41 protein-coding genes and 2 pseudogenes (1 of these 43 cut by a window edge) are annotated in these 44,869 nt (G+C 66.7%); 31 read left to right on the plus strand and 12 right to left on the minus strand.

Annotation, left to right across the window (positions count from 1 at the left end):
* Window positions 1-687: pseudogene (locus Q0326_RS07035) on the plus strand (hypothetical protein); it begins 255 nt to the left of the window's first position.
* A 78-nt stretch (window positions 688-765) separates the two neighbouring features.
* On the opposite strand, the gene Q0326_RS07040 reads toward Q0326_RS07035, so the two are convergent.
* A complete protein-coding gene (locus Q0326_RS07040; protein WP_298688567.1) occupies window positions 766-1,671 on the minus strand; it encodes a LysR family transcriptional regulator in 906 nt (301 codons plus the stop codon).
* Window positions 1,672-1,782: 111 nt separating this feature from the next.
* Between Q0326_RS07040 and Q0326_RS07045 the strand changes: the two genes are divergently transcribed.
* From Q0326_RS07045 to Q0326_RS07065, 5 genes and pseudogenes are all read left to right on the plus strand, one after another.
* Window positions 1,783-2,535 (plus strand): glucose 1-dehydrogenase, encoded by a 753-nt coding sequence (locus tag Q0326_RS07045; RefSeq protein ID WP_298688570.1) that lies wholly within the window; start codon window positions 1,783-1,785, stop codon window positions 2,533-2,535.
* Window positions 2,536-2,607: 72 nt separating this feature from the next.
* Window positions 2,608-3,021 (plus strand): nuclear transport factor 2 family protein, encoded by a 414-nt coding sequence (locus tag Q0326_RS07050; protein WP_298688572.1) that lies wholly within the window; start codon window positions 2,608-2,610, stop codon window positions 3,019-3,021.
* Between the two features lie 361 nt (window positions 3,022-3,382).
* Window positions 3,383-3,766, plus strand: a pseudogene (locus Q0326_RS07055) (hypothetical protein); the annotation flags it as partial.
* A 32-nt stretch (window positions 3,767-3,798) separates the two neighbouring features.
* The gene (locus Q0326_RS07060; RefSeq protein WP_298688574.1) at window positions 3,799-4,371 is read left to right on the plus strand and encodes an NAD(P)-dependent oxidoreductase; all 573 of its coding nucleotides are present in this window, start codon (window positions 3,799-3,801) and stop codon (window positions 4,369-4,371) included.
* A gap of 345 nt (window positions 4,372-4,716) precedes the next feature.
* Complete coding sequence (locus Q0326_RS07065) at window positions 4,717-6,117, plus strand: carbohydrate porin (RefSeq protein ID WP_298688576.1); 1,401 nt, start codon at window positions 4,717-4,719, stop codon at window positions 6,115-6,117.
* Here the strand turns inward: Q0326_RS07065 and Q0326_RS07070 are convergent.
* Window positions 6,107-7,513 (minus strand): MFS transporter, encoded by a 1,407-nt coding sequence (locus Q0326_RS07070; protein ID WP_298688578.1) that lies wholly within the window; start codon window positions 7,511-7,513, stop codon window positions 6,107-6,109. The genes Q0326_RS07065 and Q0326_RS07070 overlap by 11 nt on opposite strands.
* Window positions 7,514-7,643: 130 nt before the next feature.
* Between Q0326_RS07070 and Q0326_RS07075 the strand changes: the two genes are divergently transcribed.
* Window positions 7,644-8,753: an NAD(P)/FAD-dependent oxidoreductase gene (locus Q0326_RS07075; protein WP_298688581.1), complete on the plus strand. Its 1,110-nt coding sequence runs from the start codon at window positions 7,644-7,646 to the stop codon at window positions 8,751-8,753.
* Window positions 8,754-8,767: 14 nt separating this feature from the next.
* Here Q0326_RS07075 and Q0326_RS07080 read toward each other — a convergent pair whose 3' ends face one another.
* From Q0326_RS07080 to Q0326_RS07090, 3 genes are all read right to left on the minus strand, one after another.
* Window positions 8,768-10,045 (minus strand): MFS transporter, encoded by a 1,278-nt coding sequence (locus Q0326_RS07080; RefSeq protein WP_298688583.1) that lies wholly within the window; start codon window positions 10,043-10,045, stop codon window positions 8,768-8,770.
* Window positions 10,046-10,169: 124 nt separating this feature from the next.
* Window positions 10,170-11,054 (minus strand): amidohydrolase family protein, encoded by an 885-nt coding sequence (locus Q0326_RS07085; protein WP_298688584.1) that lies wholly within the window; start codon window positions 11,052-11,054, stop codon window positions 10,170-10,172.
* A 125-nt stretch (window positions 11,055-11,179) separates the two neighbouring features.
* Window positions 11,180-12,091: a LysR substrate-binding domain-containing protein gene (locus tag Q0326_RS07090; protein ID WP_298688586.1), complete on the minus strand. Its 912-nt coding sequence runs from the start codon at window positions 12,089-12,091 to the stop codon at window positions 11,180-11,182.
* Window positions 12,092-12,422: 331 nt separating this feature from the next.
* Here Q0326_RS07090 and Q0326_RS07095 point away from each other — a divergent pair, with 331 nt between their 5' ends.
* The 19 genes from Q0326_RS07095 to Q0326_RS07185 all read left to right on the plus strand — a co-directional run bounded on the left by Q0326_RS07095 (window position 12,423) and on the right by Q0326_RS07185 (window position 32,505).
* Entirely contained in the window at window positions 12,423-13,457 is a 1,035-nt protein-coding gene (locus Q0326_RS07095) for a CoA transferase (protein WP_298688588.1), read from the plus strand.
* On the plus strand, window positions 13,454-14,602 hold the full coding sequence (locus tag Q0326_RS07100) for a CoA transferase (RefSeq protein ID WP_298688590.1): 1,149 nt from the start codon (window positions 13,454-13,456) through the stop codon (window positions 14,600-14,602). The genes Q0326_RS07095 and Q0326_RS07100 overlap by 4 nt, the downstream gene beginning before the upstream one ends.
* A gap of 10 nt (window positions 14,603-14,612) precedes the next feature.
* Entirely contained in the window at window positions 14,613-16,052 is a 1,440-nt protein-coding gene (locus Q0326_RS07105; protein WP_298688592.1) for an NAD-dependent succinate-semialdehyde dehydrogenase, read from the plus strand.
* Window positions 16,053-16,056: 4 nt separating this feature from the next.
* On the plus strand, window positions 16,057-16,974 hold the full coding sequence (locus Q0326_RS07110; protein WP_298688594.1) for a hypothetical protein: 918 nt from the start codon (window positions 16,057-16,059) through the stop codon (window positions 16,972-16,974).
* Window positions 16,975-16,999: 25 nt separating this feature from the next.
* A complete protein-coding gene (locus tag Q0326_RS07115; protein WP_298688596.1) occupies window positions 17,000-18,541 on the plus strand; it encodes an acetolactate synthase large subunit in 1,542 nt (513 codons plus the stop codon).
* 19 nt (window positions 18,542-18,560) lie between these two features.
* Window positions 18,561-19,190 (plus strand): glutathione S-transferase, encoded by a 630-nt coding sequence (locus tag Q0326_RS07120; protein WP_298688600.1) that lies wholly within the window; start codon window positions 18,561-18,563, stop codon window positions 19,188-19,190.
* Complete coding sequence (locus tag Q0326_RS07125) at window positions 19,187-19,981, plus strand: alpha/beta hydrolase (protein WP_298688602.1); 795 nt, start codon at window positions 19,187-19,189, stop codon at window positions 19,979-19,981. The genes Q0326_RS07120 and Q0326_RS07125 overlap by 4 nt, the downstream gene beginning before the upstream one ends.
* 125 nt (window positions 19,982-20,106) lie before the next feature.
* Window positions 20,107-20,880, plus strand: coding sequence for an enoyl-CoA hydratase/isomerase family protein (locus Q0326_RS07130; RefSeq protein WP_298688604.1), 774 nt, complete (start codon window positions 20,107-20,109; stop codon window positions 20,878-20,880).
* A gap of 24 nt (window positions 20,881-20,904) precedes the next feature.
* Window positions 20,905-21,576, plus strand: a complete 672-nt coding sequence (locus tag Q0326_RS07135) for a 3-oxoacid CoA-transferase subunit A (protein WP_298688606.1) — start codon at window positions 20,905-20,907, stop codon at window positions 21,574-21,576.
* Window positions 21,573-22,232, plus strand: coding sequence for a 3-oxoacid CoA-transferase subunit B (locus tag Q0326_RS07140; protein ID WP_298688608.1), 660 nt, complete (start codon window positions 21,573-21,575; stop codon window positions 22,230-22,232). The genes Q0326_RS07135 and Q0326_RS07140 overlap by 4 nt, the downstream gene beginning before the upstream one ends.
* Window positions 22,229-23,044: an isocitrate lyase/PEP mutase family protein gene (locus Q0326_RS07145; protein ID WP_298688610.1), complete on the plus strand. Its 816-nt coding sequence runs from the start codon at window positions 22,229-22,231 to the stop codon at window positions 23,042-23,044. The genes Q0326_RS07140 and Q0326_RS07145 overlap by 4 nt, the downstream gene beginning before the upstream one ends.
* 19 nt (window positions 23,045-23,063) lie before the next feature.
* On the plus strand, window positions 23,064-24,227 hold the full coding sequence (locus Q0326_RS07150) for a thiolase family protein (protein WP_298688612.1): 1,164 nt from the start codon (window positions 23,064-23,066) through the stop codon (window positions 24,225-24,227).
* 12 nt (window positions 24,228-24,239) lie between these two features.
* Window positions 24,240-24,644 carry an OB-fold domain-containing protein gene (locus tag Q0326_RS07155; protein ID WP_298688614.1) on the plus strand — a complete coding sequence of 135 codons (405 nt, stop codon included), beginning with the start codon at window positions 24,240-24,242 and terminating at the stop codon, window positions 24,642-24,644.
* Between the two features lie 4 nt (window positions 24,645-24,648).
* Window positions 24,649-25,821, plus strand: a complete 1,173-nt coding sequence (locus Q0326_RS07160; RefSeq protein WP_298688616.1) for a thiolase domain-containing protein — start codon at window positions 24,649-24,651, stop codon at window positions 25,819-25,821.
* The gene (locus tag Q0326_RS07165) at window positions 25,818-26,219 is read left to right on the plus strand and encodes an OB-fold domain-containing protein (protein WP_298688618.1); all 402 of its coding nucleotides are present in this window, start codon (window positions 25,818-25,820) and stop codon (window positions 26,217-26,219) included. The genes Q0326_RS07160 and Q0326_RS07165 overlap by 4 nt, the downstream gene beginning before the upstream one ends.
* Complete coding sequence (locus Q0326_RS07170) at window positions 26,216-27,931, plus strand: dihydroxy-acid dehydratase (RefSeq protein WP_298688620.1); 1,716 nt, start codon at window positions 26,216-26,218, stop codon at window positions 27,929-27,931. The genes Q0326_RS07165 and Q0326_RS07170 overlap by 4 nt, the downstream gene beginning before the upstream one ends.
* A complete protein-coding gene (locus Q0326_RS07175) occupies window positions 27,928-29,352 on the plus strand; it encodes an FAD-binding oxidoreductase (protein WP_298688623.1) in 1,425 nt (474 codons plus the stop codon). Before Q0326_RS07170 ends, Q0326_RS07175 begins: the two co-directional genes overlap by 4 nt.
* Window positions 29,353-29,602: 250 nt before the next feature.
* On the plus strand, window positions 29,603-31,840 hold the full coding sequence (locus tag Q0326_RS07180) for a TonB-dependent receptor (RefSeq protein WP_298688625.1): 2,238 nt from the start codon (window positions 29,603-29,605) through the stop codon (window positions 31,838-31,840).
* 74 nt (window positions 31,841-31,914) lie between these two features.
* Window positions 31,915-32,505, plus strand: coding sequence for a DUF4286 family protein (locus Q0326_RS07185; protein ID WP_298688627.1), 591 nt, complete (start codon window positions 31,915-31,917; stop codon window positions 32,503-32,505).
* A 121-nt stretch (window positions 32,506-32,626) separates the two neighbouring features.
* Here Q0326_RS07185 and Q0326_RS07190 read toward each other — a convergent pair whose 3' ends face one another.
* The 4 genes from Q0326_RS07190 to Q0326_RS07205 all read right to left on the minus strand — a co-directional run bounded on the left by Q0326_RS07190 (window position 32,627) and on the right by Q0326_RS07205 (window position 37,877).
* Window positions 32,627-33,037, minus strand: a complete 411-nt coding sequence (locus Q0326_RS07190) for an NUDIX domain-containing protein (RefSeq protein WP_298688629.1) — start codon at window positions 33,035-33,037, stop codon at window positions 32,627-32,629.
* A gap of 307 nt (window positions 33,038-33,344) precedes the next feature.
* Window positions 33,345-36,353, minus strand: coding sequence for a TonB-dependent receptor (locus Q0326_RS07195; RefSeq protein WP_298688631.1), 3,009 nt, complete (start codon window positions 36,351-36,353; stop codon window positions 33,345-33,347).
* 139 nt (window positions 36,354-36,492) lie between these two features.
* Window positions 36,493-37,344, minus strand: a complete 852-nt coding sequence (locus Q0326_RS07200; protein WP_298688633.1) for a FecR domain-containing protein — start codon at window positions 37,342-37,344, stop codon at window positions 36,493-36,495.
* The gene (locus tag Q0326_RS07205; protein ID WP_298688635.1) at window positions 37,341-37,877 is read right to left on the minus strand and encodes a sigma-70 family RNA polymerase sigma factor; all 537 of its coding nucleotides are present in this window, start codon (window positions 37,875-37,877) and stop codon (window positions 37,341-37,343) included. The genes Q0326_RS07200 and Q0326_RS07205 overlap by 4 nt, the downstream gene beginning before the upstream one ends.
* A 163-nt stretch (window positions 37,878-38,040) precedes the next feature.
* Here Q0326_RS07205 and Q0326_RS07210 point away from each other — a divergent pair, with 163 nt between their 5' ends.
* Window positions 38,041-38,931 (plus strand): metallophosphoesterase, encoded by an 891-nt coding sequence (locus Q0326_RS07210; protein ID WP_298688637.1) that lies wholly within the window; start codon window positions 38,041-38,043, stop codon window positions 38,929-38,931.
* A 249-nt stretch (window positions 38,932-39,180) separates the two neighbouring features.
* Here Q0326_RS07210 and Q0326_RS07215 read toward each other — a convergent pair whose 3' ends face one another.
* Complete coding sequence (locus Q0326_RS07215; RefSeq protein WP_298688639.1) at window positions 39,181-39,558, minus strand: hypothetical protein; 378 nt, start codon at window positions 39,556-39,558, stop codon at window positions 39,181-39,183.
* 221 nt (window positions 39,559-39,779) lie between these two features.
* Window positions 39,780-40,676 (minus strand): LysR family transcriptional regulator, encoded by an 897-nt coding sequence (locus tag Q0326_RS07220; protein ID WP_298688641.1) that lies wholly within the window; start codon window positions 40,674-40,676, stop codon window positions 39,780-39,782.
* 226 nt (window positions 40,677-40,902) lie between these two features.
* Between Q0326_RS07220 and Q0326_RS07225 the strand changes: the two genes are divergently transcribed.
* Genes Q0326_RS07225 through Q0326_RS07240 form a run of 4 tightly spaced genes read left to right on the plus strand, consistent with a single transcriptional unit; the run spans window position 40,903 to window position 43,523 of the window.
* Window positions 40,903-41,637, plus strand: a complete 735-nt coding sequence (locus tag Q0326_RS07225; RefSeq protein WP_298688643.1) for an SDR family oxidoreductase — start codon at window positions 40,903-40,905, stop codon at window positions 41,635-41,637.
* Window positions 41,638-41,687: 50 nt separating this feature from the next.
* Window positions 41,688-42,440, plus strand: a complete 753-nt coding sequence (locus Q0326_RS07230) for a glucose 1-dehydrogenase (RefSeq protein ID WP_298688645.1) — start codon at window positions 41,688-41,690, stop codon at window positions 42,438-42,440.
* Window positions 42,441-42,469: 29 nt separating this feature from the next.
* Complete coding sequence (locus Q0326_RS07235) at window positions 42,470-42,901, plus strand: nuclear transport factor 2 family protein (RefSeq protein ID WP_298688647.1); 432 nt, start codon at window positions 42,470-42,472, stop codon at window positions 42,899-42,901.
* Window positions 42,891-43,523: a methyltransferase gene (locus tag Q0326_RS07240; RefSeq protein ID WP_298688648.1), complete on the plus strand. Its 633-nt coding sequence runs from the start codon at window positions 42,891-42,893 to the stop codon at window positions 43,521-43,523. Before Q0326_RS07235 ends, Q0326_RS07240 begins: the two co-directional genes overlap by 11 nt.
* Before the next feature lie 877 nt (window positions 43,524-44,400).
* Here Q0326_RS07240 and Q0326_RS07245 read toward each other — a convergent pair.
* Window positions 44,401-44,869, minus strand: a 469-nt coding sequence (locus tag Q0326_RS07245; RefSeq protein ID WP_298688650.1) for a methyl-accepting chemotaxis protein, incomplete at its 5' end; no start/stop codon positions are given.

Here is a 44,869-nt window from a genome sequence, read left to right on the forward strand (position 1 = left end):
GGTCTCGATGGCGGCGTGGAGATCGGCTTCGCCGACGCAGCCGATCAGGCCATTTTCGGCGAGGCGTCGTCCATTCTGTTCTCCGACGAGCAGAACATGTTTGCCGCCACCGTCGCCTATGCGCTGCCGCAGGGCTCACGCACGTTGGTAGATCGGATTGCCGACCCGAACCCTAACGGCAACGACGCGCTCGACCGGATGCACGTCCATTTCGGACCGGGCGGCAAGGACGCGGAAGCGTTCGCCGGCTTCATGACGACGCTCGCCGAGACGCTGGCCTCAGATCCTGCGCTCCTGCGCGTCCGGCTGCATCTGCCGCAGGCGTATGACAATGCCGAGCCGGCACCACCCGCCCCAGATGTGGACCACGCCGTGCCGCCGGAGCGCGAGCGCCTGGCGATCCTGGACCTTACCTTCGCAACGCCGCTTTCCAGGCGGCGCTTCTTCGCGAGCGACGTCTTCTCTCGCACGATCGAGGCGCAGAAGCAGCACATCGGCTATGTCACCACCTTTGCCGTCAGCGGCATGTACACCTACGTCCGGGACAAGGAGCTGACGCTGGCGGGCCTGCGGGGCAGCCGGCCCGCGCAGCTGATCGAGCGGCTCGGCGCCGCCAACCAAACCGCCGATGACGTTCGCAAGCTCATGCTGACAGGCAAGCTCAATCAAAAGCCGGACGGTGGGTGAAGCCTCGCCGGGCTTCGCTTTCGGCTGTGCCATTTCGTCGGCAACGACCCACGATCTGCCCTGAAAGAAGGGCATGGTTCACGGAGATCGGCGCGAGACGTTTCGCGGGAACCCGACAGCTAAGTGATCAATCAGCGCGCGGACGGCCGGCGGCAGGCCACGCCGGGTCGTGAAGACCAAGTGCACAATGCCCTGCAACCCGCGCCATGCCGGCAGCACACGCACAAGACGCCCCGTCTCGAGCGCCTCTCGGCAGACATGATCGGGCAGGATCGCTATGCCGAGACCGTCTATGGCCGCGCCCCGTACCGCCGCCATGTCCTCGCATCCGAAGCGCGGCGCGATCCGCACGACGTGCTTCCCGCCGTCGTCGGCCTCCAGATACCATTCGAGGCTGTCCGCGGCATCGTTCGTCGCCAGGGTCGGCAGCGATGCCAATTGCTCGACACGCGCCACCGTGCCGGCGATTTGGGGGCACGCAACGAGGATGCGGGTCGACACCCCGAGCGAGCGCATCGTCAGCGCGGCGTCGCTGGTAAGGCTGCCCCGAACCCGCAGCGCGAGGTCGATCCGCTCATCGATCAGATCCACCGCGCGATCCGTCGCGACGAGTTGCAGCCGAACCTTGGGATAGCGCTCCAGGAAGGATGAGATCAGTCCGGAGATCGGCTGTACCATGCCTGTCGGGCAACTGAAGCGGATGCGCCCATGCGGTTCGGCCTGCGCCTGCACGACGAGCGCCTCGGCCTGCTCCGCCTCGGCCAGCATGGCCCGGCACCGCTCGTAGAAGGCTTGGCCAGTGTCGGTGACGCGAAAACGCCGGCTCGATCGCTCGATCAGGCGCAGGCCCAGGCGATGCTCCAGCCCGGCGATGCGCCGGCTGAGCTTCGACTTCGGCTCGCGCAACGCGCGCCCCGCCGCGGCGAACCCGCCATGCGCGACCACCTCGGCGAAATAGGCATAGTCGTTGAGATCGATCCGCACAGCGTTCCTCCTATAGAACGCTGAGTGCCATATCTGCCGACTACACGCATCATCGTCCGTATCGCATCTACGTCGGGCAAAGGCAGCACGCCGGCATGACGGAGACAGACAATGAGCAACAGGTTCGACAACAAGGTGGTGGTGGTGACCGGCGGCACGAGCGGCATCGGTTTGGCGACCGCCAAGGCCTTCGCGGCGGAAGGCGCCTCGGTGTTCATCACCGGACGTCGTCAGGAGGCGCTCGACGCCGCGCTGAAGCAGATCGGCGGCACGGTCACCGGCGTGCGGGGCGACATGGCCAAGCTTGCCGACATCGACCGTCTCTACGATGCTGTCCAGCAGAAGCACGCGCAGATCGACGTCGTCTTCGCCAACGCCGGCGGCGGGCAGATGGTCCCGCTCGGGGCGATCACCGAAGAGCATTACCAGAGCATCTTCGATACCAATGTGAAGGGCGTATTGTTCACCGTGCAGAAGGCCCTGCCACTGCTGAAAGATGGCGCCTCGATCATTCTGACCGGGTCGACCACGAGCATCTCGGGCACGCCGTCCTTCAGCGTCTATTCGGCGACCAAGGCGGCGGTGCGCAACTTCGCGCGCAACTGGATCCTCGACCTCAAGGACCGCCGCATCCGCGTCAACACGGTCAGCCCCGGTGTCACCGAGACCGCCGGCCTCGACGAACTCTTCGGCGGCGGTGATCAGGCGCAGGGCACCAAGGACTATCTCGCCGGTCTGATCCCGCTGGGTCGCATCGGGCAGCCCGAAGAAATCGCGAAATCCGTGCTGTTCCTGGCGTCGGACGAGGCGAGCTTCGTCAATGGCGTCGAACTGTTCGTCGATGGTGGCCAGGCCCAGATCTGACAAGCGACATCATGTGGTAGCCGGCGGCTCGGTCCCCCGGCTACCATCGGTGAGACGATAGGGAGACACGATGTGCCCACCGAATCCGCCGAAACCGCTGAGCGGATCCGCGAGCTGCTCGACCGCAACCTTCAAGAGGTGTTCGGCGAAGGCGACGACGACCGCCGTCGCGTCGCGATTGACGCGCTCTGGGCCGAGGATGGCGTCCTCTACGTGCCATCGGGCCCGGTCGTCGGTCGTGCGGGAATCAACAGGGTCGCAGGGGTTTTGAGGTCGACCCATCCCAGCTTCGTCTACACGCCTAACGGGAGTCCGCAGGTCGTCCATAATGCCGGGCGGCTTGCGTGGAACTCGGGGCCGAGCGGCGGAGCCGTGGCATACACAGGGTGGGACGTCATCATCGTGAAGGACCGAAAAATCGCGGCGCTCTACGTGTTCCTAGACGAAACTTCGGAGGAGTTCCGCCGAACCAGTGGCCAAATCTAGAAGCAGCGAGCGGTAGCGCCGTCACCACATTCTGTCGGCGAAGAAGCGTTTGCGGTCATCCGAGGTCGCTTGAACGCCTCCCAAGACCGGCCATTTGTTCATCTACCGGCGCGGCAGCTTTAAACATCACGCCGCGAACGTTGCACGGCATGTGGTGGTGATTCCTTCCAGTCCGCTCTTGGCGATCGAACTGGGTATAGCGGCCGTTCCGGATCCGACTGCCACGCCTACCGCACCCCACCAGATTACGACATTCGCGTGCCGACGCTCGAGCGACCGCTTCGGCCACAAGCTGCCGCTCAGAGGCCAAAAGCGTGCTGTTCGAAATTTCCGGAGTGCTACACCCATTCCTCGCATCGACGTGCCCGTTGCAATAGACGGTTGCCATGAGCCGACCCGATGTCCTGCTGACAGCCCCGATCACTCCTTCCGTCGTCGAGCAACTCGATGCGCACTATGTCTTGCATCGCCTTTGGGAGCAGGCCGACCAGAGCGACTTCCTCAAGACCGTTGGCTCGCGGATTCGCGGACTGGCGACGAATACGCTGTTCGCAAAGTCGGCGATGCGCTGCTCGATCGCCTGCCGCATCTCGAGATCATCGCCAGTTTCGGTGTTGGCTACGACAACGTCGATACGGCCGCGGCTGCCCGGAGGGACGTCGTGGTCACCAACACGCCCGGCGTGCTCGACGACGAGGTCGCCGACCTGACGATCGGGCTATTGCTCGCGACGTTGCGCCGCATTCCGCAGGCGGATCGGTTCGTGCGCGACGGACAGTGGCCAAGCGGCGCCTTCCCGCTGTCGCCGACGCTGCGCGGGCGGCAGATAGTATCGTCGGGCTGGGCAATATCGGCAAGGCGGTGGCCCGGCGGCTGGCCGGTTTCGATGTCGTCGTCCGCTATCATGGTCGCGCCGCGCAGCCGGATGTACCCTATGATTACCATGCCACGATCGTCGATCTCGCGCGCGCGTGCGACGTGCTGATCATGCTCGTCCCGGGCGGCGCCCGCACCCGCCATCTCGTCGACGCGGAGGTCCTCGCCGCGCTGGGGCCGGACGGCGTGCTGATCAATGTCGCACGGGGCAGCGTCGTCGACGAGCAGGCGCTCGTCGAGGCGCTCGGATCGGGGGCGATCTTGGCGGCGGGTCTCGACGTCTACGACAAGGAGCCGCACGTGCCCGCCCCGTTGCTGGCGATGTCCAACGTCGTGCTGCTGCCGCACATCGGATCCGGATCCGAACAGACACGCGCCGCGATGGGGCAGTTGCTCGTCGACAATCTGGCGGCGTGGTTCGCGACAGGCCGGGCGATCACGCCCGTGCCGGAAAGCCCGGTGGTACAAGGCTAGAGGCCTTTTCAGCAACCCGCGCGCTTCATTCACTCCTGCGTAGGCAGGAGCCCAGCTGAAGAGCCCTTAGCGTCTGAACCCCTGGGCTCCTGCTTTCGCAGGAGAACGGACACGTCGGATGTGGGTCGGCCGCATTCACGAACGCACAAGACCGTGCGCAGTCCAGCCCTGTTTCTCGCCGGTCTTGCGTGAGCGGACCTCACGCGAAGCGTCACGTTACTCGTTTGACCGAGAAACGCCGCATCGCCACGCCGCGGACAGGAGACGACAACCCAAAGGGCGTCGGATGCCGGCACGTCGATGTCCGGCAGGATGGTCGATGATAGCAAGAATAAGGTAACGATATTGCGTATTGCGAAGATATTCGGCGCTCGTGCCGTCACGCTGGCGGGCTCCGTCTCCTGTTTCGCGATGATCGCGAGCGTATCGTCGCCGGCCCTGGCGCAGCAGGAGGGCGCCAACCCGCCCGCCGCGAACGAGGCACCCAACGGCCTGGCACCGAGCGTCGCCACCGACGCCGATCCCGACAAGCAATATGAGAATGTCCGCATCAAGGGCTACGACATCCCGCTGCCCGGGCCCGCCGACACGATCGAGGGCGATGCCGGCGGCCTGCGCGAGAAACTGGCGTCGATCGGGATCGGCTGGTTCGGCTACACGCCGACCAACCTCTTCTACAACACGCTGCACGCCAGTCGCAGCGGCACGCAGCAATATTCCGGGCAGCGCTTCACCGTGGGCTGGGGCACGCCGTTCCTCGTCGATTACGATCTCGGCCGCCTTGGCCTTGGCGACGCGCAGCTGACCGCGGGCCTCCAGGTGTTCAAGACGACGTGGAACCCGAGCGGGCCGCGCCAGCTCAGCCTGTCGACGCTGACGATCTACAAAAGCTTCTTCAACAAGATGATCGAGGTCAAGGCCGGCTACATGGCCAACGGCTTCGAATTCTATAACCCCTATATCGCGGGCAATTTCGCCGCGGGCGTATTCGGCACGAGCGCGTCGATCCCGGCGGAGATCGGCCTGTCGACCACCTCCTACACCAAGCCTGGGATGAACATTAAGCTCAACCTCGGCCATTTCTACGACAAGTTCGGCATCCAGGCGGCGATCAGCCCCGACGGCACCGTCACCGAGAAGATGGAGAACCCCACCGGCTTCACCCCCAGCGTCGCGCATGCCGGCACCTTCTACATCAACGAGGTCGGCTATCGCACCGAAAGCGACGTCGGAGAGAAGCAGCTCTGGCTGCGCGCCGCGCTGATGAAGTCGACCAGCGAATACAACAACGCGCTCACGCCCGGTCGCATCCGCGGCGAATGGGGCATCTACGTGCTCGGCGACCACCAGATACTGCAGATCTCCAAGGCGAAGAAGTCCGCCTATCGCGGCCTCTACGTCGGCTTTTCCGCGATGTACGCCCCGCCCCGGATCAACCGCTTCAGCCAATATTATGAGGCGCGCTTCTACGGCATCGGGCTGATCAGCAGCCGGCCGCACGACATGATATCGCTGATCCTCGCGGACAATGTGTTCGGCAAGGATTATGTCGATGCGGTGCGGCAGACGGGCGGGCTTGCGCATGACGACGCCAAGTCGGCGACGGTGTCCTACAGCGCGCACGTGATCCGCGGCGTCACCGTCGGCCTCGGGCTCGGCTATACCAACCACCCGACCCCGATCGCCTACACCACCGAGACGGGCCACGCGCTGACCGCGATCTCGAACATCGTGATCAACTACTGACGCGGCGGACGTGGCCGGTCATCGCGGCACCCGCCCCCGCGTCGAGACGCGCGAACCACCATGCCGATGCGGCGGTCAACAGCCCGATCAGCAGGAAGGCCGGCGGAAAATCGGGCGCCGTCAGGTGCGAGGATCCGCGCATCGCCTGCGCGAGCTGGAGCATGATCGCCGCCACCGCGACGCCGACGCTGATCGACAATTGCTGCGCGACGTTCGCCACCGTATTGGCCTGGCTCTCCTCGGCCGGGGCGACGTCGGCATAGGTCACGCTGTTCATCGAGGTGAACTGGATCGACCGCAGCATCCCGCCGACGAACAGCGCGACGACGAGCAGCGCATGCGATGTCGTCGGCCTGATCAACGCGAGGCTGCCGAGCACGATGCCGCTCGCCAGCGCATTGCCCACCAGCACGACGCGGAAGCCCAGCTTGCGCAGCAGCGGCCGCGCGAAGGATTTGCTGGTCAGCGCGCCAATCGCGGTGAGGAAGGTCGTCGATCCCGAGGCGATCGGCGACATGCCGAAACCGACCTGGAGCAGCATCGGCATCAGGAACGGCAAGGCGCCCGCCCCCAGCCTGAACAGCGAGCCGCCGCCCGCCCCCGCCGCGAACGAGGCGTGGCGGAACAGCGAGAGATCGATCACCGGCCGGGCGCAGCGGCGCGCGTGCGCCCAATAGCCGATCGCCGCGGCGGCCGCGACGAGCAGCAGCAGGATCACACCGCCCGAGACGCCGCCCGGCCGGCTCAGCCCCTCCAGCCCCGCCACGAACGATCCGAGCGCGACGCCCGAGATCAGGAAGCCGGTGAGATCGAAGCGACCGAGTGTCTCGCGCTCGCCCTTGATGTTGGGCACCAGCAGCAGGACAAGCGCGATGCCGACGATCCCGATCGGGAGATTGATGAAGAATATCCATCGCCACGAGGCGTAGCTGGTCAGCAGCCCGCCTGCGAGCGGTCCGAGCGCCGGCCCCACCAGCGCGGGCGTCGTGGTCCGCGCCATCGCCTGGATCAGCCGCTCGCGCGGCACGCTGCGCACCAGGATCAACCGTCCCACCGGCACCATCATCGCGCCGCCGATACCCTGTACCACGCGCGCGATGACCAGCGACGTCAGGTCGGGTGCCAGTCCGCACGCCATAGATGCCAAGGTGAACAGCCCGATCGCCGTCGCGAAGATCGTCCGCGCGCCGAACCGGTCTGCCGCCCAGCCGCTCGCGGGCAGGAACACCGCGACCGCCAGCACATAGGACGTCACCGCCGCGCTGAGCTTGATCGGCGCGACGCCAAGCGAATGCGCCATTTGCGGCACCGCCGTGGTGACCGCGGTCGAATCGAGATTCTGCATCAGCAGGGCGCAGGCGACGATCCAGGGGATGAACTCGCGACGGTCGGTCATCGGTGATGTCATAAAGCGGTCAAAGCGCCTTCTTCGGTTCGATCGTCGCCATCTTCCTATGATCAAAGATCACCCGACGATGCGATAATTTCCGTCGACACGCGCGATGCGGTCTGACTTCTGACCGGTCATGTATGAAGCAGATAGCATCGTGGTCGGTGGCGGCGTGGTCGGACTGGCGATCGCGCGCGCGCTGGCTCTGGCCGGGCGCGAACCGATCGTCGTCGATTCCGAAAAGGGGATCGGCATGGTCACCAGCTCGCGCAACAGCGAGGTGATCCACGCCGGGCTCTATTATCCCGAGGGATCGCTCAAGGCCGCCTTGTGCGTGCGCGGCAAGGCGCTGCTCTACGAGTTTTGCGCGGCGCGCGGTGTGCCTCATCGCCGCTGCGGCAAGATCCTCGTCGCCACCTCGGCGGACCAGATTGGCGGGCTCGATCCGATCGTCGCCGCCGCCGCCAAGGCGGGCGTCGACGATCTTCGCCCGCTCGATCGCGCCGATCTGCACCGGATCGAGCCCGCGCTCGCCGGCGTCGCCGGGCTGTTCTCGCCGTCGACCGGAATCGTCGATTCCCACGCCCTGATGCTGGCGCTGCAGGGCGAGGCCGAAGCGAACGGCGCGCAGGTGGTGCTCGCCTCGACGGTCGACGCGATCGAGGCCGGCGACGGCGACGTCCTGGTCACGCTCGCCGGCGACGAGGCGCCGTCGCTGCGCACGCCGCTGCTGATCAACGCCGCCGGGCTCGGCGCGCAGGCGCTGGCGCGGACGATGGGTGCGCTCGCGCCCGATCACATCCCTGCGCTCCATTATGCCAAAGGCGTCTATTTCGCGCTGAGCGGTCGCGCGCCGTTCAGCCACCTCGTCTATCCTTTGCCCGAGCCCGGCGGCCTCGGCGTCCACCTGACGCTCGACATGGCGGGGGCGGCGCGGTTCGGGCCCGACGTCGAATGGATCGACACGATCGACTATGACGTCGATCCGGCGAGGGCCGATCGCTTCTACGGCGCGATCCGGCGCTACTGGCCCGATCTGCCCGACGGCGCGCTGGCGCCCGCTTATGCGGGCATCCGGCCCAAGATCAGCGCGCCGGGCGAGCCCGCGGCGGATTTCTGCATCTCGAGGCCGCGCGATCATGGCGTCGCCGGGCTGATCAACCTGTTCGGGATCGAATCGCCGGGGCTCACCTCGTCGCTGGCGATCGGCGAGCATGTCGCAGCGATGGTCCGGCAACTCGGCTGAGCCTGGCCGCGGCGTCACCGGCTGCCGGTCGCAGCATCGTCCAGCGGCGCGACGCGCGCCAGCGTCTTCCGGCTCGCATAGGCATAGGGGCCGAGCAGCGCGATGCAGAGCGTCGCAATTATCAGCGCCGCGCCGAACACATAGGCCATCAGGCGATAGGTGCCGAAATGATCGTGCGCCAACCCCATGCTCATCAGCCCGATGCCGATGCCGATGTTACTCGCCGCATAGAAGATGCTGTAGATGCTGCCATAGGCGCGCAGGCCGAAATAGCGCGAGGTGAGATAGGCCGCGAACGCGATTTCCGCCCCTTGCCCCAGCCCCATGAACAGCGCGCCGCCGAGCAGCACGGGGACGCTCGTCGCGCGGTGCACGATCATCGCGCCGACCAGAGCCGACGCGAAATAGGGCAGCACGACGCGCTGCGAATTGACGCGATCGGCGATGAAGCCCGCGGTCAGCTGCCCCGCGACGCCCCCGAAGAAGAAGCAGGAGACCACCGTCGTCCCGATCAGCGACGAGAAGCCGCGTTCGGTGAGCAGCGGCACCGCATGCGCGGTCGTCCCGATCAGCGCCATCGAGGCGAGCAGGATCGCGAAGAAGATCAGCCAGAAACTCTTGGTCCGCACCGCCTCGTTGCGGGTGAGCCCCGGCAGCAGCTGCCCGGCGGCCAGCGCGCGCTCGGTGACCGTCTTGGCCGGTTCGCGGATCAGGAACCAGAGCGCGGGCAAGGGTAGGATGAGCACGAACGCGCCCAGCGAGAAATAGGCGACGCGCCAGCCATGATCCTGGATCACGATCCGCATCACCTGCGGCGCGATCGCCGATCCCAAGCCGGCGCCCAGCGCGATCGCGCAACCGAGCACGGCGCCGCGATGGTTGGAGAACCAGAGCGACACGAGCTTCGCATAGCCGACCGAACTGTTCATCGCCGACGCAATGCTGACCACGAAGAAGCCGATCGCCAATTGCCACGGCGACGTCGCGAAGCCGCGTGCCATCGATGCCACCGCGAACAGCAGCGCGCCTGGCAGCAGCACGCGGCGCAGGCCCCAGCGGTCCATCGTCCGCCCCGCCCAGGGCGAGAAGATCGCGTTCGTCCAGGGCGAGATCAGCAGGAGCGCGGAGACCTCGGTGCGGGTCAGCCCGAATTCGCCGGTGAGCGGCTTGATGAACAGGCTCATCGACGCCGAGACCATCGAATTGGGGCCGATCACCATGCCGATCCACGCCGCGATCGCGGCGTAGATCCCGGCCTTGGTGAATTCCCGTTCGTCGCTTGCCGGAGCCATTCGGTTACCTCTCCATCCCCCGGTATTGCGGCGGGGTGTTTGGGCGGTGATCGGAGTTTTGGCATCCGCCGGTCAAGCTACAAACCTGCTTCGCATGGATGAGCTTTCCGCAGTCAGTATTGCCTTATCGACGCGCGAAGAAGCGATCCGGATTGTCGACGAAGATGCGTTGGCGCAGCGCGTCGTCGGGCGTCCAGGCGTCGAACAGGTCGACCAGCCGGCCGGTATCGGGGCGCGCGTCGTCCATGCTCAGATACGGCCAGTCCGATCCGAACACCGCGCGATCGGGCAGCGTCTCGAGCAGGATGTCGTGGAACGGCCGGATCGCCTCCGCGGTCGGATCGCCGCGCACGAGCCGGATCGGCGTCGTCTTGATCCAGAAATCGCCGTCGCGCAGCAAAGCGAGATAGGATCGGAACAGGGGGGCATCGATCCCCGCCGCGACGTCGAAATAGCCCATATGATCGATCATCACAGGCAGGCCGTGGCCCGCCAGCCGGTCGCCCGCCGCGACGATTTCGTCGCAGGTCGCCCAGATATCCGCATACCAGCCGAGTGCGCGCATGCGGGGCGCCAGCCGATCGAGATCGTCGAAGTCGAGCGATCCCTCGTGCGCCCGCGCACGCGGCGTGACGGTGAAGCGGATCGATCGGAAGCCCGCGACGTCGAGCGCTTCCAGTTGCGCGTCGCTGATCGCGGGATCGACGACTGCGACACCCGACAGCCTGTGTGCCGCCAGCGCGATCGCGTCGGCGGTGCACCTATTGTCATAGCCGTAGGCGGACGGGTGGACGATGACGCCATGCGCGAAGCCGACCGTATCGAGCATCGCGAGATAGCCTTCGCCTGGCGCGAACGGCGGATCGTAGCGGCGTGGCGACAGCAGGGGATAGGCGTCGGGCATGCCGAAGACATGCGAGTGACAGTCCCACGCCCCCGGTGGCAGTGCGCGTGCGGGCGGCGTACAGGCCGATATGGCGACGAGCGCGGCGGGTTCGGGGGGGGCCATGAGCAGCGTCTATCCTCGTTCAGTCGGGCGCATGGCCGGACCGGGCAGCATCGTCTGCCGATCCCGGCATGGCGCTTCAACCGAGGATCGTTCGGTCTCGCTTGAGGAAAAGTCGCAGCACGCCGTCAATTCGGCGAACGCCGCGCCTCGCCAGTGATCCAGTCGCGGAACTCGGCGACGTGCGGCAATTGCGCCGCCGCCTGCGAATAGGAGAGATAGAAGCCGCTGCCGTCGCGGAAGACGAGATCATAGGGCGTGACGAGCGTGCCGTTCTCGAGCTCCTTGGTGACGAACAGGCGCGTCGCGATCGAGACGCCGACGCCCTCGACCGCCGCCTGCAATGCCAGGCTCGAGCTTTCGAACTTGATTCCGGACGACGGGTCCATCGGGCTGTCGCCCGCGAGACCGAGCCAGGACCGCCAGTCGTTGGGGCGCATCATCGAATGAAGCAGCGTGACGTCCTTAAAGCTCTCGACGCCGCCGCGGAGCCGCAACCGGTCGCGATATTCGGGGCTGCACACCGGGCTGAGCTCGATATCGATCAACCGGTCGTGCTGCAGCGTCGACAGCGCTTGAACCGACGCCTCGTCGCGGATCTGGATCGAGACATCGGTCGGCGAGGCGATCAGTTCGGCGGCGGACGGCAGCGCGGTCGACAGGCGAATCTCGGTCTTGGGATAGGCCGCGTGGAAGCCGGACAATCGCGGCACCAGCCAGCGCAAGGTGAAGGTGATCGAATTGTGGATGTGGAGCAGCCGCTGCTTGCGCGCATCGACGAGCCGCGACGTGCCGCGTTCGATCCGCTCCAGCGCGTCGCTGACCGTCTCGAGATAGGCGGCGGCCTCGGGGGTGAGACGGACTTCGCGGTGGCTACGGCGGAAGAGCTCGAACCCCAGATGATCCTCCAGCGTATGGATCTGCCGGCTGATCGCACCCGAGGTGACGTGAAGCTCGTCCGCGGCGAGCGTGAAGCTCTGGTTACGGCCCGCCGACTCGAACGCACGGACCGCGTTCAGCGGCGGAAGACGCGGCGCCATCGCACCTCTCCTGTATGATTATTTCTCAACTTCATAGCGGATATGTCCGGAACTGAAAAGACCCTGCGCTAAGGGCGCCGCCCGCATCGCCACACGACCGGTCACGAGCCGCTCCGCATCCTAAAGCACGCGATACCGCCGATCCGCGCCGCGCTGGATGATCACCGCTCACGCAACCGGCAGGTTTAGTCGTTTGACCCAAACGCCCCTTAACGCCAGTTTCGAGGGACATACGGCGATGGCCGGCGCGAGAAATACGCAACAGGTCGATCCGACAAGGCGCCATCCGTGACGGCCGGCGGATCGTCCTGAAAAAGGTGGATGGGGACGGGTGAAGGTAAAGGCGCCTCTCGAGGGAATTCGGATCGTCGAATGGCTGTCCGACGAATGTTCGATCGCGGTCGGGCTGGCAATCTCGTTCGCGGGCCGGGTCGCGGCCGATCTTGGCGCGACCGTCGTCCAGGTCGAGGCGCCGCTGCTGCGCGCGCGTCGCGCGATCGACCCGCTGGTCGACGGCGAATCCGCGCTGTCCCGCTTCATCGATCGCGACAAGCAACAGGCACCGGCAGCACGCGTGATGGAAGGCGGATCGGCCGACATCATCCTCCGCGACATCGTAGGCGCCGATGCCGGCCGCGCATCGGTGGTCCTGGTGAGCGATCGTGCGCAAAGGCCCGACGTGCCGGATAGCGAGTTCACGCTGCTTGCGGTCGGCGGCCTGCTCGATCTGGTCGGCGATCCCGCCGCCGAGCCGTTACGATTGGGCGGTCATCAGCTCGCTTATTCGGCCGGCCTCGCAGTCTATGCCGGCATCGCGGGCGAGCTTTGCCGGCGACAGGGCGGCGGCGCGCCCGATACGCTGCGCGTCAACATCGCCGACGTCGCGGTCTGGCTCAACTGGAAGAGCGTAGCGATGGGCAGCTGGAGCGCGCGCGTGCCGAGCCGGCTCGGCGACGGTGCCGAATGGCGGACGATCCGCTGCGCCGATGGCTGGCTGGCGCTGGTCTATCTCGAGGCCGATTGGCCCAAGCTCAAGCTTTTGGTGGGCGACCACCGCCTCGACGAACTGCGGTATGAGGACCGCCTCGAACGGCGTCGCGATGCGACCAGGATCAACGCCGTCGTCGAGCATGCCTTCGCGACGAAGACGCGCGCCGAGCTTCGCGACATAGCCCTCGCGCGGCGTATCCCGCTCGGGCCGGTGTGGACCCCCGCCGAGCTCGAACATGATCCGCAATATGTTGCGCGCCATTTCCTCCAGCGGTCCGCGGACCGTGATGGCGCGTCGGTGCTGCGCCCCCTGCCCCCCGTGATCTGGAACGGCGCGCGCTTCGGCAGCGGCGCCGCGGCGGAGATCCGCGCATGAAGCCGCTGGCAGGTTGTCGCGTGCTCGATCTCGGCATCATCACCGCGGGCGCGGCGACATCGGCGGTGCTCGCCGATTTCGGCGCCGAGGTGATCAAGATCGAGTCGCCCACCTATCGCGATCCGTTCCGGCGCTGGCTGTCGGATCGGCCCATCGACGCCGACCCCGATCTCTCGCCCTTTTTCCGCGCGACCAACCGCGGCAAATTCGGGCTCAGCCTTGATCTCAAGCAGCCGCTCGGTCGCAAGGCGTTCCTGAAGCTGGTGCGGGAGAGCGATGTCGTCGTCGAGAATTTCCGCCGGGGAGTCCTGCAGAAGCTCGGTCTCGATTTCGAGACGCTGCGCGCCGCCAATCCGCGGATCATCCTCGCATCGATCTCGAGCCAGGGCGAGGACGGCCCCGAAGCCGGCTACGTCTCCTACGGATCGACGCTCGAGGCCGTCGCGGGCCTGGCGACGACCACGGGCTATGCGGGCGGCCCGCCGACGCTGAGCGGCGTCGATCTCAACTATCCCGACCAGATCGTCGCGCTGTTCGCCTCCTCGATGATCGTCACCGCCTGGCACGGTCGTGACCGGCGCGACGGCGGCGTCCATCTCGACCTGTCGCAGCGCGAGCTCACCTCCTATCTGTCCGGCGAGACGTTCGTCGCGGCGGGGGCCGGGATCGAGGAGCCGCGCGCAGGCAATGCGCAGGCGCCTTATGCCGTCCAGGAATGCTTCCGATCGAACGACGGCGGCTGGATCGCGTTATCGGTGCGTGACGACCAGTCGTCGGCGCTCGCCTCGCTGGGGACATCGGCGGCCGACCTCTCTGGTTGGATCGGCGGCCAGGCGGCATCGGTAGCGCTCGACCATCTGCACGCCGCCGGCGTCGCCGCCGCGCGCGCGATGAACGGACGCGAGGTGATGGCGGCGGGCGATGCGGTGTGGACTCATGCGCTCCAGTCGACACCCGCCGGCGATCTCGCCAAAGGCTTCCCGCTCCAGTTCGACGGCGAGCCGCTCAGCATCTCCCGCGAGGCGCCCGCCATCGGCGCCGACAGCGACGAGGTGCTGCGCCGCGTCGCCAAAATGACGGACGCGGAGATCGCAGCGCTCTATGAGGTCGGGGCCATCGAAGTTCCGACCGTTCGTGCAGCATAAGGACAGACTTATGACCACCGCCTATCCCGACACGCTCCTCTTCATCGGCGGCGCCTGGCAGCCCGCCGCCTCCGGCAAGACGCTCGCGGTCGAGAACCCCGCCACCGCCGAGCAGATCGGCACCTGCGCCCATGCCGGGATCGCCGATCTCGACGCCGCGCTCGATGCCGCAGAGGCCGGCTTCAAGGTCTGGCGCAAGACGCCCGCGCCACACCGCAGCGCGACGCTGCGCAAGGCGGCGGCTCTGCTGCGCGAGCGCGCCGACACGATCGGGAACATCCTGACGCAGGAGCAGGGCAAGCCGCTCGCGCAGGGCGTGGTCGAGGTCCATACCGCCGCGGACATCCTCGAATGGTTCGCCGAGGAAGCACGGCGCATCTACGGCCGCACGATCCCAGGCCGGTCGAGCCGCGTCGTCCAGCGCGTCGAGAAGGAGCCCGTCGGCGTCGTCGCGGCCTTCTCGCCATGGAACTTCCCGATCTCGCAGGCGATCCGCAAGGTCGGCGCGGCGGTCGCGGCGGGTTGCGCGATCGTTATCAAGGGCCCCGAGGAGACGCCGGCGTCGTGCGCCGAAATGGTCCGTGCGCTCGCCGATGCGGGGCTTCCCGCGGGCGTCGTCAACCTCGTCTTCGGCTCGCCCGCCGAGATTTCGGGCTATCTGATTCCGCACCCGATCGTGCGTAAGGTGACCTTCACCGGCTCGACGCAGGTCGGCAAGCAGCTCGCGTCACTGGCCGGGCTGCACATGAAGCGCGTGACGATGGAGCTCGGCGGCCACGCCCCGGTGCTGGTGTTCGCCGACGCCGATCTCGAAGCCAATGCCAAGATGCTGGCACAGAACAAGGTCCGCAACGCCGGCCAGGTCTGCGTCTCGCCGACGCGCTTCCTCGTGCAGGACGAGGCCTATGACCGCTTCGTCGGCCACTTCACCACCGAGATGGCGCAGATCCGTGTCGGCAACGGGCTCGACGAGGGCATCGAGATGGGGGCGCTTGCCAATGGCCGGCGTGTCGAGGCGATCGAGGCGATGGTCGCCGACGCGGTGCGCCATGGTGCGACGGTACGCACCGGCGGCGAGCGGATCGGCAACAAGGGCCATTTCTACCAGCCCACCGTGCTCACCGACGTGCCGATCGACGCGCGCGCGATGAACGAGGAGCCGTTCGGCCCGGTCGCGCTGTTCTCGCGCTTTTCGACGTTCGACGATGCGATCGTCGAGGCCAATCGCCTGCCCTTCGGGCTTGGCGCCTATGTCTATTCGGGCTCGCTTTCGACCGCCAACCAGGCCGCCGCCGCGATCGAAAGCGGGATGGTGTCGGTCAATCACCAGGGCCTGGGCCTGATCGAGACGCCGTTCGGCGGCGTCAAGGATTCGGGCTATGGCTCGGAAGGCGGCAGCGAGGCGATCGAGGCCTATTTCGCGACCAAGTTCGTGACGACGCTGGGCTGATCCGATGACGGCGGACCCGATCGAGGTGAAGGGCGGCGATTACGAGCATACGCTCGACTTCGCCGGGGCGAGCGGCGGACGCCCGTTGGCCTACCGCCACACGCCCGCGATGGCGCTGAGCAAGGTGGTGCTGGGCGGGCAGCCGTTCGACGCCACCGAATATTCGCTCGCCAACCACATCATGCTGCACGCGACGGGCGCGCGGCGGCTGCCCGCGATCCCGGTCTTCCCGAGCCGCGCCTTCCGCAACAGCGCGATCTTCGTCGCCAAGGACAGCCCGCTCGAAAGCCCCGCCGAACTCGCCGGCAAGCGCGTCGGGGTGAGCGAATTCGCGATGACCGCGGCGGTGTGGGCGCGCGGCCATCTCCACGACGACCATGGACTCGACTGGCGCGACATCGACTGGGTCACCGGCCCCGATCCACGCTTCCCGACGCCCGCGGGCATCCGCAGCGAGGTCCGCGCGGGCAATCTCGAGGCGATGCTGATCGCGGGCGAGATCGACGCGATCGTCACCGGCAAGCCCAAGGACCGCGCCGCGCTGCGCTGCCTGATCCCCTTCCCGGCGGCGCAGGAGCGCGCCTATTTCGAGGCGACGGGAATCTTCCCGATCATGCACACCGTCGTCCTGCACGAGCAGCATGCGGCGGACGATGCGCTCGCGCGCGACCTGTTCGACACCTATGTCGCCGCCCGCCGCCGCGCGCTGGCCCGCAAGCTGAGCGCCGGCTTCCTGCCGTTCGCCGAGCGCGTCTGGGATCAGGTTGCCGACGGCGACGACACGACCCGCTACGGCCTCACCGACGGCAATCGCCGCGCGGTCGAGACGCTGACGCGCTTCCTGCATGAACAGGGCTTCATCGATCATCGCCCCGATGTCGACAGCCTGTTCGTCGCGGGCAGCGAGACCTGGACGGACTAGCTCCGCACCCCGAGAGGATGATCGAATGAACGGCGCCGAAAGTCTCGTCAAAACGCTGCTGCGCGGTGGCGTCGACACCTGTTTCGCCAATCCCGGCACGTCCGAGATGCACTTCGTCTCGGCGCTCGACCGCGTCCCCGGCGTGCGTTGCGTGCTCGGCCTGTTCGAGGGCGTCGTCACCGGCGCCGCCGACGGCTATTACCGGATGACCGACAAGCCGGCCGCAACCCTGCTCCATCTCGGGCCGGGGCTCGCCAACGGCCTCGCCAACCTGCACAACGCCAAGCGCGCGCACAGCGGGATCGTCAACATCGTCGGCGACCATGCCGGCTACCATCTCCACCTCGATTCGCCGCTGACCTCGGACATCCAGTCGATCGCCAAACCGGTCTCGGACTGGGTGCGCAGTTCGCGCAGCGCGCGCAGCGTCGGCGCCGACGCCGCGGATGCGATCGCGGTCGCCAATTCGCCGCGCGGCCAGATCGCCACGTTGATCCTGCCCGCCGACACCGCCTGGACCGACGGCGGCGTCGTCGGCGTGATCACCGCGCCCGCTGCACCCAAGCCGGTGCCGAACGAGGTCGTCGAGGAAGTCGTTGCCGCGCTGCGCGAGGGCAGCGCGATGCTGCTGGTCGGCTACAAGGGGCTGCGCGCCGAGCCGATCGCACTGGCCGCGGCGATCGGCGCCAAGACGGGCGCCGAGGTGATGAGCATCGGGCGCAGCTCGCGGATCGAGCGCGGCGCGGGCCGCGTCGCGATCGGCCGCATCCCCAATCCGCTCGAGAATATCCGCAAGCGGCTGAGCACGATGCGCACGCTGATCCTCGTCGACGAGGAGGTGCCGGTGACCTTCTTCGGCTTCCCCGGCCGCAACAGCGAGATCGTCCCCGAGGGCTGCCGCGTGCTGACGCTCGCCAATCCCGGCGACGACATCACCGGCGCGCTGCGCGCGGTCGCCGAGGCGCTCGGCGCCAAGACAAGCGACGTCGCGCCGCAGACGTTGTCGCGCCCCGACATGCCGACCGGCGAGCTCACCATCGACAAGGTGGCGCAGGCAATCGCCGCGCTGATGCCCGAGCAGGCGATCGTCGCCGACGAGTCGATCACCAGCGGCCGCACGCTCTTCCCCGCGACGGCGGGCGCGCCGCCGCATGACTGGCTGCAGCTGACCGGCGGTGCGATCGGCATGGGCATCCCGCTCGCGACCGGCGCCGCCGTCGCCTGCCCCGATCGCCAGGTGATCAACCTCCAGGCCGACGGCAGCGGCATGTACACGCTGCAGGCGCTGTGGACGCAGGCGCGCGAGCGGCTCAACGTCGTCACCGTGATCTGGGCGAACCGCACCTACAAGATCCTGCGCGGCGAACTGGTCAACGTCGGCGCGGGCGAGGCCGGCAAGATTGCCAGCGCGATGCTCGACATCGACGATCCCGCGATCGACTGGGTCTCGCTCGCCAAGGGCATGGGCGTCGAGGGCGCGCGCGCGACGACGATGGAGGAATTCTCCAGCGCGATGCGGGCCGGGCTTTCGCGCAACGGGCCCTTCCTCATCGAGGTGGTGCTCTGATGGAGCGGAGCTTCCGGGCATGATCCTCTACGGCTCGACGCGCTCGCCCTTCGTGCGCAAGGTCGTCGTCGCGGCGCACGAGACCGGGCTGATCGATCGCATCGCGCATCGCCCGAGCGTGGTGAGCAACACCAGCCGCGATGCCGAGGTCGCATCGGTCAATCCGCTCGGGCAGATCCCCGCGCTGCGGCTGGCGGACGGGACGGCGCTCTACGATTCGCTCGTCATCTGCCTCTATCTCGACGAACAGGCCGGCGGTAGGCGCCTGATCCCGCCTGCCGGCGACGGGCGCTGGGACGTGCTCGCGCGCCACGCGCTCGGCCAGGGGATGACCGAGGCGATGGTCAAGCTGTTCGGCGAGCGCCGCCGCACCGATCCGCTCCAGCCGACCTATGTCGCCGCGCTGACCGAGAAGCTCGACGCGGCGTTCGTCGCCGCGGCGGGACAGGCGCGATCGAGACCCGCGGGACGGTTCGACCTCGGCGACATCGCGCTGGCGGGCGCGCTCGCCTATGCCGATTTTCGCCTGCCTGCGCTCGACTGGCGGGAGGCCGGGCTCGGCGACTTCTTCGACGAGGTGGCGCAGCGCCGTTCGGTCCGTGCGACGCCCCTGTCGAGCGAGGCGCACAATCCGGCCCCCGCCGCGTGAGCTGGATCGACGCCGACGGCGTCATGCTGCGCTACCGGTGGCGCGCGGGCGACGGCCCGATCGTCGTGCTGCTCCACGAAATGGGCGGCTGCCTCGAAAGCTGGGACGGCGTGATCGCTGCACTGCCGGACGATTACGCCTGCCTCGCCTATGACGCGCGCGGCGCGGGCCTGTCCGAGAAGCCCGCCGCGCCGCCGAGCGTCGAGACGCTGTCCGCCGATCTCGCGGCGCTGCTCGACGCGCTCGACATTCGCCGGCCGATCGTCCTGGCGGGGTGTGCGGTCGGCGCGGCGGTGGCGATACGGTTCGCCGCAAACCATCCGGCGCGGGTGTCGCACCTGGTCCTGCTTGCGCCCGCTACCGGCATCGCCCCCGATCGCCGCCCCGCGCTGCTCGATCTCGCCGACGCGGTCGAGCGCGACGGGATGCGCGCGCGGATCGAACTCCGCTTCGATCACAGCTATCCGCAGCGCTATTTCGAGGGCCGCTCCGATCGCGAAGCGGTGCGCGCGCGGCTGCTCCAGAACGACCCGCATTCCTATGCCGCGACCTACCGCATGCTGTGCGCAATGGACCTGGGCGATGCCCTCGCCCGGATCGCCGCGCCGACGCTCGTCATCGCGGGCGCGCACGACGGAACGCGGCCGCCCGCATTGGTCGAGCCGATCGCCACGGCGATCGCCGACGCACGCTTCGCGGTGATCGACAGCGGCCATGCCATGCCGATCCTGGCACCGCGCGCGGTCGCCGATGCGATCGCGCGTCACGTCGCGCCTTTCTCGGTCGCGTGAGATAAGCTCAATCGAAAAGACAGGCTTAGTCGGTTGACCCCTTTTGTCTGGATGCGCATTGCTGGGCCAAGGCACCGCCCGCCCGCAAGAGAGCGCGGCGCAGATGCATGGGAGATGGTAGCGAAATGAGGCTGATTTTCACCGTCGACGGCCCGGTCGCGACGATCACGCTCAACCGCCCCGAAGCGATGAACTCGATCGATGCCGAGATGCGCCAAGCCTGCGTCGAGGCGTTCGATCGCATCCGCACCGACGAGAGCATCCGCGTCGTCGTGCTGACCGGTAGCGGCCGCGCCTTCTGCACCGGCTCCGATCTCAAGAATACCTATCCGCCCGAGGAAGGCTATGCGCGCGCGGCCTTTGGGGGAGAGGGCGACAAGTCGCTCGCCGACCTGATCAAGGTCGACAAGCCGATCGTCTGCGCGATCAACGGCTATGCGCTCGCCGGCGGGCTCGAGATCGCGCTCGCCTGCGACCTGCGCATCGCCGCCGACGACGCCAAGTTCGGCCTGCCCGAAGTGGCGATCGGCTCGATCCCCGGCGCCGGCGGCACGCAGCGCCTGCCCCGCGTCGTCGGCATGGGCCATGCGCTGCATCTGATGCTGACCGGCGAGCGGATCGATGCGGCCGAGGCGCTGCGCATCGGCCTCGTGACGCGGGTCGTCCCCGCCGCCGAACTGCTCGCCGCGGCCACCGCGATCGCGGCCAAGATCGCGGCCAACGCGCCGCTGGCGGTGCGCGCGGTCAAGCACCTCACCGTCACCGGCGCGGACCTGCCGCTCGAAGCGGGCATCCGCGCCGAGCGAATGGCGTGGGGCGTGCTGCGCAACACCGAGGATCGCATCGAGGGCCGCAAGGCCTTCGCCGAGAAGCGCACACCCGTCTATCGCGGGCGCTGAGCGAACAGAGAGAAGGCGAACGACGTGATCGACAAGCGCTTCACCCTGGCGGAGGCCCTGCGCGACATCGCGGACGGCGCGACCGTGATGATCGGCGGCTTCGGCGCGGTCGGCCAGCCCGACTTCCTCGTCAACGCGCTCGCCGATCAGGGTGCGACCGACCTGACCGTGATCGCCAACAACGCCGGCTGGAACCGCGAGACGGGCATCCCCAAATTGTTGGACCTCGGCCGCGTGCGAAAGATCGTGTGCAGCTTTCCCAAGAATTCGCCCGCCTTCGACGACCTGTTCCGCGTCGGCAAGATCGAGCTCGAGATCGTGCCGCAGGGCACGCTCGCCGAGCGCATCCGTGCGGCGGGCGCCGGCGTCCCCGGCTTCTACACCGCGACCGGAGTCGGCACGCAGATGGCCGAGGGCAAGGAGACGCGGATGTTCGGCGGCAAGGAATATCTCCTGGAAGAGGCGCTGCACGCCGACGTCGCGTTGATCGAAGCGTGGCGTGGCGATCGCTGGGGCAATCTCAGCTATCGCGGCAGCGGCCGCAACTTCAACCCGGTGATGGCGATGGCCGCCACCTGCACGATCGCGCAGGTGCATGAGATCGTCGAGCTCGGTGAGATCGCGCCCGACGCGGTCGTGACCCCGGGCATCTTCGTCAATCGCATCGTCGCCATCCCCGCGGAGGCCAAGGCATGATCCCCGCCGGCGTCACCCCGCTCGATCGGCCGCAGATGGCGGCGCGTCTCGCGCGCGACATCCCCGAAGGCTGGTTCGTCAATCTCGGCGTCGGCGTGCCGACCCAGGTCGCCGACCATATCCCTGCAGACCGCGAGGTGATCATCCATTCGGAGAACGGCATATTGGGGATGGGCCCGGCGCCTGCCCCCGATGCGGTCGATCCGTGGCTGGTCAACGCCGGCAAGAAGGCGGTGACGCTGCTCAAGGGCGCGGCGCTGTTCCATCATGCCGACAGCTTCGCGATGATCCGCGGCGGGCATATCGACCTGTGCGTGCTCGGCGCGTTCGAGGTCGCGGCGAACGGCGATCTCGCCAATTGGACGACCTCGTCGAACGACAAGACCCCTGCGGTCGGCGGCGCGATGGACCTCGCGGTCGGCGCGAAGCGGATCTGGATCCTGATGGAGCATGTCACGCGCGACGGCAAACCGCGGCTGGTCGAGCACTGTTCCTACCCGCTGACCGCGCCGGGCGCGGTGACGCGCGTCTATACCAATCTCGCGGTGCTCGACGTCACCCCATCCGGTTTCGCGGTGGTCGAGATGGTGCCGGGCCTGACGCTCGACGCGCTGCAGGCGCTGACCGCGGCGCCGCTGGTGATGGCGTCGTCATGACCGTCGCCGCCTTCCGCGCAATCCTGGCGGGCGACGTCTGCGTCCGGCCGGCGTCCGTCGCCAACCCGCTGTCGATGCGCGCCGCCGCCGAGATCGGCTATGAACTGGCGATGCTCGGCGGATCGGTCGCCGCGCTCGAGATTCTCGGCGCGCCCGATCTGGCGCTGATCACGCTCAGCGAACTGGTCGAGCAGGTCCGTCGGATCGCCCGCGCCGCACCGCTCCCGCTGCTCGTCGACGGCGATCATGGCTATGGCGACGCGCTGTCGGTCCGGCGCACCGCGATCGAGCTGGCCGCCGCGGGCGCCGCCGCGGTGACGATCGAGGATACCGAGCTGCCCGGGACGGGCAAGCAACTGCTCCCGATCGCGACCGCCGCCGCCAAGATCCGCGCCGGGATCGAGGCGGGGGCCGACATCGTCGTTGTCGGCCGCACCAACGCCGCGCTGGTCGCCGACCGCGCCGAGCTGTTCGCGCGCCAGACCGCCTTCGAGCACGTCGGCGCCGAGGCGATCTTCGTCGCGGGCATAAAGACGCTCGACGCGCTCGACGCGCTCGCCGCCAATGCGCGCAAGCCGCTGATCCTGGCGACCGCGATCAAGGACGCGACCGCCATCGATGTCGCAGCGCGCGGCGTAAAGATCTGGCTGCAGGGCCACCAGCCGCATTTCGACGCGGTCGGCGCGCATCATCGTCGGCTGCATCTCCAGCGCACCGGCGAGGAGCCCGCCGATCCCGATCCGCGCCCGCTCACCAAGCGGCTCAGCCAGAGCGAGGACTATGTCCGCCTGGCGAAGACCTATCTCTCATGATCATTCCCCGGGGAGCCTGATGGCCAACAGAAATCTTGCGAAGGTCGCCGCCGTCGTCGGCGTCGGCCAGACCGACTATCGTGGCGACTGGGCGCGCGTCCGCGCCGGCGAGAAGCCGCGGGACTCGGTCGGCTACGCCGCCGACGCGTTCAAGGTCGCGCTCGCCGATTCCGGCCTGCAGAAATCCGACATCGACGGACTGATCGTCGGCCCGACCACCGCCTATGACCGTATGGGGGAAGTGCTCGGCCTCGACGTCAAATGGGGCGGACAGGGCGATGCGATGCTCAGCGTCATCCAGGCGGTGATGGCGATCAACGCGGGGCTCTGCGAGACGGTGGCCTGCGTCTACGGCAACAACCAACGCTCGGCGGCGGTCAATTACGGCGGCGACAATGCCGCCGGTGGCGGCAACTTCCTCTCCTACGTCTATCATGCGCCGTGGGGCTTCACCTCGCAGGGCGCGCTCTACGCGATGATGTTCCGCCGTTACATGGAGGAGAGCGGGCTGACTTCGGCCGAACTCGCCGAAGTCTCGGTCGCGCAGCGCCTCCATTCCAGCATCACGCCGCATGCGCTGATGCAGAAGCGGATCACCGTGGAGGATTATCTCGCCTCCAACTTCGTCTGCGAGCCGCTCCACCTCTACGATTATTGCCTGGTCAACGATGGCGGCGTCGCCTTCATCATCACCACCTCGGATCGCGCCAAGACGATGGGCGGCAGGGCCGTGCCGATCCACGGCGTCGGCCGCCACGATCTCAACAGCGGCGCGACCAGCATGATCCCGCGCCTCACCAATTTCTATCTGCCCGCGCAGCAGGCGGTGGCGGCGCAGGTGTTCGACATGGCGGGTGTCGGCCCCGAGGACATGGACTGCCTGCAGATCTACGACAGCTTCTCGTGCCACATCCCGCTCGCGCTCGAAGGCTATGGCTATTGCAAGGTCGGCGAGGCGGGCAAGTTCATGCGCGAGACGGGCATCTCGGTGGAAAAAGGCCTGCCGGTCAACACCGCGGGCGGCCATCTCTCCGAAAGCTACATGCAGGGCTGGGCGCATCAGGTCGAAGCGGTCAGGCAGGTGCGCGGCGAATGCGGCGCGCGGCAGGTGCCCGACTGCAAATTCGCGCATTATTCTTCGGATGTCGCCGGCAAGGCCGTGTCGATCATCTACGGCAAGTAGGAGCGTTCCGCGATGGGCATCAGCAAGATCGTCATGGGGCTCGACGACAAGCCCATGTGGGCGAGCATCGAGCGCGGCGCGATGGAGTTGCAGAAATGCGGGGAATGCGGCGCGTTCCGCTATCCGCCTGCACCGGTCTGCCCGCACGATTTGTCGGCCGACGCGGAATGGACCCCCGTTTCGGGCAAGGGGACGATCCTGTCCTGGGTCGTGTTCCACAAGCAATATTTCGAGGACCATGTGCCGCCCTACAATTCGGTGGCGATCGAGCTCGAGGAAGGCCCGATCGTGGTCAGCCAGTTGCGGGGCGACGAGCCCGAGGGCAGCTGGATCGGGCAGCGCGTCGAGCTGATCTACGCCGAGCACGCCGGCCGCACGCAGCATTTTGCGCGCTGGCTCAAGCCCGAAGCGGCCTGACGCGATGACGCGTACGCCCTCCGCCTATATCGTCGGCGCCTATGAACTGCCCGAGCGCTTCTATCCCGACAAGTCGCTCGCGCAGTTGCAGGCCGAGGCGGCGCTGGGCGCGCTCGCCGATGCCGGGCTGACGATCGACGAAGTCGACGGCTTCTTCTGCGGCCCCGACGCGCCCGGCACCGGACCGCTGTCGATCGCCGACTATCTCAATCTCAATCTGCGCCACTTCGACACCACCAACACCAGCGGCTCATCCTATACGGTCCACGTCGCGCACGCCGCGGAGGCGATCGCCGCGGGCAAGTGCGACGTCGCGCTGATCACGCTCGCCGGCCGTCCGCGCGCCGAGGGTCGCGCCAAGGGCGCGCTGGCGCGCACCGACAATCCGCAGCAGCCCGACTTCCAGTGGGAACAGCCCTACGGCCTCGCGGTGCTCAACGTCTATGCGATGGTCGCGGCGCGCCACATGTACGCGTTCGGCACCACCGCCGAGCAGCTCGCCTGGGTCAAGGTCGCCGCCTCGCATCATGCCCAGCACAATCCGCAGGCGCTGCTGCGCGATCTCGTCACCGTCGAGGACGTCGTCAATTCGCCGCTGGTCTGCGATCCGCTGCACCGGCTCGACTGCTGCGTCGTGACCGATGGTGGCGGCGCGCTGATCGTGACGCGCCCCGAGATCGCCAAGAGCCTCAAGCGTCCGCTCGTCGGGCTGATCGGCTCGGCCGAGACCACGCAGGGGCAGAATGGCGGCTATATGGACATCACCACCAGCGGCTCCGCGCGCACCGGTCCGCGCGCACTCGCCGAGGCCGGCGTCGCGATCGGCGACATCAAATATGCCTCGCTCTACGACAGTTTCACGATCACGGTCTTGATGCAGCTCGAGGACCTGGGCTTCTGCGCCAAGGGCGAGGGCGGCGCGTTCGTGTCGGACGGCGGACTGATCTCGGGCAGCGGCAAGCTCGCAGTCAACACCGACGGCGGCGGTCTGTGCAACAACCACCCGTCCAACCGCGGCGGCATGACCAAGGTGATCGAGGCGGTCCGTCAGCTGCGCGGCGAGGCGCATCCCGCGGTGCAGGTGCCGGGTTGCGATCTCGCGCTGGTCAACGCGATCGGTGGGCAGCTCGCGGTCCGCCACGCACCTGCCACGCTGATCCTGGAGCGTTTCGCATGATCATCGGCGCCCGCACCCCCGGCGACCTCGAACCCACGCCCGAGACTCAAGCCTTCTGGGACGCCGCCGCGCAAGGCCGCTTCCTCGTCCGCCACTGCAACGCCTGCGACAAGGCGCACTGGTATCCGCGCGGCCTCTGCCCGCTCTGCCACAGCAGCGACACCGACTGGCGCGAGGGATCGGGCAAGGGCACGATCTATGCGTTCAGCGTGATGCGCAAGGCCGAGCCGCCGTTCGTGATGGCCTATGTGACGCTCGCCGAGGGGCCGACGATGATGACCAACATCGTCGAATGCGAAACCGACGCGCTGCGGATCGGCCAGCCCGTCGAGCTCGTCTTCCAGCCGTCGAAGAGCGGCACGCCGGTGCCCTGCTTCCGGCCGTCGACGCCGGCATGACCGACGCGCCGCGCGGCCTGCTCGGTGGCCTCACCAATTATGGCGACGCCGGTTTCAGCCGCTATCTGCGGCGCAGCTTCGCCAGCTCGATGGGCTATTCCCGGCAGATGCTAGACAAGCCGATCGTCGGCATCTGCTATGCGGCGGGCGGTTTCAACAATTGCCACCGCGACGTGCCGGCGCTGATCGAGGCGGTGAAGCGCGGCGTGCTCGCGGCGGGCGCTCTGCCGATCGACTTCCCGACGATCTCGCTGGGCGAGGTGTTCCTGTCGCCGACCAGCCTCAAATACCGCAACCTGATGTCGATGGACGTCGAGGAGATGATCCGCGCGCAGCCGATGGATTCGGTCGTGCTGATCGGCGGCTGCGACAAGACCGTGCCCGCGCAATTGATGGGCGCGGCATCGGCCGACCTGCCCGCGATCCAGCTCGTCACCGGCCCGATGTCGACCGGGCGGCACCGCGGCGAACGGCTCGGCGCCTGTACCGACTGCCGCCGCTTCTGGGCACGCTACCGCGCCGACGAGATCGACGCCGCCGAGATCGACGCCGTCGAGCAGAAGCTCGCCTCGACCGCGGGCACCTGCGCGGTGATGGGCACCGCGAGCACGATGGCGGCGATCGCCGAGGCGCTGGGCATGATGCCCGCGGGCGCCGCCGCGGTGCCCGCGGTCGACGCGCAACGGCTGCGGATCGCCGAGGAGACCGGCCGCATCGCGGTCGCGCTGATCGATGCGCCGCGCCGCCCCAGCGAGATCATGACCGCGCCCGCGATCGAGAATGCGCTGCGCATCCTGCTCGCGATCGGCGGCTCGACCAACGCGATCCTGCATCTCACCGCGATCGCCGGCCGGCTCGGTCATCCGATCGACCTGCGCCACCTCAACCATCTTTCCGACACCACGCCCGTGCTGGTCAATCTCAAGCCGACGGGCGATCTCTACATGGAGGATCTGGCGGCGGCGGGCGGAATCCCCGCGGTGATGCGCGAGATCCGCGACCTGCTTCACCTCGATTGCATGACCATCACCGGCGAGACGATCGGCGAGCGCATCGATGCGTGGGATCCGTGGGTCGACACCAAGGCGATCCGGCCGCGCACCGATCCGGTCGATCCGGAGGGCGGGCTCGTCGCGCTGTTCGGCAATCTGGCGCCGCGCGGCGCGATCCTCAAGCGTTCGGCTGCCGACGCGCGGCTGTTCGAGCGTCAGGCGCGCTGCGTCGTGTTCGACAGCCTCGACGATCTCGCACAGCGCATCGACGATCCCGATCTCGACGTCACCGCCGACGATGCGCTGATCCTGCGCAACGCAGGCCCATGCAGCCCGTCGTCGATGCCCGAGGCGGGCTATATCCCGATCCCGCGCAAGCTCGCGCAGGCGGGCGTCAAGGACATGATCCGCATCTCGGACGCGCGGATGAGCGGCACCGCGTTCGGCACCGTCGTGCTTCACGTCTCCCCCGACGCGGCCTCGGGCGGCATGCTCGCGCTCGTCCGTTCGGGCGACACGATCGAGCTCAGCGTCGCCAACCGGCGGCTCGAACTGCTCGTCGATCCGCCCGAATTGGAACAGCGGCGGGCCGCCCTCCCCGCGCCGGCCGCTCCTGCGGTGCGCGGCCACGACTGGCTGCACGCACAGTTCATCACGCAGGCCGACCAAGGCTGCGACTTTACCTTCTTGCAACGCCAAGGGGTGACACAACCGGCATGACGGTTTTTCTCGATGCCGTAACGGCCGTCCTTGGCTCAAACGGCCTGCTCACCGACCCCGCCGATCTCGTCCCCTATGCGAGCGACTGGCGCGGCAAGATCGACGGCGCGCCGCTCGCGGTCGCAAGGCCCTCGTCGACCGCGCAGGTCGCCGCCGTCGTGCGATTGTGCCTCGAACACGGCGTCGCGATCGTCCCGCAGGGCGGCAATACGGGGCTCGCCGGTGGTGCGACTCCCGACCGATCTGGGACGCAGCTCGTCGTGGCGCTCGACCGGATGACGCGCATCCTCGACGTCGATCCGATCGACAACGTCATTGTCGTGGAAGCCGGCTGCATCCTCACCACCGCTCAGCAGGCCGCCACCGATATTGGTCGCCTGCTGCCGCTCAGCTTCGGCGCGGAGGGCAGCGCGCGGGTGGGCGGCGCGGTCGCGACCAACGCCGGCGGCATCAACGTCCTTCGCTACGGCAATACCCGCCAACTGGTATTGGGGATCGAGGTCGTGCTGGCCGACGGCCACGTGCTCGACCTGATGAGCCGGCTGCGCAAGGACAATGCCGGCTACGACCTCAAGCAGCTGTTTATCGGATCGGAGGGCACGCTCGGCATCGTCACCGCGGTCTGTCTGCGGCTTTCCCCCCGCATCGTGCAGATGCAGACCGCGGTGCTGCAGATGGCGTCGCTGGGCGGCGTACTCAATCTCTATGCGATGTTGAGCGCCGATCTCGGCGAGTTCCTGTCAAGCTTCGAGCTGATCTCGCCACAGGCCCGTGCGCTGTCGGTCGCGCATCTGCCCAAGTCGAACTGGCCGTTCAGCGACGGCTGGGCGGTACTGGTCGAGGTCGGTTCGGGCAGCGCGCACATCGATCTCGGCGGATTGCTCGAGACCGCGCTCGCTACCGCGATCGAGGCGGGGATCGTCGAGGATGCGGTGATCGCGCAGAGCGACGCGCAACGCGACGCCTTCTGGCTGGTCCGCGAGAGCATCACCGAAGGCGAGCGCGCCGCTGGTCCCAGCATCAAGCACGACGTCTCGGTGCCGATCTCGTGCCTGCCCGCGCTGATCGAAGCGTGCGAAGCGGACATCATTGCGACGTTCCCCGGCGCGCGCGCGAACGTCTTCGGCCATGTCGGCGACGGCAACGTCCATTTCAACGTCATCCCGAGCCTCGAGCAACGCGCCGAGCCGGGCTTCGAGGCGCGCGTCAACGCCTGCATCCACGATCGCGTCGCCGCGGCGGGGGGCAGCATCACCGCCGAGCACGGCGTCGGCCAGCTGCGTGTCCAAGAACTTGCTCACTACAAGTCGCCCGACGTGATCAAATTAATGCGTCAAATCAAGCGGGCGATCGATCCGCGTCAGGCGATGAACCCCGGCAAGGTGCTCGCCGACGAAAGGGCGACGAACCCGCCCGCTTGACGTGAGAAATCCGCAGGGGCGGCGACGACCCTGGGCTCATTTCTTCGCTGCGTCGCGGCAAGGGCCGATGCACATCTCCTGTTTGCCCATCGAAAACTCAACCAGAGCTCGCATCTTTGTCGTTTGACCGGATTCGGCAAAATCCTATTTCTCGACGCCACAAGCGGACCTCTTTCGAAGCCGCGAGAGCGAAGACCAGCCGGCATCCGGTCAAGTCGTCGCCAGTAAGAACAGACCCTGGGGAGGAACGATGAACACACGTCTCGCGCTTTTGATCTCGGCCGCCGTCCTGCCTTTGGCGACGGCGCCGCTCCATGCGCAATCCGCCACCGGCGATCTTCCGCAGACGCCGGCCGGTCCGAACGCGTCCGCACCGCTCGCCGCCTCCGAACCCGCGCCCGAAACGTCGGCCCCCGCGCCGAGCGCCGGGCTGCAGGAGATCGTCGTCACCGCTCAGCGCCGCGCCGAGAATGTCCAGAAGGCGCCGATCGCGATCGATACGGTCTCGGCCGCGATGCTGACCCAGCGCCACGTCACCGACGCCACGGCGCTGACGCAGCTCGTGCCCTCCGCGCAGATCGGCCAGGCGGCCGGCCCCTTCCCCGTCTTCTTCCTGCGTGGCGGCGGCTCGTTCGGCACCAACTCGCTGACCGACAGTGCGGTGGTGCTCTCGCTCGACGGCGTGCCACTCGCCCGCCAGTACAACAGCAACGGCCAGTTCTTCGATCTCGAGCGCGTCGAGGTGCTCGAAGGGCCGCAGGGCACGCTTTACGGCCGCAACGCAACCGGCGGCGCGATCAACCTCATCCCGCAGCGCCCGACGCACGAGTTCAGCTTCGACGGCGGCCTGTCCTACGGCAATTACCAGGCGATCCAGACCAACGCCGCGCTCAACGTCCCGCTCGGCGACACGCTCGCCGCGCGCGCGTCGTTCCAGAGCACCAATCATTCGGGCTATACGTCCGATGGCCAGTCCGACGACGACACGCAATCGGCGCGCTTGCAGCTGCTCTACGAGCCCAGCAGCGCGTTCACCTTCCTGATCAGCGCCGACATGGTCCACCAGGGCGGCCGCGGGTCGGGCTTCGTCGACGTCAGCGACTTCAGCCCCGATCAGCGCGTCGGCCTCACCGATCCGCGCGTCCAGGCGCTCTACGTCTCACGCAAGCTGACCCCGATCCCCGCCAACTCGCTGTTCCTCGACGATCGCCATGCCGGTCTCAAGGGCGAGATGAACTGGAAGACCGATCTCGGCACGCTGACGATCCTGCCCGCCTATCGCCACGCGCATCTCGACTTCAACTCGGCCTATGGCGGTGGTGAGGCGGACAATGAGTTTGACAATCAGGAGAGCGTCGAGGCGCGCTTCGCGTCGAACGACCGCGGCTTCCTGCGCTGGATCGTCGGCGGCTTCTACCTGCACGACAAGATCAACGTGTTCGAGAACATCAACAATTTCAACGGCACCGGCAATCAGCAAATCTATCAGGGCGACACCGACTCCAAGGCGGTGTTCGCCGATCTGACCGCCAAGCTGACCAGCAAGCTCAGGCTGATCGGCGGCGTCCGCTACACCAACGAGACCAAGTCGCTCGATGGCTCGCTGCACAATCCGTTCATCGCCAATCCGGTCTATGTCGTCGTCGACGACTCGGCCAAGGCGTCCAAAGTGACCTACCGCGCCGGCGCGCAATATGACGTCACCAATACGTCGATGCTCTACGGCACGGTCTCGACCAGCTTCCGCTCGGGCGGCTTCTACTTCACCGCCGACAATCCCGCGTTCAAGCCGGAATATGTCACCGCCTATACGATCGGCACCAAGAACCGCTTCTTCGACAACAAGGTGCAGGTCAATCTCGAGCTGTTCGAGTGGAAGTTCCGCAACCAGCAGCTTGCCTATTCGACGCGGGACAGCGTCGGCAACCAAGTGTTTGCGACTCTCAACGCGGGCCGCACCCGCTCGCGCGGCGCCGAGCTCGATCTCAAATATCAGCCCGCGCGCAACACGCAATTCGGCGTCGACGTCCAGTATCTCGACTCCAAATTCCAGCAATTCCTGCTGGTCCAGACCGCAGCGCCGGCGGCGGGCACGCTCTGCTCGAGCGTCCACGGCACGACCACCTATACGCTCAACTGCCAGGGCCAGACGCCGCCCAATTCGCCCAAATGGGTGGTCAGCCCCACCGTCAGCCAGGATTTCGAGCTGAGCAGCGGCGGCGTGATCAACCTGCTCACCGGGGCGCATTACCAGACCAACTCCTACACCGCGATCAACCTCACGCCGACCGATCTCCAGCGCAGCTACATCACCGGCAACGCCTCGCTCACCTATACGCCGCCGGACAAGCGCTGGTCGGTCAGCGCCTTCGTCGAAAATCTCGGCGACGTCGCGATCAAGCAATATACCACGCACACGTCCCTCACCGCGGCCGTGCTGTCGCCGCCGCGCACCTACGGCGTCCGCGCCGCGGTGCACTTCCGGTGAGGCCGTCGCGGCGGCGCGACGCCTGTCTTCGCATCGCTGTGCTGGCGTTCGCCACCGCCGGGACCTCCCCGGCGGTGGCGGCACCGCTGCTGATGATGGTGTTCCAAACGGCGACGACCGGGCCCGTCGTCAACCCTTGCACGACGGGGCATGCGCATTCGGTCCAGATCCTCGATCTCAAGCGCGAGATCTCGCAGGCCCCCGGGCTTCAGCCGATGCTGACCGAATGCCTCGTATCCGACCATACGGCGGCCAAGGCGACGTCGACCGACATGACGGTCGCCGTGTATCGCACGCTCGGCCCGCGCCATACCGCGATCAAGCCGGTCGTGCCGCAGGGTGCGGGGCATTTCGAGCTCGTCGTATTGTCCAGCCCGACCGCGGGTAATGAGGCTGAGTACAACCGTTGGTACGACCATGAGCATATCGACGGGGTGCTGGGCAACCCGGGCTTCCTGGCCGGACAGCGGTATGAGATCGTCGCGTCGGACAGTCCCGCCGGCTATCCGCTTCCGCGTTACGCCGCGACCTACCGCTTCCGGTCGATGGATTGGCGAGCCAGCATGACCGAGATCCGTCGGCGGCTCTCGACGGGAGAAGTGCGCTCCAGTCCAACGTTCGACGTCAAAACCGGCGTCAATCGCTATTATGAGCTGCGTCAGTAGCTATCGCGTGGCCGGGCTTCGGCGATCCGGTCCGATCCGATTAAGCGCACGCGACCGGCGGAGTAGCTTCTAGTAGCGGTCGTACGACGGTTGCCCTGGGCTCGCTCGGCAGGGAAGAAGGTCAGAACGTCTGAGAGAGCGGAAGGACATGCTCGCGCGTGAGCGGCGCAAGCGGCATCGCGGTTGCTTCCGCGTGACTAACCCACACTGCTTCCTCGATTTCCGACTGCGTCTTGGGGGTATGCCGAACTCGTATGTGGTAGACCTCCGCCTCGACGACAAAGTCCCGTTCGTTCGCCGCCGCCGCCGAAAATCGACCAAGGTGGCGAAACTCTTCATCGGCAAGCGACAGTCCGATCTCTTCGGTCAGCTCGCGTCGAAGCGCCGAAAGAGCGTGCTCGCCATTTTCGATCTTGCCCCCGGCCTGCATGAACCATCGTGTCCCGGTTTTCCGGACAAGCAGCAGCCGTCCAGCCCCATCGTCAATCAGTGCCGCCGCTATGCGGATTGTGCGATTGGCTTCTTGCTCCATCCTGACATGGTAACAGGCGGGCAAGCCGGTTCAACGAGAGCCTACCAAACGATGCTCCCCGGGCCTCATAGAAGGATCCGCCAGACAGCTTCGCGGCCGCAGCGACCCACAAGGCGACATTCTGGTCGGCATGCCCGCTACCGGACTCCAGTCGTTCCTTACTATGCGTCGTCGTCGCGCTTTCGGAGACATGGCTGATCTTGCGGCTTGATGCGCGAGACTATCGCGCGGGCGAACGATGAAGGATCACGTGACGAGACCGCAGCCGGCGTCGACCTCCCAGAGGCCGGCGCCGGTCGCGGTCGCATCAGAACTCCGCGGTCACCCCGAAGGTGAAGGTGCGGCCGCTGGTCGTGTAGACTTCGGTGCGGTTGGCGGCGAGGTCGGCGAACTGCTCGATCGCCTGGTTGGTGATGTTGATCGCGTCGACCACCACACGCAGGCGCGGAGTAAGGTTGTAATGCGCCTGCGCGTCGACGTTGTTGGTCGCGCGGATGCCGTCGCCGACGTTGCCGCCACTGCCCGCGCTGGTCAGATAACGGCTGCGATAGGCGGTCGAGATCCGCGCCCCCCAGCGGTCCGTGTCGTAATAGAGCGTCGCGTTGGCCGCCCATTTCGAGAGGTTGAACAGCGGGATGCGATAGGTGACGCCGTTGATGATCGCGGACTGATGGCCGTCGAACCAGGTCCCGTTGGCGCTGATCCCGAAATGACGGAGAACGCCGGGCAGGAAGGTGAAATCGTGCTGGATCGCGGCCTCGACACCCTTGATGTCGGCGCCCGGGCCGTTGATCGGCTGGCTGACGTCGAAAATCGTGTTGGCGTCCTCGCCCTGGATCAGCAGCGACAGCGGCAGCCCGGTCTGGCTGTACGGCTCCTCCTTGGTCGTCGTCGTCGTGAAGCTGTCCATATGCTTGTAGAAGAAGCCCAGCGACGCGAAGCCGGCACGGTCCATATAATATTCGAGCGAGCCCTCGACCGATGTCGCCTTATAGGGCTTGAGGAAGGGATTGCCGAAGCTGACGCTGCCGCCGTTGGGGCGGGTGGTGAGGGTGCCGGCGGCGGCGAGGTCGGCCAGCGCGGGGCGGTTGACGTTGCGGTTGGCGCTGACCCGCAGCAACAGGTCGTGCGTCAGGCTGAGCGCGATATTGGCCGCGGGTAGCCAGCCATGGCTGTTGCTCTTCACCGCGACCGGATCGAGCACGGTGGCGGCGTTCACCGTGGTGGCGAGATGGCCGGACGAGATCAGGTCGGTCGAATAATAGCGGACGCCCGCATTGGCGCGGAACCGCATTCCGAAAATGTAGGTGTCGAGGTCATATTGCGCGTAACCGCTCCATGTCTCTTCGTCGACGCGATAGTCGCTGCCAGCGGTCAGATATTTGGCGGAGAGATCGCGGGGATCGCCGATGTAGCTGTACACGCCGTCGACATTGCCGACGATGTAGGGGATCTGCGTATCCGCGCCGATCACCTGCTTCAGGCTGTCGGGGATCGCGGTGTCGGCCGGGATGTTGTGGAAGACCTTGTTGTTGTAGGTATAGGCGCTGTTGATGAAGTGCTTATATTCGCCGCCGACCTCGATATGGGAACTGCCGCTAAGCTTGTAGTCAGCGTTGATCTTGCCATTCGCATATTGCGTCGTGATCGCATTCTCCTGCGTGTCGAGCCGCTGGAGATTCCACTGGTCGGGATCGGTCAGGTCGAAGCCGTAGCTGTTGACGGGCTCGTTCGGCAGGTTGTTGAAGCTGAAGGCGTGATTTTTCGATTCCAGGAACACCTTGTCGAACACGGGTTGGCGGAAATTAGACTGTTCATAGCCCCCGAGCGCGCTGACTTTGAGCCGATCGGTCGGCTGCCAGCTGGCATTGGCGACACCCTGGTAGAAATCGGTGTGGTTCTCGATGATGTGCTGCTCGCTGCGCTGGTCGACGCCTGTGTAGCTCGCCGCCTCGAGCGTATTGCCGACGATCGTGGCTGACTGGATCACCTGCGTGCCGCCGATCGGGCTACCGGTCAGCGCGTTGGTGCCCGCGGCCGCGATCGCATAATCGTCGCGTCGATCCCACAGCCGGCCATAGAGACCGTCGAGGTCGAGCTTGAAGTTGCTCCCAGGATGATATTGCAGCGCCGTCGTCACCCCCAGGCGGCGACGGTCGGTGGTCCAGGTCGACGGCGATTCCGCCTGCGGCGCGTAGATCGTACCTGACTCCAGTAGGGCTGCGGTCTTGGGGTCGATGTTGGGCCCGACATTGGCGGGGTTGTATTTGACCTGGCCCCAGCCCCAGTTGCGATAGCCATATTCGTTGCTCTTGATCTGCGAATACGCGACCGAGACGAGCGCACCGACGTCGCCCCAGCGATCGGACGCCAGCGCCACGACGCGCGGCGTGACGCCGCTGGTGTTGGTGTTGGTCTGCCCCTGGGCCGATACGACGAACTTGGCGCCCGGATAATCGAAGGGCTTGGCGGTGTAGAGCTGCACGGTGCCGGCGATGCCGCCTTCGTCCTGATCGGCCGCATAGGATTTCTGCACCGACACGCGGTTGAACAGCTCGGAGGCGAACAGGCTGAAGTCGAACGCGCGGGTGCGGCTGACGCCGCCCCGGTTGTCCATCCCGGACGCCGTGTTGCCGAGCACCTCCATGCCGTTGAGCTGCGTCCGCGTGAAATCGGGGCCTAGCCCGCGCAGCGTGATCTGCCGCCCTTCGCCGCTGTCGCGAGTGATCGTGACGCCCGGAATGCGCTGCAGCGACTCCGCAAGATTGAGATCGGGGAAGGAGGCGATGTCCTGCGCGAGGATGTCGTCCTCCGAGCCGACCGCGTTGCGCTTATAGTCCTCGGCGAGCCGCAGGCTCTCGCGATAGCCCGAGACGACGATCTCGTCGGGCACGCCCGGCGTCTCACCCGACGCCGGGCCGATGCCGGCGCTGGCTTCCGCCGCCGCTGCTGCCTGCTCGACCGGCGCGCGACGGCGCGGAATAGGGCCCGGCCGCAGCACCGCGACCGCGCCGTCGATCGATGGCTGCAGCCCGGTGCCCCGCAGCAGCAGCGCGAGCGCGTCGCGCACGCTGTGCGTGCCGGTGACGCCGCCGGTGCGCTTGCCCTCGGCGGCGGCGGGCGCGATCACCAGTTGGACGCCGGTTGCGCGCGAGAAGGCCGAGATGCCGTCGCGCAGGTCGCCGACGGGAATTGCGAACGCCTGCTCGCGCGCAAAAGCGGTGGATGGCGCCTGCGCCGCAGCCGGTGCCATGCCCGTACCGGCGGCCAGGGCCGCCGCGAAGCTGATCGTACACAAGAGATGATGGCGTCGCATGAAGTCCCTCCGTTCGGCCGCAACCCCCGCGGCCCTCGAACGGAAGACGGAGCGCCGTCCGGATTAGGACAAAATAGTTTTGTTATGATTCACAGTCAGTTGAATGTCATTTTCGTGACGAAAGCGAAACCTTTAGCAGTCAGTCGCTTATCGCGCGAAGCCGCAGCCGATCACCTTCGGGAACCACGGAGAAACCGTAAGCCGCGCCGATCGCCGCGAGCAATTGCCCCGGATCGTCGAGCTTGAAACGGCCGCCGATCGGCAGCGCGGCAAGCGCGGATGGCGGCGCGACGACCAGCGGGCCGCCGCCACGATTTAGTGCGTCGACCAGATCGCCGAGCCGCATCCCCTCGGTGTCGAGCCAGCCCTGGCGCCAATCCTGCTGCGCAGGATCGAAGCGCGTCGGCGAGCCGACAGTGCCGTCGCGATACCGCGACCGCCAGCCGGCGCGCACCACCACGCCCGACGAAGGCGACGCCGTATCCGCGAACCGCACCGCGCCACGATAGACGCCGAGCTCGACTTGGCCGTTCGTCCGCTCGAGATCGAAGGCGGTGCCGAGCACGCGCGCGGTGACTCCCCCGATCTCCACCGCGAACGGGCGCTTCGCGTCGTGCGCGACGTCGAAATAGGCCTCCCCCTGCGCCAGCGTGACATGGCGTTGCGCGGGAGCGAACGTGACGTCGAGGCTGGTGGCACCGTTGAGGCGGATCCTCGTCCCGTCGACGAGCGCGACCGCGAGCTGCTGGCCGCGCGCGGTCTGATAATGCCATGTTATGGCGCCACTCCCATCCCACCAGCGGCCGAGCCCGATCGCGAAGACGAGCGCGAGCGCCCCCGCGGACCCCAGCGCGCGCCGCCGCCTGGCACGCATCGCGCGCACCTCGTCGTTCGACAGCCGCGCGAAGCCCGCCATCGTCGCGAGCGCCTCGGCCAACGCCAGATCGTTCAACAGGTCGACGCGCGTCGGCGGTCTTGCGGTGGCGGTCATGGGCGCTGCCCCATCCCCAACCCACGTCGCTCGAGCGCATGGCGCAGATCGGCCACTGCGCGCGACACATGTTTGTCGACCGCGGCGCGGCTGAGCCCGAGATCGGTCGCGATCGCGGCCGCCGCGTCGCCGTCGAGCCGCTGGCGCATGAACACCTCGCGGCGCAGCGCCGGCATCCGGCGCAGCGCCTGCACCAGCACCTCGACGCGCTCACGATAGGCGAGGATCTCGTCGGCGCGCGGCTGGGGACAGGCGATCTCGTCGACCAGTTCGGCATGGAGCGGCGCCGACCGGCGGCGGCGCAACTGGTCGCGGATCAGGTTGCGCGCGACGGTGAAGCAGAAGGCACCGACGTCGGCGATGCTACGCGTGCGACGATAATCGTAGAGGCGCAGATAGGTTTCCTGCACCAGATCCTCGCTCTCAACGGGGTCGCGCAGCCTCGCCTCGATGAATCGCTGCAGCGAGAGCCGCAGATCCACCTCGCCCGCGACGCGTTCGCGGCGGCCGACCAGCGGCACCATTTCGGTCATCGGGACATGCCCGAGGCGCGATGCGTCGCCGGCTTGGTCATCACGCTTCCCACCCTCCCAAGTCGGTCCGGGTCTAGAAAGCGATCATGAAGCCTGCGTGACAAACGGGCTGGTGCGCGGCGCGTCGATCGGCCACCACCACGCCGCCCTGGGAGGAGAGGTCATGGTGCGTACGCCGTCCGTCACGTTGATCGCAGGGCTGCTACTCGCGCTGGCCGCATGGCCGGCGATCGCGGCCGAGCGCCCGCAGTTCAGCATCGGCGCGATCGCCGACTGCCAATATGCCGCGGAGCCCGATGCAAGCCCGCGGCTCTACGGCACCGCCCCCGGCAAGCTCGCCGCTGCTGTGGCCGATTTCAACAATCAGAAGCTTGCCTTCGTCGTCCAGCTCGGCGACTTCATCGATCGCGACTGGACGAGCTTCGACACGCTGCTGCCGATCGCACAGCGGCTTCGCCATCGCTGGCGCTTCGTGCTCGGCAATCATGATTTCGCGGTGGCCGAGGATCGCAAGCTCGCCGTGCCCGCCAGGCTGGGGATGCCGGCGCGCTATTACAGCTTCGTCGAGCATGGCTGGATGTTCGTCGTCACCGACGGCAATGGCCTGAGCAGCTACGGCTGGCCTGCGGGAAGCGCCAACGACATCCGCAGCCACGCCGTCCATGCCTGCCTCTATCCCGCTGCACCGCTCTGGGACGGCGGCATCGACGAGGCGCAGATGGACTGGATCGAGGCGCGGTTGGTCGAGGCCGATCAACGCGGTCTGAAGGTGATGATGCTCAGCCATTTCCCGGTCTATCCCGCCAATCCGCACAATCTGTGGAACGCCGACGCGGTGACCGCGATGCTGGCGCGGCACCCGTCGGTGAAGCTGTGGCTCGACGGCCATAACCACGATGGCAATTACGGCATCCGCGACGGCATCCACTATGTGAACCTCAAGGCGATGCTCGATACGAGCGAGACCGCCTATGCGCGTCTCGACGTCTTCGCCGATCGCGTCGAACTCCGCGGCTTCGGCCGGCAGCCGAGTATGACGCTTCCGCTTCGTTAGTGCCCGTCCTCAAGGGCATCTACGGGGCGCCTGACCACCTATGTGCCGTTCATATTTTCCTCGACAGGACAGGATCCAAGACGCGGCACCAATGCATCGGCGTCGAACACGCACTGAGCTATTGGACCGCACGAAAATTGGCAAACACCTCGACCCAGAACCAGACGTTCAGCCCCCTACCGCGCTTCTAAGCTTCAAGCATTGGTTCATCCAGTAGAGGAGGCGACTATGCGTCCAATTCTCGATACCTTACGTCAACAGCGTCGGCACCGCCTGGCGGCCGAGCGGTTCGAGGCCAATTGTACGCCAAAGCGCCCGCTTGTGCTGCGCGACGCGTCGCAATAGGTGGCGTGCGAAAGCGCCGGCCGCCGCGTCGCGAGCCCGACCAGTCGCGTCTTGACCACCGCGGTCGGGCACGGCGGTCGGCATGGCGGTCGCGATCCGAGAGCAGCCGCGCCGTAGCGGCGCGCGTCCGATCCGGCTGCCGTCGAAGCGGCGGCTGCGGGCATGACCGACGGTGCGTGTGCGCGCCGCGGCAGCCACCACTTTGCCGATATATCGGCGTCCCTTCTTCCCAACGCGCGACCGGATGCGACCAATGTGCGGTTCGAACTCGCCCTCACCCATGGCGTGTGGACCTTCCGCAGAAACCCTGTGGAACACCTACCCGCATCTGGCGGGCCACCTGCCAAAATGCTTGCGGCGCCTGCTCCGCGATCCTCTTGGGCGCCCACAAAAACGATGCGCAGACAGGACCTTGGCAGACCCTGGGAAGGTCTGCCTGTTTCGATAGGCCGCCTTCGAGCGGCACGACCGAGAACGAGCCCATCGCAGCGACGCGCTGCGCATCAGTCGCGCTTCGTTGACGATCCACCGAGAAGCGGAGCGGCGGCGGCAAGCCTGCGCGATACGAACTCCGTGAAGAGCCGGACCCGTGCTGTCTTGCGCGTCTCTCCCTGAGTGAGAATCCAGAGCGTCCCATACAGGTGCATATCCGTGCCCGGCACTCTGGCCAGCATCGGGTCGGCATCTCCGACGAAACATGGGAGCGTCCCGATCCCAAGCCCTTGCCGTATGGCGACGATCTGTGCCGCGGCGTCGGAGGTCCTGAAGGGAATTGCAGTGGTGTGGACTTCGCCCGCGACGGCCCAATCCGGAATGCCGTGCATGCTGATGACGATCCACCGCATGGGATCCTGCCCGCCCGCGCGCCATGCATCCAGTCGATCGCGGGACATGTAGACGCCGCCGAACACTTCGGGACCCTTTATGCCATGAAGATTGAGCGGCAGCGTCTTGCGATCATAGACGACGCGTATCGCCACGTCGGCCTCTCGGTTGGTCAGGTTCGCCAGCTCGCCGGTCGTCAGAATATCCATTTCGATGTCAGGATGCAGCCGCGCGAAATCGGTGAAGTCCGGGACGAGCAGATGGGTCGCGAGGATCGGTGTCAGCGTCACCCGCAGGACCCCGCGCACGCTCTGGTCGCGTCCGATCACGCGCGTTTCCAACTTGTGCGACAACGTTTCCATTTCTCTTGCGAGTTCGAGGACCTCCCCGCCAGCTTCGGTCAAACGGTAACCCGAGGGCAGCTTTTCGAACATCTGCGCCCCGAGGCGCTGCTCGAGCTGGGCGATGCGGCGCAGCACCGTCGCGTGATTTACGCCGAGGCGCTTGGCGGCGGCCCGCACCGAGCCTTCCTGTGCGGCGGCAAGGAAGTAACGAACGTCATCCCAGTCGATCATGGTGCATTCCCGCGCCGCAAGTCTTCTCTGCGGATCCTGTGCTCTAGCATGCCGAGCTTCTATTGCCACGGCCCGCGCTGCATTGTCCGGCGACCCGGATTGTTTTCGCACCACCAATGTGCGTGCTTCCGCACTCGCCGAGCGAATTTGACGGCCCCATGTTGCGGCTCACCGGGGGCCTCCCGGCAGATGAGATATCCGAAGCGGCGACACGGGAACGAGCGACATGACCAGATTGAATGGAAAGACTGCGGTGATCACCGGTGGCGCGACCGGTATTGGCTTGGCCGCGGCGAAGCGCTTCATCGAGGAAGGCGCGTTCGTCTTCATCTTCGGCCGCCGGCAGGACGCGCTCGACGCGGCTGTGGCCGTGCTCGGGTCGAATGCCCGTGCGGTGACGGGCTCGGTCTCCGATGAGACCGACCTCGACCGCCTTTACGCAGCGGTGAAAGCGGAGCGCGGGACGCTCGATATTGTCTTCGCCAATGCCGGGGTAGGAAGCCAGCTGAAGCTCGGCGAGATCACCGCCGCACACATCGACGAGACCTTCGACGTTAATGTGAAGGGTACGATCTTCACGGTTCAGAAGGCGCTCCCGCTGATGCCCAAGGGCGGCTCGATCATCCTGACCGGGTCGAGTGCCGGTACCACCGGCGCGCCGGCGTTCACCGCCTACAGCGCAAGCAAGGCGGCCGTTCGCAACCTCGCGCGGACCTGGGCGGAGGACCTCAAGGGCACCGGCATACGGGTGAACGTGCTGTCACCCGGGGCGATAGCAACCGAACTCGCGACGGCGGCGCTCGGCAAGGAGGGCCTGAAGGCCTACGGCGCGATGACCGCCCTCCAGCGCATGGGCGATCCGACGGAACTCGGGGCAGCCGCCGCCTTCCTCGCGTCGTCGGACAGCAGCTTCATGACCGGCAGCGAAGTCGCCGTCGACGGCGGCCTCGCGCAGCTCTGACCTCGACACGGTCCGCGCCGGATCCACACGCACATCAAAGGACGAAGACCATGAGAAAGCTGGAAGGCAAAATTGCCGTCATCACGGGCGGAAGCAGCGGGATCGGGTTGGCCACGGCCAAGCGGTTCGTCGAAGAAGGCGCGCACGTCGTGATCACCGGACGACGGGAGCAGGCGTTGGCACAGGCCGCAGCCGCTATCGGGGAAAACGTCACCACGGTCGTCGGCGACGTGTCCCGGCTGGACGATCTGGACCGGCTCTACGCCATCGTGAAGGAGAAGCACGGCCATCTCGACATTCTCTTCGCGAATGCGGGCGCGGGAACGGTCGCGCCGCTCGAGACGGCGTCCGAAGCCCATTTCGACCAGACCTTCGGTGTCAACGTGAAGGGGCTGTTCTTTACGGTTCAGAAGGCGCTTCCGCTCTTTAAGAACGGCGGCGCGATCATCCTGACCTCGTCGGTCTCCAATATCATGGGATTGCCGGCCTTCAGCGCTTATGCCGCGAGCAAGGCTGCAGTGCGCAGCTTTGCGCGCGCCTGGACGCTGGAACTGAAGGATCGCAAAATCCGCGTTAATTCCATGAGCCCCGGCCCCATCGATACCCCGGCCCTCGCAACCACGACGGGTCTCACCCCCGAGCAGGCCGAGCAGGCGGCCGCTCAGTTCTCGTCGCAGATCCCGATGGGTCGCAGGGGCGAACCAGAGGAAATCGCGGCGGCCGTCTTGTTCCTGGCATCCGACGAGAGCTCGTTCATCACCGGCGTCGATCTCGCAGTCGATGGCGGCATGGCCCAGGTCTGACCCGACTCAAGCACATCAGAAAGTCTACCATGGGCATCGAGACAAACATTCAAATCGTGAAGGACTTCTTCGCCGCGATCGGGAGCCGCGACGAGGATGGTCTGATGGCTCTGGTGGCCGAGGACATCGAATGGATCATCCCGGGCGAAAGCTGGCCACTGGCGGGGACGCATCGCGGCCACGCCGGCGTGGCGGAGGTGCATCGCAAGGCCTTGGAGGCGGTGGAAACGACCTATCCCAAGCCGCCGGAATTCATCGCGCAGAGAGACCGGGTGATCGTCGTCGGCGTCGCGACGGGGACGATCAAGGCTACAGGAAAGCGGTTCAAAGACGAATGGATTTTCGACATCATCGTCCGCGAGGGCAAGGTGACGCGCATCCAGGAATATATCGACACGCAGGCCTTGGCGCGAGCCTCGCGGATGGACGACCAATCGAAAGGAGATTTCTGTGAACGATGAATCCAAAATCGCAGAGTTGATCCGGTTCGCGCACGTCGGGCCGGGCTCGACCGTCATCGATGTCTACCCCGGCGACGGCGACTGGACGCGCCGTTTCTCCGACATCGTCGGTCCGGAGGGGCATATCTACAGCTTCGTGCCTGCCGAAGTCGCCCACTTCGAGAGTGATCCGTTCGGAAAAATGCAGGCGCTTTCGAAAGAGCCGGGCCGGGCGAATGTCGAAGCCGTTTCGGCGGACCTGATCGCGATGGCCGACGTCACGCAACCGGTCGATGTCGTGTGGGTACACCTGTTCTACCACGATCTGCACACCAAGCTGATCGAGGCCAGGGGTGCCACAGCCGCCCGCTTCAACCACGCGGTCTTGGAGCGGCTCACGCCCGGCGGCGCCTATATCATCGTCGATCACGCCGCCACAGACGGAACGGGCACGAACGACGCGCAATCGCTGCATCGGATCGATCCTGCCGCCGTCCGCGAGGAGGTGGAGACGGCCGGCTTCGTGCTCACCGCAGAGACCGACATCCTCGCGAACAGTGGCGACACGCATTCGGTCAAGGTGTTCGACCCCGCGGTCAAGGGCCATACCGATCGCTTCGCGTTCCGGTTCGTGAAGCGCTAATGGGACCTCGCCGCATCCGAAAGTCCACCCCCCTCTACGACGGCTTTGCTTAGTCGCCGCGCGACACTAAACCCATAACCAGCACTTGGCCGCGGGATTCCCGCTTCCCAACTGCGGTCACACGTCGACGTTGGGCGAGGCGGTTCGGAGCACTCTGGCGTGGCAAGATGCGCCCGGACCGCCGCGGCACGCGTTGATGCCGTAGGAGAAAAGCGATGACCGGCCCGACCGCAGTACAGCTTGGCGTCCAACGGTCTGCAGAGATGGCCGCGGTGTTTATGATCGGGGACGGACTGCTGGGTTTGCTCCAACCAAGGCGTCATGTGGAACTCTGGCGATCGGACGTCAGCGCAGTGGACCTTCTCGTGCGCCCCTTTGCCGGCTACCCGGCACGCCGACGGGCGTATGGGTTACTACAGGTTGGCATGGGTTTGGTTCTTGCGTCGGCGCTGAAGCGTCGCAAAGCAGACCTATATGCTGCACGACCCTAGGCGCGCCTCGATCTGACTGAGGACGGACCATCTAATTGGCGCACGATCCGTCCACCGTTCACATCGCGCAACCGGTCAATGCAGGACAGGGCTCAGCATGGGATTAACTGACCTCTGGCCAGTTGCCGGCGAGAGGAATGGGGGGATGCGATCAATACGGACCTATCTTATTCGTTTTCAGCAGACCGGACAGCGCAGTCTTGCAGGTTTGTCCGCCGTTGCGACCGTCTTGTAGAGCGCGACCTTAATCGAGACGGCGCGACACGTGGCAAGGCGTCGCTCAGCTGATCCCTTCCCGGCGCGTCCACGCCACGCCTTGCGGCGCCCGACGTCTGCCATCCCTCTGCGATCAGGTGACGGCGGTTTGAATTTTCGCCAAGCGAGCCTTACGCTTCGCGCACATCCTCGAGAAATCTGTCAACGCGCCTAGTGAGACTGCGCGACGTCGCAGACAACAGCGTCGCCGCGGATTGCACCTGGTTTGCACCCGCTGCTGCGGCTTGCGCCGTATCGCTGATCGCTGCCACATTGCGATGAATCTCGTGACTGGCCTCGGAGGCCTGGATCGCGCCTTCGGCGATTCCGTGCGTCATCATCTGCTGCGTTTCGACCGTCGCGTCGACCGTGCGCGACATGTTGGCGACGCTGACGACGACCTGCTCGATACCACCCTGTCCCTCGACGACGTCGATCGCAGCCTTTCGCACCTCCCCTACATGATGCGATATCCGCGTCGCGGCCTCGCGCGTCTGCCCAGCCAGGTCCCGGACTTCGTGAGCGACGACCGAGAAACCGCGACCGGCATCGCCTGCCCGCGCCGCTTCAGCAGCCGCGCGGTGGTGGCGAGGTCGAAGG

The organism is uncultured Sphingomonas sp. (genome assembly GCF_937859915.1).
GTDB lineage: Bacteria > Pseudomonadota > Alphaproteobacteria > Sphingomonadales > Sphingomonadaceae > Solisphingomonas.

Bases quoted from the DNA above. Each gene is read 5' to 3' on its own strand.
- Q0326_RS07115 (WP_298688596.1), top strand. From the start codon at position 17,000: ATGAACGGCGCCGAAAGTCTCGTCAAAACGCTGCTGCGCGGTGGCGTC.
- Q0326_RS07165 (WP_298688618.1), top strand. From the start codon at position 25,818: ATGATCATCGGCGCCCGCACCCCCGGCGACCTCGAACCCACGCCCGAG.
- Q0326_RS07160 (WP_298688616.1), top strand. From the start codon at position 24,649: ATGACGCGTACGCCCTCCGCCTATATCGTCGGCGCCTATGAACTGCCC.
- Q0326_RS07200 (WP_298688633.1), bottom strand. From the start codon at position 37,344: ATGACCGCCACCGCAAGACCGCCGACGCGCGTCGACCTGTTGAACGAT.
- Q0326_RS07150 (WP_298688612.1), top strand. From the start codon at position 23,064: ATGGCCAACAGAAATCTTGCGAAGGTCGCCGCCGTCGTCGGCGTCGGC.
- Q0326_RS07230 (WP_298688645.1), top strand. From the start codon at position 41,688: ATGAGAAAGCTGGAAGGCAAAATTGCCGTCATCACGGGCGGAAGCAGC.
- Q0326_RS07140 (WP_298688608.1), top strand. From the start codon at position 21,573: ATGATCCCCGCCGGCGTCACCCCGCTCGATCGGCCGCAGATGGCGGCG.
- Q0326_RS07120 (WP_298688600.1), top strand. From the start codon at position 18,561: ATGATCCTCTACGGCTCGACGCGCTCGCCCTTCGTGCGCAAGGTCGTC.
- Q0326_RS07110 (WP_298688594.1), top strand. From the start codon at position 16,057: ATGACGGCGGACCCGATCGAGGTGAAGGGCGGCGATTACGAGCATACG.
- Q0326_RS07085 (WP_298688584.1), bottom strand. From the start codon at position 11,054: ATGGCCCCCCCCGAACCCGCCGCGCTCGTCGCCATATCGGCCTGTACG.
- Q0326_RS07175 (WP_298688623.1), top strand. From the start codon at position 27,928: ATGACGGTTTTTCTCGATGCCGTAACGGCCGTCCTTGGCTCAAACGGC.
- Q0326_RS07105 (WP_298688592.1), top strand. From the start codon at position 14,613: ATGACCACCGCCTATCCCGACACGCTCCTCTTCATCGGCGGCGCCTGG.
- Q0326_RS07075 (WP_298688581.1), top strand. From the start codon at position 7,644: ATGTATGAAGCAGATAGCATCGTGGTCGGTGGCGGCGTGGTCGGACTG.
- Q0326_RS07170 (WP_298688620.1), top strand. From the start codon at position 26,216: ATGACCGACGCGCCGCGCGGCCTGCTCGGTGGCCTCACCAATTATGGC.
- Q0326_RS07205 (WP_298688635.1), bottom strand. From the start codon at position 37,877: ATGACCGAAATGGTGCCGCTGGTCGGCCGCCGCGAACGCGTCGCGGGC.
- Q0326_RS07195 (WP_298688631.1), bottom strand. From the start codon at position 36,353: ATGCGACGCCATCATCTCTTGTGTACGATCAGCTTCGCGGCGGCCCTG.
- Q0326_RS07180 (WP_298688625.1), top strand. From the start codon at position 29,603: ATGAACACACGTCTCGCGCTTTTGATCTCGGCCGCCGTCCTGCCTTTG.
- Q0326_RS07070 (WP_298688578.1), bottom strand. From the start codon at position 7,513: ATGACCGACCGTCGCGAGTTCATCCCCTGGATCGTCGCCTGCGCCCTG.
- Q0326_RS07210 (WP_298688637.1), top strand. From the start codon at position 38,041: ATGGTGCGTACGCCGTCCGTCACGTTGATCGCAGGGCTGCTACTCGCG.
- Q0326_RS07215 (WP_298688639.1), bottom strand. From the start codon at position 39,558: ATGGGTGAGGGCGAGTTCGAACCGCACATTGGTCGCATCCGGTCGCGC.
- Q0326_RS07155 (WP_298688614.1), top strand. From the start codon at position 24,240: ATGGGCATCAGCAAGATCGTCATGGGGCTCGACGACAAGCCCATGTGG.
- Q0326_RS07220 (WP_298688641.1), bottom strand. From the start codon at position 40,676: ATGATCGACTGGGATGACGTTCGTTACTTCCTTGCCGCCGCACAGGAA.
- Q0326_RS07100 (WP_298688590.1), top strand. From the start codon at position 13,454: ATGAAGCCGCTGGCAGGTTGTCGCGTGCTCGATCTCGGCATCATCACC.
- Q0326_RS07130 (WP_298688604.1), top strand. From the start codon at position 20,107: ATGAGGCTGATTTTCACCGTCGACGGCCCGGTCGCGACGATCACGCTC.
- Q0326_RS07235 (WP_298688647.1), top strand. From the start codon at position 42,470: ATGGGCATCGAGACAAACATTCAAATCGTGAAGGACTTCTTCGCCGCG.
- Q0326_RS07190 (WP_298688629.1), bottom strand. From the start codon at position 33,037: ATGGAGCAAGAAGCCAATCGCACAATCCGCATAGCGGCGGCACTGATT.
- Q0326_RS07145 (WP_298688610.1), top strand. From the start codon at position 22,229: ATGACCGTCGCCGCCTTCCGCGCAATCCTGGCGGGCGACGTCTGCGTC.
- Q0326_RS07090 (WP_298688586.1), bottom strand. From the start codon at position 12,091: ATGGCGCCGCGTCTTCCGCCGCTGAACGCGGTCCGTGCGTTCGAGTCG.
- Q0326_RS07225 (WP_298688643.1), top strand. From the start codon at position 40,903: ATGACCAGATTGAATGGAAAGACTGCGGTGATCACCGGTGGCGCGACC.
- Q0326_RS07080 (WP_298688583.1), bottom strand. From the start codon at position 10,045: ATGGCTCCGGCAAGCGACGAACGGGAATTCACCAAGGCCGGGATCTAC.
- Q0326_RS07045 (WP_298688570.1), top strand. From the start codon at position 1,783: ATGAGCAACAGGTTCGACAACAAGGTGGTGGTGGTGACCGGCGGCACG.